A 57,671-nucleotide genomic window follows, 5' to 3' on the forward strand; every position below is an offset into this window, starting at 1 on the left:
GGCAGGTTGTTGATCGCGCTGTTAGTGACCGAAATCTGTGACAGACCTGCATCCTGAATTTTCTTACGCAGCACGCCTGCGCCCATCGCACTGGAACCCATACCGGCGTCACAGGCAACGATGATTTTACGTACGTGGCTCAGGTCGTTAGTCACATCGCCCGCAGACAGCGGAGATGTGCCTTTAGACTCAGCTTTCATGTCCTGCATACGACGAGTTGCTGCTTCAATATCATCTTCTTCTTTCACTTTGCTGGTTTTCAGCAAAATAGCAGAGACAACGAAGGAGACAGCCATCGCCGCACACACACCCGCGATGTTAGCGAAATAAGCACCTTTTGGTGTCATCGCCAGTACAGCAAGGATAGAACCCGGAGATGCCGGAGAAACCAGACCACCGCCCAGTATAGTCAGCGTGAACACGCCAGTCATACCGCCGAGGATGACTGCGAGGATCAGACGCGGATTCATCAGCACATACGGGAAGTAGATTTCGTGGATACCCCCCAGGAAGTGGATGATTGCCGCACCGCCCGCAGACTGTTTAGCGCTACCACGACCAAAGAACATGTACGCCAGCAGCACGCCCATACCTGGACCTGGGTTAGCTTCAATCAGGAAGAAGATTGATTTACCCAGTTCATGGGACTGCTGAATACCCAGCGGCGAGAAGATACCGTGGTTAATGGCGTTGTTGAGGAACAGGATTTTCGCCGGTTCAACAAAGATAGACGCCAGCGGCAGCATGTCATGGACAACCATGAAGTTAACGCCCGCAGCCAGCATTTTGGACAGGGCTTCAACAATCGGGCCAATGCCGAGGAATGCCAGAATAGCGAGGATCATCCCGATGATGCCTGCGGAGAAGTTATTCACCAGCATCTCAAAACCGGATTTGATCTTACCGTCTACCCAGCGGTCGAAGTGCTTAATGCACCAGCCGCCCAGCGGACCTGCAATCATAGAACCGAGGAACATCGGCATGTCTGCGCCGACGATAACGCCCATGGTGGTGATGGCACCGACTACGCCGCCACGTTCGCCGCCTACCAGCTTACCACCGGTATAACCGATCAGCAGCGGCAGGAGATAAGTGATCATCGGCCCGACCAGCTTCGCCAGCGTCTCGTTCGGTAACCACCCTGTTGGAATAAATAACGCGGTGATGATACCCCACGCGATAAACGCGCCGATATTTGGCATCACCATGTTGCTGAGGAAACGACCAAAGCTTTGCACTTTGATCTTAATATCGGATGACATAAAAACACCCCTTCTTATGTTTGCTGTCGCGCAGGCTGGAAGCCCGAGGTTTTTTGTTAATGTGGCGGCAGAGGTAGCCGGACCTTGTAGATACTGCGAAATCTGGCACTGAATCGGTTAACTGTCCAGTCGACGGCCTTTTGTGTGATATCAATCACATAAATATAGGGGGTAGAGAGGTAATTGACGTGACGTTCATCACAAAACGCTTGTGTAAAAAAGCAACAAGGCGGCGATTTTCGCTAAAAATGGCATTTAAATGTGAGTAGTGTCACATTTTTGTTTTGATGGTTTGTTGAATCTTTGTGATCTGAATCACAAGATATTTTCTTACGGCGTTCACCTGATGTGATCTACAGCATGTTATGCCTTCGTCATACAATCGTTATGTAACTAAGCAACTCATCACCTCTAAAAATTATTCTTTGGTGTTATGGCGAGAATCGCGAACCCGGATTATTGTCAAAATATCAGCCTGACTCCCTTCTGGCTGCCAGCCCAAAAACAACACTGATAAACGTGAATCCGAGGCAGATATGTTTCTAAACTATTTCGCGTTGGGAGTGCTGATCTTCGTCTTTCTGGTGATTTTTTATGGAATCATCGCGATACATGACATCCCTTATCTGATTGCCAAAAAGCGCAATCACCCCCATGCCGACGCTATTCATACGGCGGGCTGGGTGAGCCTGTTTACTCTGCATGTTATCTGGCCGTTTCTGTGGATCTGGGCGACGCTCTATCAACCGGAGCGTGGCTGGGGTATGCAGTCACATGTTGCGTCGCAGGAGAAAGCGACTGACCCGGAAATCGCCTCACTTTCTGACCGAATTTCCCGGCTGGAGCATCAACTCGCCGCCGAGAAAAAGACTGACTATTCCACGTTCCCGGAGATCTAATTATGGATCTATTGATTGTTTTAACTTACGTGGCGCTGGCGTGGGCGGTCTTTAAAATCTTCCGCATTCCGGTAAATCAGTGGACGCTGGCGACGGCGGCGCTGGGAGGCGTGTTTCTGGTGAGTGGTTTGATTTTGTTGATGAACTACAACCACCCTTACACTTTTACCGCGCAAAAGGCAGTGATAGCGATCCCTATCACGCCACAGGTGACGGGAATTGTTACTGAAGTCACTGACAAGAATAATCAGCTTATTCAAAAGGGCGAGGTGCTTTTTAAGCTCGACCCGGTTCGTTACCAGGCGCGAGTTGACAGACTTCAGGCTGACCTGATGACGGCGACGCATAATATAAAGACGCTGCGTGCGCAGCTCACTGAAGCGCAGGCCAACACCACCCAGGTTTCAGCGGAGCGCGACCGTCTGTTTAAAAATTATCAACGTTACTTGAAAGGCAGCCAGGCGGCGGTGAATCCGTTCTCGGAACGTGACATCGACGATGCGCGGCAAAATTTCCTCGCGCAGGATGCGCTGGTGAAAGGCTCGGTGGCGGAGCAGGCGCAGATCCAGAGCCAGCTCGACAGTATGGTTAACGGCGAGCAATCGCAGATTGTGAGCTTAAGAGCGCAACTTACTGAAGCAAAATATAACCTTGAGCAGACTGTCATTCGCGCGCCGAGCAATGGCTACGTTACTCAGGTACTGATCCGCCCAGGTACATACGCAGCTGCCTTGCCGCTGCGTCCGGTGATGGTCTTCATCCCCGAGCAAAAACGGCAAATTGTCGCCCAATTTCGGCAAAACTCGCTGTTACGTCTGAAACCCGGCGATGATGCGGAAGTGGTGTTTAACGCGCTACCTGGGCAGGTGTTTCACGGCAAACTGACTAGTATTTTACCTGTCGTGCCAGGCGGTTCTTATCAGGCGCAGGGGGTATTGCAATCATTAACGGTCGTGCCCGGCACGGACGGTGTGCTGGGAACCATTGAACTGGACCCTAACGATGATATCGATGCCTTACCCGACGGCATCTACGCCCAGGTGGCGGTTTACTCCGACCATTTCAGCCATGTTTCGGTGATGCGGAAAGTGCTGCTAAGAATGACCAGCTGGATGCATTATCTTTATTTGGATCATTGAGGGGGAGGGGGGAGATTATGGAACTTTGCTCCTTGTAAGGACTAATTATTTTTGCATATTACTTCATTAGCTGCGATGATTTTTCTTTAATATTCATTATGTTAATAAGTTCTGGATGAGTGTGCTCTCATTGGATTTTTTATCCGTCTTGTTCTGCCGCAGGATGAGACTATACATCGTCGAGATCGCAATGATGATATGAGTTGTTCCTCCTGCGACGGCTCTAATCAAAAAAGAGCAGGAGTGCTTTTCCATCTATTGCGATGATGGCTTTATTATCTGAAGGATGACAGTCACATTTAAAAAATATTTAATCTATAGATCACAATGTAGGGTCATGGAATATATGTATACAACTATTTTCTTCTTCACTTTTAATTATCGTATTCATTATAAAACTAAGTTAAAAAAACTCCTGGAGAGTGAGTTATTAATATATTTTTAAATAAAATTAAGTTATCATTCATCGATGCACTTTATAGAATTATCAATGGCCATAATAGTACTATTAACTCTCAATTTTATATTTTTATCATCACTACAAATATTAACTGAATTTATATCAATGATTTTTTTATTCTTATCTTTTATTTTATTTACTGTTTCAATGCAATCAGCGGCAAGTTGGAGTGGATTTAGATTTTTCAGATATGGTCTTATGATCTTTCCCTTACTTAATAAATAGCATGTATAGGATTCGGAAAGTCCAGCATCTATTTTGTACCTCATTATATTAGATAAGGATGTGAGAAATTCCTTGTTATCATTCGCAGCCATATATGCCAGTCCGAGTTCAGCCTCTGCGGCCTTACAGGCAAAATAGCTTAGTGAACACGCTTTTCGTCCCTCTTTAGTACTGGCTGATATTAGTGCCCATAATATTGCTTTGTCTGCCAAATCTAACTCTCTCTGAAATTGTCTTGCAGTAACTGCACTCGCAGAAATAGAGAAAAAAATACAATTGTTAATAACCTTGCCATATTTTTTAGTCCGTAACTGTTAATGTGCTATCTGGCTCTGAAAATATTAACTCATTTAATTTTTGCATGTCATTAGATAAACCAGTTATACAACCCTCGGAACAGAATCGAGGTCCTAAAGACGGACCAAAAGCGTTTAAACAACTATGTATTGAAAATCCATTGCGATTATAAGTTCCTGTATTAACTGACGGTACTAATCGTATGCCGTCAGGTTTTCTATTGCTTGCTCCCGGGTCATTAACATTCCAACTCCATAGGCCTTGAGGTATTGGCCATCTATTTATAAATGTGTACAACGGGGATTATTTTTACATTGCATATTATTACCAGAAGCGACTGGAATACTAAGCACATCATAAAAATTATCATCACATGGTATATCTGAAACACACGAAAGCATACCTAAAGTTATGCTGTATAAACAGGTGGCTAATCCCAAGGGGATCGATTCCAGAAATCGGGTTCAACGGATACTGATAAAAATTCCACCTACCTTCCAGCCCAATCGGAGCCTGAGTGTTATACCGCCCCTGCTGCGGTTAATGTTACCGATAATAGTTATAGTACAGCCCTGATTCATCATCATACTACTGCTGCGGCAGTCTGATGAACTATTGCTTTTACGGATTCTCCTTATTCTTCCTTCTATCCATTCGCTTTAGCTTTTTGAGCTCTTGAAGTTTGCTCTTTGCATCAATATTACCGTTATTTACAGCGAATTCCATCCAATAAATAGCTCTATTCAAATTATAATATTCTGATAATGTTGGATTTGTATCTGATAAAAAGACCCCATAATTAAACTGCGCTGTAACATTCCCCTGAGATGCTGATCTTTCCAAGAATCGCAATTGTTTGTAAATGTTATTTTTAGTAAAGCAGTAATATTGATATAGTCGAAATGATGCCTCTGAATCACCATGTTGTGATTTATACTTCAGTTTCATCAACTTTTTTTCACTTAAATCATAGGTCATTGCTGTAGACCCCATCATACTTTCGTTTTGTTTTATTTTCACATCAGCACCATGCAATTGACAAATAAAAGAGAAATAAAAAAATAGTAACAAGCATGCTTTCATACATCTACAACCTATCTTATATCACTGGGTTTTTCTGGCGTACCTTGCATATTAGAAATGGGGTGCCCAGATGGCCCATATGTTATCCAATTACCAAGGTCTTTTGTTGTTATAGCCATTAGATCCTTATTTGAATTAAGGTTCGTTGGTGCTGTTAGCACTGTATCCATTTTTAACTTACCATTAGTTCCTCGCCCCCACCACGTCCATAGCGTGTCAGGTCCTATTACATTTGTATGTAACTCTTTAGCTAATTGGCTAGCAAATGAATTTTGTCCTTTACCTGTATTACAAGAAAATAACCAAACTGTCATCCCATCTTTATAATTCCCATCAAATTTAATTAGATATGCTAGATCTTTAGCTGTCATGATACTGCGCGTTGCGGATTCAATAGATGTGGGGGTACCATGCCCCCCGATTGTGAAAACGCCTGGGATATTAATCTCATCAGCTACAGAATGGATAAGATCACTTTCGGGGTATAAATTTATATCAACCAAACCTTGCGGATCTACATTTATGACCGGATTCAACGGATACTGATAAAAATTCCATCCCCCCTTCAGTCCAATCGGATCCTGAGTGATATACCGCCCCAGCAGCGGGTCATAATAGCGGTGGCGGTTGTAATACAGGCCGGACTCCTCATCATACTGCTGACCCGGCAGGCGAATGAGCTGCTGCAGATGATGCGGGTTCTCATCACTCAGCAGGTTGCCCCATTCATCATATTCTGCGCACCACGCTGTTGCCCCTTCCGTGCTGATGAGCGCCAGCGGCAGGCCGCGATGGTCGCAGTGGTACAGGTGGATTTTTCGCGCCGGCGTGTACACCGGGTCCATCTGGTTTTTCATCTGCTCCACGGTCAGGCCGCACGATGCCAGCCAGCGGCGGCTTTCCTCACTCACCCGGTCAGCCAGGATTTCACTTTCCAGCCGGTCGAGCATCTGCACCGTGCCGGCGGGAATCCCCCACTGTGCATAGGCAACTCACGCTATGAACGCTTCAGCTTATCAATAGCGGAAGTTATAATTTCATTGTCATCAAACTTGTACAACATAGTATCTAAAACAGGAAGTAGCGTTTTATCACCTAATTCACCCGCAGCTTCAATGATATCATCATAAACAGTATTTTTTTTTAACTCATCGCATAAAACAGATAAAACCCTTTTATCTTTTCTGTAGGAAAGTCCGATTATTGCTTCAATACGGACTTCCTCATTTTTATCCTGAAGCATCTCCACAAAACAATCCCTAATATCACTATTATCATATTTATTGATATTTATTGCAAATGCGGCCCAGTTTCTGACATCTCCATTTGGATCTTTTAACAGATTAATCAATAGTGGAATTGTTGCTTTATCATTGATAACAGAAATAGCAAATGCTGTAGCACGTCTGACATTAGTCGATTTATCAAAAGCAGTAATTTGAGATTGTTCTACTATTTTAGGTGAATAAATTGGGTTTTTCTTGCATCGCTGAGCCGTTGACTCGATTGCCGTAGCTCGAACGCAAGCGCTCTTATCATTCAATGCCATATTGTTCAAAATATTAAAAACATTATCTTCGCATTTTTTGCAAATTTTTATTTGCCCGAGTATAAATGCTCCGATATCTCTACGGATATAATTTTTATCAGAGCAGAACTCAATTGCCAATCTAACAGCGTCTTGCCCACCTCTTAACTGTAATACTCTGGCAGATGAAATTCTTTTCAAGGAATTGTGATCATCAAGTAAGCGAAATAATTCATCATCATTTAGTTTCTTACATTGATTATATAAACCATACTCTTTACTTGCCTTTCTTTTCTGGTATGTATTTGACATTGCAGGAACCTCCACAAGGGCTATCTTTTTTTATCGTTTGACTGTCTGGAGTGACGACAATTCCAGGCTTTCTGTGTGCTTTTTGCATCTTTAGCACTAATATCACCACAATCAATTAGTTCCTGAAGTACGTCACATCTGTCGGGTTTTTTCCCATCACTCCAGAATCTGTCATTTATTATGTCATTGACACGATCAGTTATCCCTGTGTCTGCAACATTTCCACGAGAAGCTATCATTGTTATATCTAATGCTAGTCCCGGATTATTCAATATTAGAGAGTCAAATATTCTTTGTGATGCTGTATCGTTCCACCATTTTGTCAATGCTTTTGCAGCATTATCATCTGCTTGCTGCTGTGCAGGGCTTTTGGGCCATGGAATTGGCAAGGGGAATGGTCTAGGAAAAACTTCTAACCCCAGAGGATCTGTATTCGTAACTGGATTCAACGGATACTGATAAAAATTCCATCCCCCCTTCAGCCCAATCGGATCCTGAGTGATATACCGCCCCTGCAGCGGGTCATAATAGCGGTGGCGGTTGTAATACAGGCCGGACTCCTCATCATACTGCTGCCCCGGCAGGCGGATAAGCTGCTGCAGCTGATGCGGGTTCTCTTCATTCAGCAGGTTGCCCCATTCATCGTATTCTGCGCACCATTCTGTTGTCCCTTCCTTGCTGATAAGGGCCAGCGGCAGGCCGCGATGGTCGCAGTGGTACAGGTGGATTTTTCGCGCCGGCGTGTACACCGGGTCCATCTGGTTTTGCATCTGCGCCACGGTCAGGCCGCACGATGCCAGCCAGCGGCGGCTTTCCTCACTCACCCGGTCAGCCAGGATTTCACTTTCCAGCCGGTCGAGCATCTGCACCAGCACCGGCGGGAACACCACACTGCCACCGTCTTCGCCGCCGGACTGCTGAAGGGCATCCGCCAGGCTGCGGCGCTGCGTTTTCGCCAGCTCACCGGTGGCAGTTTCGACCCTGATGAGTGGCGTGAAGCTCCCCGGCTGATAAATCGTCTGGATGCGGCTCCTGTCGTTCTGTATCGTGGTCAGCCGGTCGCCGTCCCAGCCGTACCAGGTCACTTGCGGTTTCCGTGACAGCGACATCCAGCCCGTCAGGTCCCGTTCACGCCGCCACACCCGTTTTGCCACCCTGCGGCCCAGCGGGTCGTAAAGATAGCGACTTTCGACCAGCGGCTCTTCATATTGTGTCCGCGTGTAGTGCACCAGCCGGTGCTGACTGTCGTAATGGTACCGGTGAGTCCGCTCATCATCCGTGCGGATAACCCCTTCCGGGATGAGGTCGGTTTTCTCTGTCAGCCTGCCGTGACGGTCATACCGGTAAAGATAGTGCGCGTCACGGGCGATACGGTTATCCGGCCACATGCTGAGGGTGCTGTCCGGGTGCAGCTCCGGGTCGGGCAGGCGGTTACCTGCCGGGTCTGTGGCATACGGGATGCGGATATCCAGATTCGCTGCGGTGGTGTGAACGCCGGTCAGCCTGCCGGTGGTGCTGTAGCTGTAACTCCGGGTCTGGCGCGGGCTGCTGATGCGGATGAGTTCGCCGTTGTCGTTCCAGGTGTAATCGCGGTCAGACAGCAGGCTGTTCAGGTGCTGGCTCTGTAACTGCCCGGCAGGGGTATAAGCGGTGGTGAGTTCATAACGGCCGAAGCTGCGCAGCGTTTCCCGGTGCAGGCGGTCGCGGGTGTACTCCACCAGCGGTGTGTCGCCGAGTTTCATGCCTGCCAGGTAACCGCTGCCGTAGGTCAGCCATTCCACGGCGGGCAGGCTGTCCGGTATACAGCGGTTCGCCAGCCCCTGCGCGTTGTACGCATGTCTGGTCTCATGCTGCCAGAGCAGTGCTTCCGTCTGCGGGTGATGCACCGTCTGACGCTCACCGGTCAGCCGGCCTTTCTCATCATACCTGTAATGCACCGCCACCCGGTGCCCTTCGCTGATATGGCTGATGTCTGTCAGCCAGCCACGTTCGTCATACTGCCACCGCTCTGCGGTTTCACCCTTCACGGTGCGGTGCGTGAGGCGGTCTGCTTCGTCATAGTGCCAGTGGGTGACCAGACCCTCATCCTCGCTGCGGATAAGTTTGCCGGTCAGGTCGTGGTGATAACGCTGTGTGCGGCCGTCAAAGCCGGTTTCCTGTATCAGCCGGTCAAGTACATCGTAACGGAAGGTGGTGTGGCTGCCGTTTTCACTGGTCAGGCGGATGACCCGTCCGGCAGCATCGTATTCCATACTGCGCGTCAGCCCGCCCTGCGTGGTACGGACGGCCTTTCCCCACGCATCGTACTGTGTCCCGTTTCTGCTGCCGTCCGGGGCAATGACGGCGGTCAGGTCACCGGCGATGTTGTATTCATACCGCGTTTCATGGCCCTGCGTGTCTTTCACGGCAATTAACTGTCCACGGCTGTCGTATGCGCGGTACTGACTCAGCCCTTCCTCGCGGTGCACCGCCGTCATCTGCCCGAAGCGGTCATGGTCATAACGGGTTACATAACCGGAACAGTCGGTGAAGCTCAGCAACTGACCGTAACGGCTCCACGTCATGGTTTTCCGGCTGCCGGTGGCATCTTCCGTTGCGCAGGGTAAGTCACTGTGTGGATTATCATAACGGTAGCGGGTGATATCGCCGTCAGGGGCAGTTTCCTGAATCAGACGGCCCAATTCATCATATTCCCGGCGCAATTCCAGCCCGTCAGGCCCGGTGGCTGACGTTAACTGGTTGTGGTGGTTATAGTAAAACGCCGATGCCCTGCCATCCGGCGTGGTTATGCGCGTGATGAGGCCCGTCACCACATCCGGGCTGTACTCTGTTGTCCTGCCTGCGGCATCCGTCTGTGCCCTGAGCCTGCCCACGGCGTCAAACTGACTCTGCGTGACGCTGCCGTCCGCGTGTTCCTTTTTCACCACCCGCTTCAGCCCGGCTTCGCCCTGCGTGTGCAGCACTTCACGGCGGTCCAGGCTGTCGGTGATGGTGATGCGGTCTTTCTCATACTGATACGTGTAGCTTAAGCCTGCCGGGTTTAGCTGTTCTGTCACCCGCCCGTCGCTGTCGTAACGGTAACGGATTTCCGGCCGGCCCGTGTGACGGTGCGCCACCATCCGGCCCCGGTATTTATCATCGTAAGTAAAGCTGCGCACCTGTTTGCCACTACGGTCATACACCACCGCCAGTTCGCCGCGTGGCGTCCAGCCATAGCGCACCAGCGGCGCGGCAGGTAAATTCTCCGGGTATTCCGGGTCGTGCGTCAGCCACACGGCAGACAGACGGATGCCGTTGTCCCGGCCATATTCGGTGTAACCCGGCAGGGTATCAGGAAAAGCGGACGGTTCCGTCCCGCCGGAAATGGCCTGCTGCCGGGCTTCTTCTGCCCGCTGCGCCTGCGTGGTCAGTACCAGCCGGAAGTGACGCCAGGCACCATCCGTCACGCCGGTGATTTCGCCGCTGAATTCACCGGCGGCTTCGCGGTGGAACGTCTGTGTGCGCCCGAAGCGGTCCACCAGCCCGGTCAGTACCCGGTACGGCGGCAGCGGCGCAGGCAGCACCTCATCCGCTTCCGGCACCCGCTCACACCAGCCGAGCAGCCACCACGGCCCCTGCGGACTGTTTGTCGCCAGATAACGATGCGGACTTAAGCGGAGTTCTTCCGGCAGCGCCTGCCAGAGTGCGGCCAGCCGGTGACCTTCATCCAGTTTCGCCACGCCGCCGCGCACCATCCACAGTGACTCGCTGCGGCTGTAACCGTCCTCACCGGGAAACAGGTGCTCAAAATACAGGCTTCTGCCGCCGTTATCACTGAGTATCAGTGTGTTATCGCGCAGCTGTAAGCGGATATCCGCAGGCATTTTCCAGCCGGGGCCGAGGCTCCCCACCGGCGCGGGCGTTTTTGTCCGGTAACTGCTGTAGGTGCGGGAGAGGATGAACGGCAGCGGGCCGGGCAGGGCGATGTCGGTTTCACCGGGAAGGACCTTTGCACCGAGCAGGGGATTGACCGGATGGCCGGACGTCACTCCGCCGGGGCACACCGAACAGGCCACGCCGGTGGGGGCACCAATGCGCACCCCGGCTGAACCCTGAACAATGCTACCGCCATACTGCGTCATGTCGCCCTGACGCGCTGCCGGTTTTCCGCTCATTTCTCATCCTTGTTTTATCGGGTTATTTGTCTGCTGACAGGCGAAACCCTACAGATTTATAAGAAAGCCTGAAGTGAGATATCCATCAGAGTGAAATAATTAGGAAAATATTTATATCACCATGATAAATATGTGATTTATTTGGAAGTAACAAACCATCAACATTTTCTGCCCTTTTTCCCATCACCAGGCCATACTGATATTTTTCCTCGCACAAAGGACTCGGCATGAAACTCGTCGGTAGCTACACCAGCCCGTTTGTACGCAAACTTTCTATTCTGTTGTTAGAAAAGGGCATAACTTTCGAATTTATTAATGAACTGCCCTATAACGCGGACAACGGCGTGGCGCAATTTAACCCGTTAGGAAAAGTGCCGGTGCTGGTGACCGAAGAGGGCGAATGTTGGTTTGATTCGCCGATCATCGCTGAATATATTGAATTAATGAATGTCGCTCCGGCGATGTTGCCGCGCGATCCGCTGGAGTCGTTGCGGGTGCGCAAAATTGAGGCACTGGCGGATGGCATTATGGATGCCGGGCTGGTATCGGTGCGTGAACAGGCGCGTCCAGCGGCGCAGCAGTCTGAAGATGAATTGTTACGCCAGCGGGAGAAAATCAACCGCAGTCTGGATGTGCTGGAAGGATATCTGGTCGATGGCACACTCAAAACCGATACGGTCAATCTGGCGACTATCGCCATTGCCTGTGCCGTCGGATATCTCAATTTCCGCCGCGTTGCGCCAGGTTGGTGTGTCGACCGCCCACACTTAGTCAAACTGGTCGAAAACCTGTTTAGCCGCGAAAGTTTTGCTCGCACCGAACCGCCAAAGGCTTGATGCGCGATATGTCCTCCTGACCCATCTCACGTTACAATCCGTGGTTATGTTAAACGCCCTTCTCCGTGTGAGAGGGCCTTGATCAGCCAGGTTTCCTATGACAACCGAAACGCGTTCCCTCTATAGTCAACTTCCGGCTATTGATCGCTTATTGCGCGATAGCTCCTTTCTTTCTTTGCGTGATACTTATGGTCACACCCGCGTGGTGGAATTGTTGCGTCAGATGCTCGACGAAGCGCGAGAAGTGATTCGTGGCAGCCAGACGCTGCCTGCGTGGTGTGAAAACTGGGCGCAAGAAGTCGATGCCCGGTTGACGAAAGAAGCGCAGAGCGCGCTGCGTCCGGTGATCAACCTGACGGGAACCGTGCTGCATACCAACCTTGGGCGAGCTTTACAGGCGGAAGCCGCGGTGGAAGCCGTTGCGCAGGCTATGCGTTCGCCAGTGACCCTCGAGTACGATCTGGACGACGCCGGACGCGGACATCGCGATCGGGCGCTGGCGCAGCTGCTGTGCCGTATTACGGGGGCGGAAGATGCCTGTATCGTCAATAACAATGCGGCGGCGGTGTTATTGATGTTGGCGGCCACTGCCAGCGGAAAAGAGGTGGTGGTATCTCGCGGCGAACTGGTGGAGATTGGCGGCGCGTTTCGTATTCCCGATGTTATGCGTCAGGCAGGCTGCACCCTACACGAAGTAGGGACCACCAACCGCACGCACGCGAATGATTATCGTCAGGCGGTGAATGAAAATACCGCACTGTTGATGAAAGTACATACCAGTAACTACAGCATTCAGGGGTTCACCAAAGCGATAGATGAAGCGGAACTGGTGGCGCTCGGCAAAGAGCTGGATGTTCCCGTAGTGACTGATTTAGGCAGTGGCTCGCTGGTCGATCTTAGCCAGTACGGTTTGCCGAAAGAGCCAATGCCGCAGGAGTTGATTGCGGCGGGCGTCAGTCTGGTGAGTTTCTCCGGCGACAAGTTGTTAGGCGGGCCGCAGGCAGGAATTATTGTTGGTAAAAAAGAGATGATCGCCCGCCTGCAAAGCCACCCGCTGAAGCGTGCATTACGCGCGGATAAAATGACCCTCGCGGCGCTGGAAGCCACGTTGCGTCTTTATTTACACCCTGAAGCTCTGAGTGAAAAATTACCGACCCTGCGCCTGCTTACCCGCAGCGCAGAGGTCATTCAAATCCAGGCACAACGTTTACAGGCCCCCCTTGCCGCACATTACGGCGCGGAGTTTGCGGTACAGGTTATGCCATGTCTTTCGCAGATTGGCAGTGGTTCGCTGCCGGTTGATCGCCTGCCGAGCGCGGCATTAACGTTTACACCCCATGATGGACGCGGTAGCCACCTTGAGTCATTAGCCGCCCGCTGGCGTGAATTGCCAGTGCCGGTGATTGGTCGTATTTATGACGGACGATTGTGGCTGGATTTACGCTGCCTTGAAGATGAGCAACGGTTTTTGGAGATGTTGTTGAAATGATTATTGCGACTGCCGGACACGTTGACCACGGCAAAACAACCTTATTGCAGGCGATTACTGGCGTAAATGCTGACCGTCTGCCGGAAGAAAAAAAGCGCGGCATGACCATCGATCTCGGCTATGCCTACTGGCCGCAGCCGGATGGTCGCGTGCCTGGTTTTATCGACGTACCCGGTCATGAAAAGTTTCTTTCCAACATGCTGGCGGGCGTTGGTGGTATCGATCACGCGCTGTTGGTGGTGGCGTGCGATGACGGCGTGATGGCACAGACCCGTGAGCATCTGGCGATTTTGCAGCTGACCGGTAACCCGATGCTGACAGTGGCGCTGACCAAAGCTGATCGCGTGGACGAAGCGCGTGTTGATGAGGTTGAACGCCAGGTAAAGGAGGTTCTGCGGGAATACGGTTTTGCTGAGGCAAAACTGTTTATCACCGCAGCAACCGAAGGTCGGGGAATTGATGCCCTGCGCGAGCATCTGCTTCAGTTACCAGGACGTGAACACGCCAGCCAACATAGTTTCCGCCTCGCGATCGACCGCGCATTTACCGTAAAAGGTGCCGGGCTGGTCGTCACCGGTACGGCGTTAAGCGGGGAAGTGAAGGTAGGCGATTCACTCTGGCTGACTGGTGTAAATAAACCGATGCGTGTACGTGCGCTGCATGCACAAAACCAGCCAACAGAAACCGCCCATGCCGGGCAGCGTATCGCGCTTAACATCGCGGGTGATGCGGAAAAAGAGCAGATTAACCGTGGCGACTGGCTGCTTGCCGATGCGCCGCCAGAGCCGTTCACACGGGTGATTGTCGAGCTTCAAACCCATACGCCGCTGACCCAGTGGCAGCCGCTGCATATTCACCACGCCGCCAGCCACGTTACGGGACGCGTTTCGCTGCTGGAAGATAACCTTGCCGAGCTGGTGTTCGACACGCCGCTGTGGCTGGCGGATAACGATCGCTTAGTGCTGCGCGATATCTCGGCCCGCAACACGCTGGCGGGGGCGCGTGTGGTGATGCTTAACCCGCCGCGTCGCGGTAAACGTAAGCCGGAATATCTGCAATGGCTGGCGTCTCTTGCACGGGCGCAGAGCGATGCCGATGCGTTATCTGTTCATCTGGAACGCGGCGCGGTTAACCTTGCGGATTTCGCCTGGGCGCGCCAGCTCAACGGCGAAGGGATGCGCGAATTGCTGCAACAGCCTAGTTATATTCAGGCTGGTTATAGCTTGTTGAATGCGCCAGTTGCCGCCCGCTGGCAGCGGAAAATTCTCGACACATTAGCGACTTATCATGAGCAACATCGCGATGAACCTGGTCCTGGGCGCGAACGTCTGCGACGTATGGCGTTGCCAATGGAAGATGAAGCGCTGGTACTGTTGCTGATTGAAAAGATGCGCGAAAGCGGCGACATCCTCAGTCATCACGGTTGGCTGCATCTGCCAGATCACAAAGCGGGCTTCAGCGAAGAGCAGCAGGCCATCTGGCAAAAAGCAGAGCCGCTGTTTGGTGACGAGCCGTGGTGGGTGCGTGACCTGGCAAAAGAGACGGGAACCGACGAGCAGGCAATGCGCCTGACGCTGCGCCAGGCGGCGCAGCAAGGAATAATTACCGCGATCGTCAAAGATCGTTATTACCGTAACGATCGGATTGTCGAATTTGCCAATATGATCCGCGATCTCGATCAGGAGTGTGGTTCAACCTGCGCGGCGGATTTCCGCGATCGCTTAGGCGTAGGCCGAAAGCTGGCAATTCAGATTCTGGAATATTTTGACCGCATTGGCTTTACGCGTCGTCGTGGAAATGATCATTTATTGCGCGACGCATTATTATTTCCGGAAAAATAAGGAAATGATTAATTAATTTTTAAAATAAATTAATACAAATTTCTTATGATTTTAAAAAAAGCACATTGTTTAATGAATACAATGTGCTTTTTATTAGATTAATTTTGATAATCAATAATACTGATCATATTTTCGAATGAAAATCCTCAGTAAGCTGCCCGCCCTTTTTTACACTTTCAGGAGTGTGTTATGGCATCTTCAACTTTCTTTATTCCTTCTGTGAATGTCATCGGCGCTGATTCATTGACTGATGCAATGAATATGATGGCAGATTATGGATTTACCCGTACCTTAATTGTCACTGACAATATGTTAACGAAATTAGGTATGGCGGGTGATGTGCAAAAAGCACTGGAAGAACGCAATATTTTTAGCGTTATTTATGATGGCACCCAACCTAACCCAACCACGGAAAACGTCGCCGCAGGTTTGAAATTACTTAAAGAAAATAATTGCGATAGCGTGATTTCCTTAGGCGGTGGTTCTCCGCATGACTGTGCAAAAGGTATTGCGCTGGTGGCAGCCAATGGTGGTGATATCCGTGATTATGAAGGCGTTGACCGCTCTGCAAAACCGCAGCTGCCGATGATCGCCATCAATACCACTGCGGGTACAGCATCAGAAATGACTCGTTTCTGCATCATCACCGACGAAGCGCGTCACATCAAAATGGCGATTGTTGATAAGCACGTGACTCCGCTGCTTTCTGTCAATGACTCCTCGCTGATGATCGGTATGCCGAAGTCACTGACCGCCGCCACTGGTATGGACGCCTTAACGCACGCTATCGAAGCGTATGTTTCTATTGCCGCCACGCCGATCACTGACGCTTGTGCACTGAAAGCCGTGACCATGATTGCCGAAAACCTGCCGTTAGCCGTTGAAGATGGCAGTAATGCGAAAGCGCGTGAAGCAATGGCTTATGCCCAGTTCCTCGCCGGTATGGCGTTCAATAATGCTTCTCTGGGTTATGTTCATGCGATGGCGCACCAGCTGGGCGGTTTCTACAACCTGCCACACGGTGTATGTAACGCCGTTTTGCTGCCGCATGTTCAGGTATTCAACAGCAAAGTCGCCGCCGCACGTCTGCGTGACTGTGCCGCTGCAATGGGCGTGAACGTGACAGGTAAAAACGATGCGGAAGGTGCTGAAGCCTGCATTAACGCCATCCGTGAACTGGCGAAGAAAGTGGATATCCCGGCAGGCCTACGCGACCTGAACGTGAAAGAAGAAGATTTCGCGGTTCTGGCGACTAATGCCCTGAAAGATGCCTGTGGTTTTACTAACCCGATCCAGGCAACTCACGAAGAAATTGTGGCGATTTATCGCGCAGCGATGTAATCATCATTTCCACAACGGCTGGCAAATTGTCAGCCGCTTTTTCAACTATCTCTGTAACCCTTGCCCGTAAATTCGTGATAGCTGTCGTAAAGCTGTTACCGACTGGCGAAGATTTCGCCAGTCACGTCTACCCTTGTTATACCTCACACCGCAAGGAGACGATCATGACCAATAATCCCCCTTCAGCACAGATTAAGCCCGGCGAGTATGGTTTCCCCCTCAAGTTAAAAGCCCGCTATGACAACTTTATTGGCGGCGAATGGGTAGCCCCTGCCGACGGCGAGTATTACCAGAATCTGACGCCGGTGACCGGGCAGCTGCTGTGCGAAGTGGCGTCTTCGGGCAAACGAGACATCGATCTGGCGCTGGATGCTGCGCACAAAGTGAAAGATAAATGGGCGCACACCTCGGTGCAGGATCGTGCGGCGATTCTGTTTAAGATTGCCGATCGAATGGAACAAAACCTCGAGCTGTTAGCGACAGCTGAAACCTGGGATAACGGCAAACCCATTCGCGAAACCAGTGCTGCTGATGTACCGCTGGCGATTGACCATTTCCGCTATTTCGCCTCGTGTATCCGGGCACAGGAAGGCGGTATCAGTGAAGTTGATAGCGAAACCGTGGCCTATCATTTCCATGAACCGTTAGGCGTGGTGGGGCAGATTATTCCGTGGAACTTCCCGCTGCTGATGGCGAGCTGGAAAATGGCTCCCGCGCTGGCGGCGGGCAACTGTGTGGTGCTGAAACCCGCACGTCTTACCCCGCTTTCTGTACTGCTGCTAATGGAAATCGTCGGTGATTTACTGCCGCCGGGCGTGGTGAACGTGGTCAACGGCGCAGGTGGGGAAATTGGCGAATATCTGGCGACCTCGAAACGCATCGCCAAAGTGGCGTTTACCGGCTCAACGGAAGTGGGCCAACAAATTATGCAATACGCCACGCAAAACATTATTCCGGTGACGCTGGAGCTGGGCGGCAAATCGCCAAATATCTTCTTTGCTGATGTGATGGATGAAGAAGATGCCTTTTTCGATAAAGCGCTGGAAGGCTTTGCACTGTTTGCCTTTAACCAGGGCGAAGTTTGCACCTGTCCGAGTCGTGCTTTAGTGCAGGAATCTATCTACGAACGCTTTATGGAACGCGCCATCCGCCGTGTCGAAAGCATTCGTAGCGGTAACCCGCTCGACAGCGTGACGCAAATGGGCGCGCAGGTTTCTCACGGGCAACTGGAAACCATCCTCAACTACATTGATATCGGTAAAAAAGAGGGCGCTGACGTGCTCACAGGCGGGCGGCGCAAGCTGCTGGAAGGTGAACTGAAAGACGGCTACTACCTCGAACCGACGATTCTGTTTGGTCAGAACAATATGCGGGTGTTCCAGGAGGAGATTTTTGGCCCGGTGCTGGCGGTGACCACCTTCAAAACGATGGAAGAAGCGCTGGAGCTGGCGAACGATACGCAATATGGCCTGGGCGCGGGCGTCTGGAGCCGCAACGGTAATCTGGCCTATAAGATGGGGCGCGGCATACAGGCTGGGCGCGTGTGGACCAACTGTTATCACGCTTACCCGGCACATGCGGCGTTTGGTGGCTACAAACAATCAGGTATCGGTCGCGAAACCCACAAGATGATGCTGGAGCATTACCAGCAAACCAAGTGCCTGCTGGTGAGCTACTCGGATAAACCGTTGGGGCTGTTCTGATATAAGAAGCTGGTCGCATTGGGTATTCATTGCCTGATGCGACGCTTACGCGTCTTATCATGCCTACGGGAACCTGACCGTAGGCCGGATAAGGCGTACACGCCGCATCCGGCATAAACAAAGCGCACGTTGTTACAATTTACGTTTTAAACCTACGTGCGCAATAACCCAGACTACGCCAACAGAAGTACGTTTCTGGGGCGTGTTTTGTCAGGAGTTTAATCTCGCGTTTCGATGGTGAGCGGGCGAACCAGGCCGTAAATCACCATTGGTGATCCGAGGCCAATCAGCAATAAACGGTAGATAATTGAAGGTTTAATACGCTTAATCTGTACTGTGGATGTTTTACTGGAGTTATTCATTAGTTTGGCCAATAGTTCCACTATTTCAATATGATAAACCTCGTCCTGTTGAAAAACCAGACAGCACATTTAAGAAAGTATATAAAAAACAATATGTCGTTATATAAATAAGGAAATTGCACTGCATCATGGCATTTCATAATATGCGTTAATTGTTCTTTTTTATATTCTTTGAGGGAAATATGTTCCTGGACTATTTTGCACTGGGAGTGCTTATTTTTGTATTTCTGGTGATCTTCTATGGGATCATTATTTTACATGATATTCCCTACCTGATTGCCAAAAAACGTAATCATCCTCATGCCGACGCCATTCATGTTGCTGGTTGGGTGAGTCTTTTTACGTTACATGTTATCTGGCCGTTTTTGTGGATTTGGGCCACGCTTTACCGCCCGGAGCGGGGATGGGGAATGCAAAGCCATGATTCATCCGTTATGCAACTGCAACAGCGCATTGCCGGGCTGGAGAAACAGCTCGCCGACATCAAATCCTCTTCTGCCGAGTAATACTTATGGATTTACTGATTATTTTGACCTATGTGGCTTTTGCATGGGCAATGTTTAAGATCTTCAAAATTCCCGTAAATAAATGGACCATTCCCACAGCGGCCCTGGGTGGAATATTTATTGTCAGCGGTCTAATTCTGTTAATGAACTATAACCATCCGTATACCTTTAAAGCGCAAAAAGCGGTTATTTCTATTCCTGTTGTCCCACAGGTGACTGGTGTGGTGATTGAAGTGACGGATAAGAAAAATACGCTGATTAAAAAAGGTGAGGTGCTATTTCGACTGGACCCGACGCGTTATCAGGCGCGGGTGGATCGGCTGATGGCGGATATCGTTACCGCAGAACATAAACAGCGGGCGTTGGGCGCAGAGTTAGATGAGATGGCGGCGAATACTCAGCAGGCAAAGGCCACGCGGGATAAATTCGCTAAAGAGTATCAGCGTTACGCACGTGGCAGCCAGGCGAAAGTAAACCCGTTTTCAGAACGCGATATCGATGTGGCGCGGCAAAATTATCTGGCGCAGGAAGCCTCCGTGAAGTCATCGGCGGCGGAACAAAAACAGATCCAGAGCCAGCTGGATAGCCTGGTGTTGGGTGAACATTCTCAAATCGCCAGCCTGAAAGCACAGCTCGCGGAAGCAAAATATAACCTTGAGCAGACGATAGTGCGTGCGCCGAGCGATGGTTATGTGACCCAGGTACTGATTCGTCCGGGTACCTATGCCGCGTCGCTGCCGCTACGTCCGGTGATGGTGTTTATACCCGATCAGAAACGACAAATCGTGGCGCAGTTCCGTCAGAACTCCTTGCTGCGACTGGCTCCTGGCGACGATGCGGAAGTGGTGTTTAATGCTCTGCCAGGTAAGGTATTCAGCGGTAAGCTGGCAGCCATTAGTCCAGCCGTTCCCGGCGGAGCTTATCAGTCGACCGGCACCTTACAGACGTTAAACACAGCGCCGGGTTCAGATGGCGTTATCGCGACCATTGAACTGGATGAGCACACTGATTTGAGCGCTTTACCAGACGGTATTTACGCCCAGGTGGCGGTTTACTCTGATCATTTCAGCCATGTCTCGGTGATGCGCAAAGTGCTATTACGCATGACCAGCTGGGTGCATTACCTTTATCTCGATCATTAATCTTCGCTTTCCGCCGCTTGTTCAGGCCGCAGTTGCTGCGACTGAGCAAGCTGGTGGCGAATTTCACGCAGCATTTCATCCAGCACATACTGGACCCGCCAGGGCTGGTATTCCCGTTTACGGAAGATAGCCACCAGATCCAGCCACCATTCATAGGGTTGCTGAAAGCAGGGCACCAGCGTGCCGTCTTGCAGGTCGCTCTGCACACTTTTGTCTGGCGCAAACACAATCCCCAGGTGATTTCGTGCCAGCTCCAGCGCAGATTGCGTGTTGTCGCAAACGTAATTTCCCTTCACGCGATAATCCCGCACCTCTTTACTCCCGGCGACGTTGAAGCGCCAGATATTCGCGTCGTCGATCATCATCGAGTCGATCAAAATACAGGAGTGATGTTCGAGTTCGTCAGGACGGCTAATGGGATGTTTCTCAAGATAGCGCTGGCTGGCATAAGCGGTTACGGCATATTGGGTAATAAAACTGGCAACCAGCGATTCATCTTTTGGTGGAGCGTAGCTGATTAAAACATCACAATCATCAGGAAATTCGACGCCTTCATAAAAGGCATTACGCTCAAGATTGCAGGTTTTTAGCGATAAGGTGATATCACCGATATCTTTAATTTTATCGATTACATGTTTGGATAAATAGGTAATTATGCCGGTTGGGGCGTAGATGGTGACCCGACCACGTTTCTCATGCTTATAATCTGCAATAAAATTATTAAGCTGCTCGTTTCTGTCCAGCATGTCGTTGATGTACGGTAACAGCGCGGTACCAAAAGGTGTGAGCATCAGCTGCCGGGTGGTTCGGTCAAAGACTTTTAAACCCACTTTTGATTCAAAATCAGCAAGATATTTGCTGGCGTTGGCCTGTGCGATGCCAAGTACAGTCGCGGCATGGCTGATATTTTCACTGGCAGCGATTACCGAGATAATTTTTAACTCCCGGTACTTAAGTTGTAATTTTGTCATCGCAACAGCCCAATTATATATAATTTTATATATTACTATATAAATATGAATCTTGCACCGGAGAAATTGTAAGCATTACTATGCCGACTCTTTTTTATCTTATTTTAAAATGGAATACCGAACATGTTAATTAACCGCAATATTGTGGCGTTATTTGCGTTGCCTTTTATGGCAAGCGCAACTGCTTCTGAATTATTCATTGGTGCCGGTGCGGCTTATAATGAATCGCCTTATCGCGGTTATAATGAAAATACAAAGGCAATTCCCCTGATTAGTTATGAAGGTGATTCTTTTTATGTTCGTCAGACCACGTTAGGTTTTATTCTGTCGCAAAGTGAAAAAAATGAACTTAGCCTGACCGCATCCTGGATGCCGCTGGAATTTGACCCTGCCGATAATGACGATTATGCCATGCAACAGCTTGATAAGCGTGATAGTACGGCTATGGCGGGGGTTGCCTGGTATCACCACGAGCGTTGGGGAACTGTGAAAGCCTCTGCGGCTGCGGACGTTCTGGATAACAGCAACGGCTGGGTGGGGGAGCTATCGGTTTTCCACAAAATGCAGATAGGTCGCCTGTCGCTGACACCTGCGCTGGGCGTGCTCTATTATGACGAGAATTTCAGTGACTATTACTATGGCATTTCAGAGAGTGAGTCCCGTTGTAGCGGTCTGGCAAGTTATTCCGCGCAGGATGCCTGGGTGCCCTATGTCAGCCTGACGGCAAAATACCCGATAGGAGAGCACGTCGTATTGATGGCGAGCGCAGGATACAGCGAGCTGCCGGAAGAGATTACCGACAGCCCGATGATTGATCGTAATGAGAGTTTTACCTTTGTCACCGGGGTGAGCTGGCGTTTTTAATTCACCGGTGGATGTCGGTGCGGCTGGTGCTCCGTCGTAATGCCACAAAGGTTGTTGCTCTGGATTGCTCTGTTCATACCGGGAACCTGGCGTCTGAATCAGGATCTTATGGCTGAACAATCCCTTGCCTTCAAATGTCGTAAATGGCGCATCGGCGGGCAGCAACAGGTTATGCAGTGACTCGACGTTGTCGGCCTGCTCCATGCAATACGGTTTAATGACGTTGGCTATTTCCGGCAGATTTTTCAGAAACATACTGGTTTAACGCCAGCAGCGTGGAAGCGGCGTTACAGCAAGGAACATATCAATTCGTAGTGCCGGGGCGATGAAGCCCCGGCGTGAGGGATTACTGCCCGTAATAGGCATTGGCCCCATGCTTACGCAGGTAGTGCTTATCCAGCAGTTCGTTTTGCATCGCAGGGGGCTGCGGCGCAAGCTGGCGCGAGAATAGACCCATATAGGCGCATTCTTCGAGTACTACGGCGTTATGCACGGCATCGGCGGCGTTTTTACCCCATGCGAACGGGCCGTGAGAATGCACCAGCACCGCCGGGATTTGTGCCGGACTCCTGCCACGTTCTTCGAAGGTTTCAATGATCACTTCGCCGGTCTGATATTCATATTCGCCGTTAATCTCCTCTGCGGTCATCTGTCGCGTGCAGGGGATGGCACCGTAAAAATAATCGGCGTGGGTGGTGCCCCAGGCGGGGAGATCCAGCCCGGCCTGTGACCAGATGGTGGCGTGGCGCGAGTGGGTATGCACAATACCGCCAATTTCGGCATAGCGACGGTAGAGCGCCAGATGCGTTGGTGTATCGGAAGAGGGTTTTTTGCTGCCTTCCACCACCTTACCGCTGGCTATCTCAACCACCACCATATCGTCGGCGGTCATCACGTCGTACTCGACGCCGGAAGGTTTGATTACCATCCATTGCCGCGTTTCGTCTACCGCGCTGACATTGCCCCAGGTGAACGTCACCAGATGGTGAGCGGGAAGCGCCAGATTCGCCGCCAGCACGTCGGCTTTCAGTTGCTCTAACATATAAATCCAGCCTCCTGCATACGCGCTTCAATCCAACGCCGCGCCTGAATAATCTCCAGCACCGGCTCTTTGGCTTTTTCGGTCCACATCTCAATCAGGAAAGAACCGCGATAGTTCAGTTTATGCAGCGTTTTGAAGATGCCAACGAAATCGACGCAGCCTTCGCCAAACGGCACGTCGCGGAACTGTCCGGGACTTTGCCCGGTGACTGGCTGGGTGTCTTTCAGGTGGATCGCGGCGATACGGTCAATGCCCAGTTTCAGTTCGGCGGGAACATCATTGCCCCAGGCGCTGAGGTTGCCGACGTCCGGGTAGACGGTGAACCACGGTGAGGCGAGCATCTCGTCCCATTTTTTCCATTTGCTGATGGAGTTCATAAACGCGGTATCCATAATCTCCACCGCCAGCATTACTTGTGATGCCGCCGCCTGTTCGACTGCCCACGCCAGCCCTTCAGCAAAACGTTGCCGGGTGCCTTCGTCGTGGTCTTCGTAATAGACGTCATAACCTGCCAGCTGGATGGTGCGAATGCCGAGATCGCGCGCCAGGCGAATCGCTTTACTCATGATTTCCCGCGCCCGTTCGCGCACTGCCTCGTCACGGCTACCAAAGGGAAAGCGACGATGTGCGGACAGGCACATCGACGGGATCCCAACACCTGTTTCGATCATCGCGGCAACCAGCGAAGTCCTTTGTGCGGCGCTCCAGTCAAGACGTGAGAGCCGTTCGTCGGTTTCATCCACCGACATTTCGACAAAATCAAAACCGCAGCTTTTTGCCAGCACCAGCCGCTCCGGCCAGGAGAGATCTTTCGCCAGCGCTTTTTCATAAATCCCTAACGGATGATTACGCACGCGCACCTCCCCAGATAGCGTCGATTTGCGCATGGAAATCGCCAGCCACTTGCGCCGGATTTGCCGCGCCTGCCAGTGCCCGCCCGGCAATAAACGCTTTCACGCGGATATCTTTAAACAGCGGCAGGTCAGCAGGGGTAATCCCGCCAGTAATGGAAAGCTCAAGGCCGATATCTGAAAGCGCCTTCATGCGTGCCAGATCGGCTTCGCCCCACTGTTGCCCGCTGGCCTGTGCATCACGACCGCGATGATAAATGGCCTGCCGCACGCCAATACGATGCCAGTCGCGGGCGTCGTCCAGCGTCCAGTTACCGAACAGCTCTATCTGAATTTCACCCCCGCAGCGTTGTGCCATTGCGTGGCCTTTTTCTACCGTCGCGAGCGGCGCGGCGCAGATGATGGTCATCCAGTTAGCGCCTGCGCCAAACGCCTGTTGCGCGAGCGTTTCACCAGCGTCGGCGACCTTCCAGTCAGCAACGATGATTTTGTCCGGGCACTGTTCGCGCAAGGCTTTCACCGCGCCAAGCCCTTCGTTTAAACAGAGAATGGTGCCCGCTTCGACGATATCGACGCTGTCTTTTAACAGCGTCACGTCGCGCTGCGCGGCTTCAAGTGATGAGTGGTCGAGGGCCAGTTGCAGAAGTGGTCGGCTCATAATGTGTGCTCCTTAATGCGGGCGTGAAAGCCCTGAAGTGCGGCAATGAGATGCTGATAACGTTGATATTTTTTTTGGTAAAGCTGATGGGCGGTCATATCTGGCAGCAGGGTGCGCACCGGGTGTCGCAAGTCACGTTGGGCTTCGCTGAAGTTGTGATAAACCCCGGTGCCGACGCGGGCGGCAAGGGCCGCACCAAAGCAGCCGGTTTCTTCCACCTGCGGCAGCTCGATACGCAGACCGCTGACGTCCGCCAGCATTTGCATCCAGACATCGGAGTGCGCCGGGCCGCCAGTGACGCGTAGGGTGTGAACATCAGTAAAACGTTCGCGCATTCGGTTGAGGTGGGTCATATGGCTGAACACCACCCCTTCATAGATGGCCTGCAACAGGTGCGCGCGGGTGTGAATGGCCTGCATCCCGTAGAAACCACTGGTCATCTCGAGTCCGGCGTTGCTGCCGTACAGGAACGGCAGGAAAAAGAGATCGCCCCCAGCCTTCGGCAAGCTGGCAACGGCCTGATTGATCTCATCAAACGAGATTTCTCCCCACTGTGCGGTAAACCATTCGAGGTTGCCGGAAGAGGTAGGGCTGGCTTCGTGAACGATAAATTCACCATCGTTAACATAGCGACCATAGACATACGGATGCGCTTCACCGTCACGTAAACCGCGGGTTATGCCGCTGGTCACCGCCCAGGTCCCCATCACCGCATTGAGGGTAAATTCGTCTTCGATCCCGGCGCAGAGTGCGGTGGAAACCACATCAAACAGGCCGCCAACAACGGGCGTACCCGCTTTCAGACCGGTCAGGGCGGCTGTCTGAGCGGTGATCTCCCCGCAGATTTCGGCAGATCCGACAACAGGCGGCAGGGCGTGATTGATTTCAGCGATCCCCAGCCAGTCGGTGAGGCACGGGTCATATTCCCCAAGACTCATGTTGTAGAGGTTGGACTCGGAAATATTGCTCTCTTCACAGCCTTTGACGCCAGTTAAACACCAGCGCAGGTAGTCGTGCGTCATCATCACGCAGCCAATTTGCGCGTAGCGTTCTGGTTCGTGCTCTTTCAGCCAGCGTAACAGCGACACCGGATGCCCGGTCCACAAGGTTTGTCGGGTCAGCGGGTAGAGTTTTTCCGGGATGCCATCTTCCTGCCAGCGACGAACGATTTCCATCGCCCAGCGGTCCGAGGACAAAATAGCATTCCCGAGCGGTTTGTCGTTTTTATCCAGCAAAAACAAGCCCTTTCCCTGTGCGGAGATGCCGATACCGACAATTTGTTCCCCGCTAACACCAGAATGAGTAAGCAGGGCGCGAATGACAGCCATGCAGCATTGCCACAGTTCTGCCATATCGCGCTCTGCCCAGCCTGGCTGCGGGCTTAATGCGCACAGCGGCAGGCGCTGCACGCCTGCCTCCCGGCCTTCGCGGTCATACAGCCCGGCTTTCAGCCAGCTACCGCCACAATCTAACCCCAGCCAGTATTGCGTCATGGTTTATTGCACCTCATCCACGGCTTTCAGCAGATCAGCTCCCTGCGGCACATCTTTAACAAACATGTCGCGAACCTGATTCCCCAGTGCGTCGCTAAAGGCTTTGCGGTCGAGATCGGTGATGACTTCCACGCCCGCTTCTTTCATGCCGTCGATGATTTTTTGCTGATCTTCAGCAACCAGTTTGCGCTGATAGTTACCCGCTTCTTGTGCAGATGAAACTAGCGCCTGCTGGAACTCCGGACTTAAGCCATCAAACTTCGCTTTGTTGATCACCACCAGAAGCGGGGAATAGGCGTGGTGCGTCAGAGAAAGGAACTTCTGCACTTCGAAAAATTTTGCTGACCAGACGACGTTGATCGGGTGTTCCTGAGCGTCGATAGTGCGGGTTTCCAGCCCGGTATAGACTTCGGCAAACGGCATCGGGATCGGGTTAGCGCCAAAGACTTTGAATGCGGCGATATTCATCGGGCTATTGTTGGTGCGGATTTTCAGCCCTTTCAGGTCGGCGGGGGTTTTAACCGGTGCGCGCGAGTTGGTGACATCGCGCCAGCCGTTTTCCCAGTAGGCCAGTACTTTCAGTCCTTTACCTTCAAGTGAGGCTTTCAGATCATCACCGACTTTGCCGTCGAGCGTTTTATGCGCGTGAGCGGTATCGCGGAACAGGAAAGGGACATCAAGCAAGTTCATCACTGGTGATAACCCGGCAAAGTTATTCGAGCCGGACATTTCCATATCGATGGTGCCGCCACGTACGCCGCTGATCATCGCCTGCGCGTTACCGAGAGTGCTGTCCGGGAACAGTTTTAATTTCAGCTCGCCTTTGGTTCTCTCCTGCAATAAATCATTGAATTTTTTCGCCGCAATATGTTGCGAGTCGGTTTGTGATGTTTCATAACCGAAACGTAAAGATTGTGCCGCCAGAGAAGATGTGCTGAATGCAGCCAGGCCAGCAATGAATAATGCGTAGGTTACAGAGCGTAATTTCATAATATTTTCCTTTTAATTAATCCATTTCAAAGGGAGGATGATGAGATCGGGAATAAAAACAAATACGACTAATAATGAATATAAAACCAGGACGTAAGGGAAAACGCCTCTGACTGCATCATCGAATTTGAGTTTTGCCACCCCTGAAATAACGTTAAGTACATTACCGATAGGCGGTGTAATTAAGCCGATTGAGCAGTTAATGATAAACATGACACCGAAATAAATCGGATCGATTCCTGCCTCTTTAACTAAAGGCATTAATACCGGGGTAAGAATTAATACCGTCGGCGTTAAATCCATGACCATGCCGACAATCAGGATAGCCACCATAATGACGATAAACAGCAGACGCGGTGAATCGACCAACGGTTGCAGTAAATCAGAAACCATCATCGGCAGTTCAGCAATGGTAATCAGCCAGGCGGAAACTTGTGCCGAGGCCACCAGAAACATAACCACTGAGGTGGTTTTCGCCGCGCCAATGAGTACATGCCAAAGTGTGGCGAAGGTCATTTCACGGTAAATAACTGTGGCGACAAACAGCGCATAGAAAGCAGCAACGGCCCCGGCTTCGGTAGGGGTAAACAGACCGGAGCGAAACCCGCCAATAATGATGACTGGAAGAAACAGCGCCCAGATACCGGAGACAAAAGAGTGCCAGATTTCCTGCATCGTTGCTTTTTGCTGGCGGGGTAAATTAAGGCGACTGGCCTGCCACCACCAGGTAAGCATCAGCGTTGCGCCCATCATCATGCCAGGGGCAATGCCCGCCATAAACAGCTTACTGATGGATAATCCGCTGGAAACGCCGAAGATAATAAACGGAATGGAAGGGGGAATAATTGGCGCGATAATGCCGCCAGAGGCAATCAGCCCCGCCGCCCGGTTGACCGGATAGTTGGCGCTGCGCATCATCGGCACCAGTAGAGCGGCAACGGCGGCGGTATCCGCAACGGCAGAACCAGAAAGGCTCGCCATAATCATAGCTGCCAGCACGCCGACGTAGCCCAGCCCGCCTGGTTTATGCCCCACCAGTTTCATCGGCAGGTCAACAATGCGTTTTGACAAGCCGCCCGCATTCATGATTTCACCCGCCAGCACAAAGAACGGAATCGCCAGCAGGGAGAAGCTATCGGCTCCGTTCACCAGCGTTTGTGCCATGATCTGGACATCAAACATGTCCAGCCAGAACATTAACGCCGCCCCGCACAACAACAGTGCCCAGGCAATAGGCAAACCGATAGCAATACCACCCAACAGACAGCCCAGAAAAATCAGCACAGCCATGATTAAGCTCCTTGCGGTGGCGACGTTAGAGAATTGCTATGCGTGATGAGTTGATATAAATGACGCAGTTCAAAGAATGCGATAACGAGGCTGGTGGGCAGACAAGCGGCATACATCAGGCCGATGGGTAAACCGAGGATCGGTGAATAATCGCTCCAGTCCTGAATTGTTTTTAGCGTTGTGCCCCAGGCCAGTGCGCCACAAATAAATAAGATTAAGGAATGGGTAACCAGAGCGACTCGTCGCTGCCATGCGGGGGAGAGTTTCTCCACCAGAAAGGTGACCTGAACGTGGGCGTTATCCATAAAAGCTACAATCGCGCCAATAAACGTTAACCAGACAAATAAATAACGTGACAATTCATCAACAGATAAAATGCTTGTCTGAAAACCATATCTTAAAATAATGTTTATAAATACAATACAGGAAAGTACGGCGAGATTAATCGCCAGTATTGCTTCGAGTATTTTTTTCATAGCTATTCCTTGAGGCTATGTCTGTCATAATTCAAGTCGCATGTGCAGCAACCTGAATTATTAATATAGTTAGAGCAATAACATTACCCAGGCGTTCTGGCGTAGACGATTATTCGATTAATTCAGCGCCGTTAATGCGACTTTAACCACAATTTTTCGTATCTCAGAGGCTGTTTGCATAATACAACCTGGTCGGTGAACATCCTGCGGAAAGAAAATTGCGTAGCTGCCCGGTATCATTTCTATAAATGATTCATGTTCACTGTCGTGATAAAAAATAATATCGCGCTGCTCTAATAGTGATTCGCTGACTTTATTATTTCCCGTATCAATAGCAATGCCGATTTTCTCTTCGCCCCACGCCAGAAACTGAATATCGATATACCGACGATGCACTTCCGGACGGTTTACCACCGCTTCGCGTGTGGTTAAATCGATAATTTGCGTATAAATATTTTTGCCGTCGATTTCGACAACGCCCGGCTCCAGGGCGTTGAAATCGGTAGCGCGCAGAAAATCGAGCGCCTTTTCAATGGCGGCGGGCAAACGGCACGGATTGGGCTGCGCGATATGTCCAAAAATCATGACTTATCTCCTCATAACGCCTGGATTTTGGCCCACACGCTGTCATCAACAGTGATGCCGTTACGGCGGTTTTCGGCCAGCAGGGTAGTAAATTCATGGCCGGGTAAGCGAATGGCCTGATTTTCGTCAGCACGCTCGGCACTAGTAACGTAATCCATGATGCGTTGCAGCTTGGCATCGCGGGTGGGACCGTCGATAAGCTTGTCCACTTCAATGGCAATAAAAATTTGTGAAATGCCGTATTCGTCGCTGTTGTCCTGGGTGACTTCGGCAACGGATGCGCCGTCGGAAAGGAGAGTAGCGATCATATCCAGCACAATCGACATGCCAGAACCTTTCCAGTAGCCCATCGGCAAAATGCGGCGATTCTTCTCGATAACGCCAGGTTCTTTGGTCAAATTGCCCTCATCATCAAAGCCACCATCGACCGGGAGCTGACGACCTGCCAGACGGTTAACTTCTAACATGCCGTAAGAGAACATCGACATCGACATATCGACCATGGTGATCGGCGTGGAAGGAATGGCGACGATCAGCGGGTTAGTGCCGATGCGACACTCTTTTGCGCCCCACGGCGGCATTACGGCGATGGAGTTGGTCCAGCAAATGCCAATATAGCCTTTTTCCGCCGCCTGCCAGCCGTAGCTGCCGCCGCGCATCCAGTGGTTGGCATTACGTAGTGCCACCAGACCAATACCGTGATCGGCAGCCAGTTCAATGGCGCGATCCATCATCTTTTTCGCTGTCAGGTTACCGATCGAACGCTGGGCGTCCCACTGTTCAATTGCGCCGAGGCTGGTTATACGTTTGGGTTGGGCATCAGGAATGATATCGCCGTTTTCCAGTTGTTGAATGAAACGAGGGAAACGATTAACGCCGTGAGAATAAACGCCGGATTCGGTGGTGCGGGCGAACATCTCTGCACAGGCGTCAGCCGTTTCGCTGTCAACGCCGCGTGAAATTAAGACCCGATTAAAGGCTGCTTTTAACTGCTCAAATGTCACTTTCATCCCAGGCTTCCTTGTTTTTTTGATCGCTTTTTTGGCTTAAAATTTCAATATGCGAAACTTGATTTCAAATATATCGATCACTTTTTAACAAAGCAATCTGATTGATGAATTTCAAAAGACATAAAAATCAATTGGTTATAAATTATCTGTCGAGATCGTGAACTACGGCACACTTTGCGCTACCATCAGGACGCGACAAAATGGGGAAAGAAGTGATGGGAAAAAAAGAGAACGAGATGGCGCAGGAAAAAGAGCGTCCAGCCGGAAGCCAGAGTCTGTTTCGCGGGTTGATGCTGATTGAGATTTTGAGCAACTATCCAAACGGTTGTCCGTTGGCGCATCTTTCGGAGCTGGCTGGTTTAAATAAGAGTACCGTCCATCGCTTATTGCAGGGATTACAGTCCTGCGGCTATGTGACCACCGCGCCTGCCGCAGGGAGTTATCGCCTGACCACCAAATTTATTGCCGTCGGGCAGAAGGCGCTGTCTTCGCTGAATATCATTCATATCGCCGCTCCGCATCTTGAGGCACTGAACATCGCCACTGGTGAAACCATTAACTTCTCCAGCCGCGAAGACGATCACGCTATTTTGATTTATAAGCTGGAACCCACAACCGGGATGCTGCGAACCCGTGCCTATATTGGCCAGCATATGCCGCTCTACTGTTCCGCAATGGGCAAGATCTACATGGCGTTTGGTCACCCGGACTACGTGAAGTCATACTGGGAAAGCCATCAGCATGAGATCCAGCCGTTAACCCGCAATACCATTACCGAGCTGCCCGCGATGTTCGACGAACTGGCGCACATTCGTGAAAGCGGAGCGGCGATGGACAGAGAAGAAAACGAACTCGGCGTCTCCTGTATTGCTGTTCCGGTGTTTGATATTCATGGGCGGGTGCCGTACGCCGTGTCGATTTCGCTTTCGACATCACGTCTGAAACAGGTGGGAGAGAAAAATCTCCTGAAACCACTGCGTGAAACCGCGCAGGCTATTTCTAATGAACTGGGATTTACTGTCAGGGATGACCTGGGCGCGATCACATAACGCTTTGGACAAGTGCCAAAACTTTAACATTTCCTTCGTTGGATCAAAGCAGTAGGGACGCGCTCTCTGGCACTCTGCTGTTTTAGTGCAAAGGAGTGATCATGAACCGGTTTATTATTGCGGATGCGACGAAATGTATCGGTTGCCGTACCTGTGAAGTGGCTTGCGCAGTGTCGCATCAGGAGAATCAGGATTGCGCTGCGTTGTCACCAGACGAGTTTATTTCCCGTATTCGTGTCATTAAAGACCACAGCTGGACCACGGCAGTAGCCTGTCATCAGTGTGAAGATGCACCGTGCGCGAATGTCTGCCCTGTTGACGCGATAAGCCGCGAACAAGGGCATATTTTCGTTGAACAAACACGTTGCATTGGCTGTAAAAGCTGTATGCTGGCTTGCCCGTTTGGTGCGATGGAGGTCGTTTCTTCGCGCAAAAAGGCGAGGGCGATTAAGTGCGATCTGTGCTGGCATCGGGAGACGGGACCGGCCTGTGTTGAAGCCTGCCCGACAAAGGCGTTACAGTGCATGGATGTCGAGAAAGTGCAGCGGCATCGGCTACGGCAGCAGCCTGTTTGAAACGTTTTCCGGCGTTTCTCAACGCCGGAATAGCGTGCTTTGTTTATGCCAGATGCGGCGTAAACGCCCTATCCGGCCTACAAATTCTTCCAAATTCAATATATTGCAGAAATCATGTAGGCCTGATAAGCGTAGCGCATCAGGCAATTTTTAGTGACTTTCAGCCCAGGCTCTTTCTATCTCTTCCGCCAGAATCTTCACCCCCGCCTCAATTTTCTCCGGCTCTGGTACGTAGTTCATGCGCATACATTGATGCGTATGCGGCCACGGTTTATCCAGCCCTGGGAAGAAGTTGTGCCCCGGCACCATCAGCACGCCGCGTGCTTTCAGGCGCTGATAGAGCTGCTCGGTCGTAATGGGCAAATCCTTAAACCATAGCCAGAGGAAAATGGCTCCTTCCGGTTTATGAATCAGGCAGCGATTTTCCGGTAAATAGCGGCGAATGATGGCGATAGTTTCCTGAACACGCTGGTAGTAAAACGGTTTGATGACTGTTTCAGACAGGCGCAGCAGATCGTTACGCTTAATCATTTCACACATCATCGCCGGACCAATACCGCCAGGTGCCAGGCTGATAATGCCGTTCATATTGGTGATGGCGGTGATGATTTTTTCATTGGCGATGATAATGCCGCAGCGGGAGCCAGGTAGACCCAGCTTGGAAAGACTCATGCACAGCACGATATTCGGATTCCATAGCGGGCGCGCTTCACTGAAGATGATACCCGGGAACGGGACGCCATAAGCGTTATCAATCACCAGCGGAATGCCGTGTTGATTCGCCAGCGCGTCAAGCTTCAGCAACTCTTCGTCAGTAATCACATTGCCTGTTGGATTCGTCGGCCGGGAGACGCAAATCATCCCGGTTTCTTCGCCAATATGCAGATGCTCAAAATCGACGTGGTATTTAAACTGGCCTTCCGGCAGCAGTTCAATATTCGGACGCGCAGAGACAAACAGATCTTCTTCCAGTCCGGCGTCAGCATAGCCAATGTATTCCGGTGCAAGCGGGAACAGCACTTTTTTGACCCGACCATCGGCACGGCGTCCGGCAAACAGGTTAAATAAGTAGAAAAACGCGCTCTGGCTGCCGTTTGTTAGTGCAATATTCTGTGGTTCGATATCCCAACCCAACTTCTCGCGCAGCATTCCGGCAAGCAGTGTGAGTAGCTCCGTTTTCCCCTGTGGACCGTCGTAGTTACACAGTGCATCAGTCGCTTTGCCACTTTCCAGCATGTCGGTCAGTAGCGTCTGGAAGTAGTCCTGCATTTCCGGGATCTGCGCCGGATTACCGCCGCCGAGCATAATCGCGCCAGGCGTGCGTAAACCGTCGTTCAGATCTTCCATCAACAGCGTAATGCCGGAGTGGCGGGTAAATTTGTCACCAAAAAGGGAGAATGTCATAGCGGGATATCTGTCGAACTCTGTAGCAAGGAAGGTAACAATAACGCTACATTTGCTGGGGTGCAAATCGGTCTGTTGAAGAGTGAGCGGTGCTTTATCCTGCAACGCTGATTAGGGCTGACATTTTATCCTGGTTGGCGGCTTCCCGAGGTACTGACGAACGGGAAGCCGGAAAAGTTACTGTTGCCCTGCCCAGACGACCAGCACTTTATCGTCGCCATGCTCACGAACAAAGCCGTAGCCCTGCTTCAGCAAAAGTGTCGTTTGTTTGCCCGCGCCAATTGCGGGATGGCGGGCGCGGAACTGGCTGATTTTCTGCCAGTGCGCGACGCTGGCGGCAGATTTACCGCTAACATCCTGCCAGTTCATATCCGAACGTGTACCTTGCAGCGGATCAGAACCTGTAGGACCGAACGGACGCGAGGATTCATCACCATAAAAGATTTGTACCGCGCCTGGCGCTAATAGTAATAACTCTGCTGCTTTGTCGCCCCCTTCACGGAACAGGCGAGTATCATGCGACGAGAGGTAGCTCAACACGTTGAAACCCTGCAATTTCTCCGCCATTTGCTGCCAGGTCGTATCCATCTGCGCCAGACAGTCGACTGCTTTCGCCGCCTGCTCCTGATAATCGAAATTGATCATCGCATCGAAGCCGTGGCGATAGTAGTCACTTTGCATCACGCCGTGGCCCCAGGCTTCACCGGTCATCCAGAAAGGTTTGTCATCTAATGCTTTGTCGGGGTTAGCTTTTTTCCATTCGCGAAGCGCGGCGCTGGCTTCGGTTTTCAGTTGCTGCCAGGCGGGCAACTCAACATGTTTGGCGGTATCGACCCGAAAACCATCAATCCCATAGTCGCGGACCCACTGACTTAACCAGTGGGTTAAGTAATCGCGCGGCGTATAGCCGTCAATGGCTTTGGCGTGGGTATCCATTTTGTTTTTATAGAACACCGGCAGACCAGAAGCGGTAGTTGATTCGGTTTTGATATCCGGCAAAAAGGCTAGCGACATAGTGAGATCGTCGAATCCAGGATTGTCGTAATCGCCGATATCCGTTCTGATCCAGTTTTTTCCCCACCATTTATCCCAGCCTGTTTTGTCGCTGAAATTAATGTAATCGTTAAAGCTATGCCAGGTTTGCCCGGCGGCAGGTTTCCAGTCGCTCCAGCGTTCACCCAGCGATTTTTTCACTTCGTCACCAGAAAGATATAACGCGCCAAACTGATACTCCTGCATATCCGCCAGCGTGGCATAGCCGGTGTGGTTCATCACGACATCAAAGAGAATACGAATACCGCGCTGATGTGCGCTATCAACCAGCGTCCGTAGATCGGCTTCGTTGCCCATATTGGCATCAAGATTCGTCCAGTCCTGTGTGTAATAACCGTGGTAGGCATAATGCGGGAAATCGCCTTTTGTACCGCCGCCGACCCAGCCGTGAATTTGCTCAAATGGGGCGCTTATCCATAAAGCATTAACGCCCAACTGCTGGAGGTAATCCAGTTTGTTGGTCAGGCCGCGTAAATCGCCGCCGTGAAAAGTGCCAATTTCCGCCATACCGTCTTTATGACGTCCGTAACTCTGGTCATTACTGGGATCGCCGTTTTCGAAACGATCTGTCAGCACAAAGTAAACCGTGGCGTTATGCCAGTCGAAAGGGGCGGATGTGTCAGTTTCTGCCCGTTCCAGCAGGAGTAAACCGTTGCTGGTGGCAGCGGGTTGTAACATTATTTGACCGTTCTTCACTATCGCAATTTGCTGGCTGTAATAATCCCGTACGGCGGCTCCTTCCGGGAAAGTGGCGCTGACATCCACTGTGAGCGGTAATCCATCCCATTTCGGGCATTCACGGACCAGGCTTGCTACCGGTTCGGCGGCGTTCTGGATGGAAATCATCAATGTTGGCGTACCGGAGCGGGTGTCTATTTGCAGCGTATATTCGCCGTCCCTGAACAATCGCCATTGAGGCGGCGTGTTGCTACAAGGTTGCAGGGAAAGCATCTGATTGAGTTTTATCGCATCCGCAGGCTGCCAGCACTGTTGGTCAAAATTTAGCGTTAGTGGACGCGTACCTTTGGGCAACTGCGCGTGGCTGACAAATGTTCCTGTCCCCTGTTCGCTAAAGGCGGGAAACCCCGGAGAAGTCCAGCTGGCGGCAACGGCGAAGCCAGGAAGGAGTGTCAGAAAACAGGCGGCGAGTTTCATGGCGGATGAGTCCTTATTGCTGCGATTTCAGACAGTTTGCCAGCGATAAGCCAAACAAAACTCATCCCTGAGCGGTAAGTCCACAGGATGAGAAGCAAGGGTGAGCGATCTCGCGCAAAAAACGGCTGAATTTTGCGATAACCCCCACATTTTCTGCGATTTAGCGCCAATCTGAATCGTTAACACGTGACATAGTTTCAGATTTGGACTATTCCTTGGGGTGCTCTTGACAGCTATTTTTGATATGATTTGAGATTCAACTCTCAAATTTGTGAAAAATATAAGGTGTTGGAATGATTAAATCCGACCAGGAGACCTGATGATTTTGACTCCCATACGACGATATGGGGCGATGATTCTTATGTTACTCACTCTGGTGTTTTCGAGTGAGGTGTTAGCGAAGACGCACACAACAACAGCGAGTCAAAAGTCCCACTTAACTAAAGCTAGTAATAAACAGGTAAGCAGTAAACAAGAGTATTCTCGCAATAGTGCAAAGAGTAGTTCACTTCCTGATTTGCGAAAATACCCTTCCGGAACACCAAGGAAAAAGGCGTTTCTCCGGACCGTAATGCCTTACATTACCAGCCAAAATGCGGCCATTACTGCGGAACGTAACTGGCTCATTTCAAAACAGTATCAGGGCCAATGGTCACCTGCTGAGCGTGCGCGTCTGAAAGACATCGCCAAACGCTACAAGGTGAAGTGGTCCGGTAATACGCGAAAAATCCCGTGGAATACCTTGCTTGAACGCGTAGACATTATCCCCACCAGTATGGTGGCGACGATGGCTGCAGCAGAAAGCGGTTGGGGAACGTCGAAGCTGGCGCGCAACAACAACAACCTGTTCGGCATGAAATGCATGAAAGGACGTTGTACCAATGCGCCAGGTAAAGTGAAAGGGTACTCACAGTTTAGTTCTGTCAAAGAATCGGTGAGCGCCTATGTCACTAACCTGAATACGCACCCGGCTTACTCTTCGTTCCGTAAATCGCGTGCGCAGCTGCGTAAAGCGGATCAGGAAGTGACTGCCACAGCGATGATTCACAAGCTGAAGGGCTACTCGACCAAAGGGAAGAGTTATAACAACTACCTGTTCGCAATGTACCAGGATAACCAACGGTTAATCGCGGCGCATATGTAATTGCATTTCCTTGAGCCTTATCCGACTTGTCAGTCGGATAAGGCTTTTTACTTTGTCTCAGGCAGTTGAGCTACGAGCCTGAAGCGTTGTTGGTGCGTTTTATCATGCCTGGCGGGTAGGTCGGATAAGGCGTTCACGCCGCATCCGACAACCACGCAGCGTTACCTGATGTGACGCCGACAATTCTCATCATCGCTACAACATGACCTCGCTATTTACATCGCGATACTCTTTTGGCGTCGTGTCATATGCTTTTTTAAAAACAGAGTAGAAATATTGCAGCGATGGATAACCGCACATTTGCGATATCTCATTGATCGACAAGGTGGTTGAAATCAGCAGACTGCGCGCTTTCTCCAGCTTCTCGGCATGAATCATGGCATGGATGGTTTCACCCACCTCTTCTTTAAAACGCTTCTCAAGATTGGAGCGCGAGATCCCGACCGCATCCAGTACCTGATCCACTTTAATCCCTTTACAGGCGTGATTACGAATGTAATGCATGGCCTGAATAACGGCGGGATCGGTCAGCGAGCGATAATCTGTTGAGCGCCGTTCAATGACGCGAACTGGTGGGACCAAAATTCGCTGTAGCGGCATTTCTTCTTTATCTAATAATCGATGCAACAGTTTTGCCGCCTGATAGCCCATTTGCCGCGCGCCCTGAGCGACCGAAGAAAGGGCGACACGCGACAGATAGCGGGTCAGTTCTTCGTTATCGATGCCAATCACGCATAATTTTTCCGGTACGGGAATATGTAGATGTTCACATACTTGCAGAATATGCCGCGCTCGGGCGTCAGTAACGGCAATAATCCCGGTTTGCGGTGGTAGCGTTTGTAGCCAGTCTGCCAGCCGATTTTGCGCGTGTTGCCAGTTCTCTGGCGCGGTTTCTAACCCCTGATAAACCACTCCGCGATACTTTTCTTCGGCGACAAGCTGACGAAATGCATATTCGCGCTCAGTGGCCCAACGTTTGCCGCTTGATTCCGGAAGACCATAAAAAGCAAAGCGGTTAACGCCTTTCTCTTTTAAATGCAAAAATGCGCTTTCAACCAGCGCATAGTTATCGGTGGCAATGTAATGAACGGGTGGGTAACTTTCTGCAAGGTGATACGAGCCGCCAACCCCAACAATGGGGACGTCGACATCAGCCAGCGCTTGCTCGATCTGTTTGTCGTCGAAGTCGGCAATGACGCCATCTCCTAACCAGTCCTTGATTTTATCAATGCGGGCGCGGAAATCTTCTTCAATGAAAATATCCCATTCCGATTGTGACGCCTGTAAATATTCCCCTACGCCTTCTACTACCTGCCGGTCATAGGCTTTATTGGCATTGAACAGTAATGTGATGCGGTGACGTTTAGTAAACATGGTTCTTTTCCTGCTGAATCATGCAAAAACTCAAAACCGGTAATACGTAACCGGCTTTGAGAAAATTTTTATCAAAATCAAGAACGGCGTTTGGTTGCGGAGTCCATCCATACTGCCAGCAACAGAATCGCACCTTTAACGATATACTGCCAGAAGGTCGGTACATCCATCATACTCATGCCGTTATCCAGTGAAGCCATGATAAATGCCCCCATTACTGCTCCGGCAACGCTTCCCACACCGCCAGCCAGGCTGGTGCCGCCAATCACGCATGCTGCAATTGCGTCCAGTTCGGCGATATTTCCCGCAGAAGGTGAACCAGCGCCAAGTCGAGAACTAAGGATTAATCCGGCGATGGCTACCATTAATCCGTTAATCGCGAACACGGCAAGTTTGGTGCGTTCAACGTTAATCCCGGAGAGACGTGCTGCTTCCAGATTGCCGCCGATGGCATAAATGCGTCGTCCAAATGCCGTCCGCGTTGCCATAAACATTCCGCCGAGTAACAGCAACGTCAGCAGCAGAACAGGAGTGGGAACGCCACGGTAATCATTCAACAGCCAGATTGCGCCTAATACGATGATAGCGGTTAAAGCCTGGCGACCGACTACTGCGGTAGAGGCCGGAGACTGCAAACCCAAAGCCTGACGGCGCATTCTTCCGCGCCATTGCCAACCAACAAAAGCCATTAAGCCAAGCGCGCCAATGATGAAGCCAGTGCTGGCAGGTAGATAGCTTTGCCCAATTTGTGACATCGCGGCGCTGGTGGGGGAAACAGTCGTGCCGTTGGTGATGCCAATGAGTATGCCGCGAAATGCCAACATGCCCGCGAGGGTGACAATAAATGAAGGGACTTTGCGGTACGCGACCCACCATCCGTTCCAGGCACCGAGAAGCAGTCCCAGAACCAACGTCACAATGATGGTAAGTGGCAAAGGCCAGCCTAACCAGACGTCACAAATCGCCGCGACGCCACCTAATAGCCCCATCATTGAGCCGACGGAAAGGTCGATTTCAGCAGAAATTATGACGAACACCATTCCTACCGCGAGGATGCCGGTAATCGCGGTCTGGCGTAACAGGTTGGAGACGTTACGGGCGCTTAAGTAGGCACCATCGGTGGTCCAGGTAAAGAACAGCATGATTGCGATGATAGCTGCAATCATCACGAAGACCTGCAAATTCAGTGATTTCAGCCCGGAGAAGCCACCGGATGTCGGTACGGCCAATTTCACTTCAGACGGATTGCTTTTCGACATGATGTTCGCTCCTCAATGCGGCTTCCATCACCTGCTCCTGAGTCAGGTTATGATTTATCAGGTTGGCTTTTAGTTTCCCTTCATGCATCACCAGTACACGATCGCTAAGGCCGAGCACTTCAGGTAATTCGGAAGAGATGACAATAACGGCAATACCCTGCTGGACGAGTTGGTTAATTAATTTGTAGATCTCGTATTTCGCGCCAATATCGATACCCCTGGTGGGTTCATCAAGAATGAGAATGCGCGGGTTAAGTAACAGACAGCGAGCGAGGATCGCTTTTTGCTGATTGCCGCCGCTCAAACGTCCAATAGCAAGGTCGGGGGACGACGTTTTAACTTTGAGTTGCTGGATTGATTCCAGAATACATTTTTGCTCTGCCGCGTCATCAAGCTGGCTAATGCCACCGGTAAATTTATTGAGTGCGGCGAGGGTAATATTTTTACCAACCGCCATTACCGGAACGATGCCGTCGCGCTTTCTGTCTTCGGGTACCATCGCAATCCCCTGGGCGATGGCTTGCTGACAGTTACGAATATCTACCTGTTTGCCATCAATATAAATTTTTCCTTCCCATTGTCCGGGCCACACGCCAAACAGGCACTGAATGGTCTCGGTACGTCCGGCACCAACGAGTCCGGCAATACCCAGTATTTCGCCACGTTTCAGGGAAAACGAGACATCATTAACTCGTTTAATATGACGATTGACCGGATGCCATGCCGTCAGATGTTCAATACGTAATATTTCATCTCCGGTGGTATGTGGTTCATTAGGGTAAAGCGCGGTTAACTCTCGCCCGACCATCATGGTGATAATATCGTCTTCACTCATTCCGGCAGCATCACGCGTACCAATGTGCTGTCCGTCGCGAATAACGCAAATCGTATCGGAAATCGCTTTGACTTCGTTGAGTTTGTGCGAAATATAAATACAGGCGATACCGTGCTGTTGTAGATCGCGAATAATATCCAGTAAAACCGACGTTTCCTGCTCAGTTAATGAGGCTGTCGGTTCATCGAGAATTAACAAGCGCACCTGTTTATTAAGTGCCTTGGCAATTTCAACCAGTTGTTGTTGCCCAAGCCCTAAATCGCCAACGCGGGTATCAGGTGAAATGGATAAACTGACCTGTGCGAGCAGCTTCTGACAGCGTAGCGTCATCAGGTCATAATCCATAATGCCATTGTGGGTTATTTCGTTACCCAGGAAGATATTTTCCAGCACGGTCAATTCTTTCACCAGGGCCAATTCCTGATGAATGATGGCGATACCTTTGCGTTCGGTATCGCGGATGTGACTCGCCTGAATCTCTTCTCCCGCAAAAATAATTTCGCCTTCGTAGGAGCCATGGGGATAAATACCACACAGCACTTTCATCAGCGTTGATTTACCAGACCCATTTTCCCCACAAAGTGAGACGATTTCGCCAGCATTCAACCGCAAGCAGACGTTATCAATCGCCTTCACACTGCCGAAGGTTTTGGTAATGTTCTTCATTTCAAGTAGATAAGGCATAACGACTCCACCTAAGCCAATTCATTCACGCGGCATGGAGAGAAATCACGCCCCCGCTCCGCGCCGGGGCGTAACGCTTACAGCTCGCTCTCTTTGTGGAATCCGTCTTTAATTACCGTATCTTTGATGTTGTTTTTATTCACATCGATCGGTGTCAGGAGGCGGGAGGGGACATCTTTCAGGCCATTATTCAGTGAGGTATCTGCTTTTGGCTCCTGACCATTGCCCAATTCAACGGCAATTTCTGCGGCAGTATTTGCCAACAACGTAATAGGTTTATACACCGTCATAGTTTGCGTACCGGCAGCAATACGTTTAATACCTGCGAGATCCGCATCCTGGCCGGAGATTGCTACTTTCCCTGATAAACCTTGCGCGCTTAATGCCTGAATTGCCCCACCTGCGGTGGCATCGTTTGAGGCAACTACAGCATCAATTTTGTTATTATTGGCGGTTAGCGCGTTTTCCATAATTTTCAATGCGTTTTCCGGTAACCAGCCATCAACCCATTGGTCACCAACGACTTTAATTTTTCCGGAATCAACGTAAGGTTTTAACACTTTCATTTGTCCGGCGCGGAACAGCTTGGCGTTGTTATCTACCGGCGAGCCGCCCATCAGGAAGTAATTACCTTGCGGAACAATATCGACCAGGGCTTTTGCCTGCAGTTCACCGACTTTTTCGTTATCGAAAGAAATATAAAAATCGATATCCGCATCGTTAATCATACGGTCGTAAGCTAATACTTTAATGCCTTCTTGTTTGGCTTCTTTTACAACGTTACTTAATACCTGACCGTTATACGGAATAATGACAAGAACATCGACACCCCGGTTTATCATGTTTTCAATCTGCGACATTTGTGTTTCTTCATTGCCATTTGCAGACTGTACAAATACTTTCGCGCCGAGAGATTCTGCCTTTTTCACAAAGATATCTCGATCTTTTTGCCAGCGTTCAAGACGGAGATCATCAATCGCCATACCTATTTTGACTTCTTTGGCGTGTGCAGCAACGTTGGTAAGCAGGAGTGAGGTGCAAAGGGTGAGTAGAATGTTCTTTATTTTCATGGTGTAGGGCCTTCTGTAGTTAGAGGACAGTTTTAATAAGTAACAATCACCGCGATAAACGTAACCAATTTTTAGCAACTAAACAGGGGAAAACAATTACAGATTTTTATCTTTCGATTACGATTTTTGGTTTATTTCTTGATTTATGACCGAGATCTTACTTTTGTTGCGCAATTGTACTTATTGCATTTTTCTCTTCGAGGAATTACCCAGTTTCATCATTCCATTTTATTTTGCGAGCGAGCGCACACTTGTGAATTATCTCAATAGCAGTGTGAAATAACATAATTGAGCAACTGAAAGGGAGTGCCCAATATTACGACATCATCCATCACCCGCGGCATTACCTGATTATGGAGTTCAATATGCAAGCCTATTTTGACCAGCTCGATCGCGTTCGTTATGAAGGCTCAAAATCCTCAAACCCGTTAGCATTCCGTCACTACAATCCCGACGAACTGGTGTTGGGTAAGCGTATGGAAGAGCACTTGCGTTTTGCCGCCTGCTACTGGCACACCTTCTGCTGGAACGGGGCGGATATGTTTGGTGTGGGGGCGTTTAATCGTCCGTGGCAGCAGCCTGGTGAGGCACTGGCGTTGGCGAAGCGTAAAGCAGATGTCGCATTTGAGTTTTTCCACAAGTTACATGTGCCATTTTATTGCTTCCACGATGTGGATGTTTCCCCTGAGGGCGCGTCGTTAAAAGAGTACATCAATAATTTTGCGCAAATGGTTGATGTCCTGGCAGGCAAGCAAGAAGAGAGCGGCGTGAAGCTGCTGTGGGGAACCGCCAACTGCTTTACAAACCCTCGCTACGGCGCGGGTGCGGCGACGAACCCAGATCCTGAAGTCTTCAGCTGGGCGGCAACGCAAGTTGTTACAGCGATGGAAGCAACCCATAAATTGGGCGGTGAAAACTATGTCCTGTGGGGCGGTCGTGAAGGTTACGAAACGCTGTTAAATACCGACTTGCGTCAGGAGCGTGAACAACTGGGCCGCTTTATGCAGATGGTGGTTGAGCATAAACATAAAATCGGTTTCCAGGGCACGTTGCTTATCGAACCGAAACCGCAAGAACCGACCAAACATCAATATGATTACGATGCCGCGACGGTCTATGGCTTCCTGAAACAGTTTGGTCTGGAAAAAGAGATTAAACTGAACATTGAAGCTAACCACGCGACGCTGGCAGGTCACTCTTTCCATCATGAAATAGCCACCGCCATTGCGCTTGGCCTGTTCGGTTCTGTCGACGCCAACCGTGGCGATGCGCAGCTGGGCTGGGACACCGACCAGTTCCCGAACAGTGTGGAAGAGAATGCGCTGGTGATGTATGAAATTCTCAAAGCAGGCGGTTTCACCACCGGTGGTCTGAACTTCGATGCCAAAGTACGTCGTCAAAGTACTGATAAATATGATCTGTTTTACGGTCATATCGGCGCGATGGATACGATGGCACTGGCGCTGAAAATTGCAGCGCGCATGATTGAAGATGGCGAGCTGGATAAACGCATCGCGCAGCGTTATTCCGGCTGGAATAGCGAATTGGGCCAGCAAATCCTGAAAGGCCAAATGTCACTGGCAGATTTAGCCAAATATGCTCAGGAACATAATTTGTCTCCGGTGCATCAGAGTGGTCGCCAGGAGCAACTGGAAAATCTGGTAAATCATTATCTGTTCGACAAATAACGGCTAACTGTGCAGTCCGTTGGCCCGGTTATCGGTAGCGATACCGGGCATTTTTTTAAGGAACGATCGATATGTATATCGGGATAGATCTTGGCACCTCGGGCGTAAAAGTTATTTTGCTCAACGAGCAGGGTGAGGTGGTTGCTTCGCAAACGGAAAAGCTGACCGTTTCGCGCCCGCATCCACTCTGGTCGGAACAAGACCCGGAACAGTGGTGGCAGGCAACTGATCGCGCAATGAAAGCTCTGGGCGATCAGCATTCTCTGCAGGACGTTAAAGCATTGGGTATTGCCGGCCAGATGCATGGAGCAACCTTACTGGATGCTCAACAACGGGTATTGCGCCCTGCCATTTTGTGGAACGACGGGCGCTGTGCGCAAGAGTGCACTTTGCTGGAAGCGAGAGTTCCGCAATCACGAGTGATTACCGGCAACCTGATGATGCCCGGATTTACTGCGCCTAAATTGCTATGGGTTCAGCGGCATGAGCCGGAGATATTCCGTCAAATCGACAAAGTATTATTACCGAAAGATTACTTGCGTCTGCGTATGACGGGGGAGTTTGCCAGCGATATGTCTGACGCAGCTGGCACCATGTGGCTGGATGTCGCAAAGCGTGACTGGAGTGACGTCATGCTGCAGGCTTGCGACTTATCTCGTGACCAGATGCCCGCATTATACGAAGGCAGCGAAATTACTGGTGCTTTGTTACCTGAAGTTGCGAAAGCGTGGGGTATGGCGACGGTGCCAGTTGTCGCAGGCGGTGGCGACAATGCAGCTGGTGCAGTTGGTGTGGGAATGGTTGATGCTAATCAGGCAATGTTATCGCTGGGGACGTCGGGGGTCTATTTTGCTGTCAGCGAAGGGTTCTTAAGCAAGCCAGAAAGCGCCGTACATAGCTTTTGCCATGCGCTACCGCAACGTTGGCATTTAATGTCTGTGATGCTGAGTGCAGCGTCGTGTCTGGATTGGGCCGCGAAATTAACCGGCCTGAGCAATGTCCCAGCTTTAATCGCTGCAGCTCAACAGGCTGATGAAAGTGCCGAGCCAGTTTGGTTTCTGCCTTATCTTTCCGGCGAGCGTACGCCACACAATAATCCCCAGGCGAAGGGGGTTTTCTTTGGTTTGACTCATCAACATGGCCCCAATGAACTGGCGCGAGCAGTGCTGGAAGGCGTGGGTTATGCGCTGGCAGATGGCATGGATGTCGTGCATGCCTGCGGTATTAAACCGCAAAGTGTTACGTTGATTGGGGGCGGGGCGCGTAGTGAGTACTGGCGTCAGATGCTGGCGGATATCAGCGGTCAGCAGCTCGATTACCGTACGGGGGGGGATGTGGGGCCAGCACTGGGCGCAGCAAGGCTGGCGCAGATCGCGGCGAATCCAGAGAAATCGCTCATTGAATTGTTGCCGCAACTACCGTTAGAACAGTCGCATCTACCAGATGCGCAGCGTTATGCCGCTTATCAGCCACGACGAGAAACGTTCCGTCGCCTCTATCAGCAACTTCTGCCATTAATGGCGTAAACGTTATCCCCTGCCTGACCGGGTGGGGGATAATTCACATCTATATATCTCAGTAATTAATTAATATTTAGTATGAATTTATTCTGAAAATCATTTGTTAATGGCATTTTTCAGTTTTGTCTTTCGTTGGTTACTCGTAATGTATCGCTGGTAGATATGGAGATCGTTATGAAAACCTCAAAGACTGTGGCAAAACTATTATTTGTTGTCGGGGCGCTGGTTTATCTGGTTGGGCTATGGATCTCATGCCCATTGTTAAGTGGAAAAGGCTATTTTCTTGGCGTGTTAATGACAGCAACTTTTGGCAACTATGCATATCTTCGCGCAGAAAAACTCGGGCAACTGGATGATTTTTTTACCCATATCTGCCAGTTAGTTGCGTTAATCACTATCGGTCTCTTGTTTATCGGTGTTTTAAACGCACCTATCAATACTTATGAAATGGTGATCTATCCCATCGCCTTTTTTGTCTGCTTGTTTGGTCAAATGCGTTTGTTTCGCTCGGCATGAGCAACATAAAGCTCTTACATATTCAGGAATGAAAGGAATACTGTGATGGACAACAAAATATCAACCTATTCACCGGCCTTTAGTATTGTGTCATGGATAGCTCTCGTTGGTGGTATCGTTACCTATCTGTTAGGGCTATGGAATGCAGAGATGCAGTTAAATGAAAAAGGATATTATTTTGCCGTACTGGTATTAGGACTGTTTTCTGCGGCGTCTTATCAAAAGACCGTTCGGGACAAGTATGAAGGCATACCGACCACTTCCATTTATTATATGACCTGCCTGACTGTCTTTATTATCTCTGTTGCATTACTGATGGTAGGTCTGTGGAATGCGGCATTATTACTCAGCGAAAAAGGTTTTTATGGACTGGCTTTCTTCTTAAGCTTGTTTGGTGCAGTAGCGGTGCAGAAAAATATTCGTGATGCCGGAATAAACCCACCAAAAGAAACACAGGTTACCCAGGAAGAATACAGCGAATAACTCACGTAAGCCCGGTCAGTCCAATGTGACCGGGCTTTTACTTAACTCACTAATCTGTTTCTGTCGATTCGTTGTACCAGCATAGAAAGTAACAAACTCGCTGCCAACGTCGCGCAAAAGATCCAAATAATATCCAGTATTGGCCAATTTTTAAGCTCAATTCCCCGGGTGCGCAGCGCATGGATAATCAAGGCGTGGAATCCGTATATACCCAACGAATGGCGTGAGATTAAGCCAAGTCCGCGAATGGTACGCGTATCCAGCGTGTTTTTAATCAGAGTCAATAGCGCGATTGCGCAGATAAAAACCATCGGCCCACAGTAAAGATACCAGGTATCGGCAAAATTTCCGCGCCACTGCAATTCATATAATGTCCCGCGAGAGATAATAAAAACCCCCGTCACAAACAGTACTGCGCTCACCCACGACAGTGCTTTATGCTGCGTGTCCATCATCCCTATAGCGCGGCCCAACATGCCATACAGAATGTAGTAAAAAGTATCGCCATTGATATATAAGTTAATTGGCAGCCATTCAAAACCGTCGATTTTCTGCGGCACGGTGTTTGGGTTAGCGATGATACCAATCACTACCATTAGTACCAGCAACATTTTTCCGCCGACGTTCTTCACCTGAATCAGCGGTGAAACCAGATAAATCACCGCAATCGCGAAGAAAAACCATAAGTGGTAAAACACTGGCTTTTGCAGCAGGTTTTTCAGCGCTAACTCCACATTGATGGAGGTAAATAGTGCAATGTAGAGCAGCGCGATTGCGCTATAAAAAAACAGACATAAGCCGATACGCAAGAAATGGCGCGGCTGGGCGCTGCGTTCGCCAAAAAAGAGATAGCCGGATATCATGAAAAATAGCGGCACGCTGACACGAGAGGCAGAATTCAGAACATTGGCGATATCCCAGGTGACGGGGCTAACACTATGAGCATTGGTCACATACCAGGTAGTGGTGTGAATCATCACCACCATTAAACACGCTATCCCTCGCAGGTTATCAATCCAGTAAATTTTGGGCTGCATCTGTGTCTCTGTATCTGGTTAAAAAAAGTCTGACCGATAAATCATTCAGTTGGCACACTGGAATAATCTGAGTTTTATCACTACAGCTTATAGAGGCTTAAGGAAATTCGTAAGATATCAGCCACTATACCGATATAAATAATAAGACTCACCTGCAAACCAGACGGTAATTTAATGATGATGAACGCTTTCTTTCCGGCAATGGCGCTTATGGTGCTAGTGGGTTGTTCTACACCACCACCAGAACAGAAAGCTCAAAGGGTGAAAGTTGATCCCATTCGGTCATTGAATATGGAAGCGTTATGCAAGGATCAGGCGGCAAAACGTTATAACACCGGCGAGCAAAAAATCGACGTCACCGCCTTCGAACAGTTCCAGGGAAGCTATGAAATGCGCGGTTATACCTTCCGTAAAGAGCAGTTTGTCTGTTCTTTTGACGCGGATGGCCATTTTTTGCATCTTTCCATGCGTTAAGCCCTGCTTTTTCCCGTTTCGTACTGTATATCTTCCATCCAGCGGGTATACTGATCCCTTCCTTTAAATCCACACGTATCCAGCACGAAATAATATGCAAAAGTTTGATACCAGGACCTTCCAGGGCTTGATCCTGACCTTACAGGATTACTGGGCTCGCCAGGGCTGCACCATTGTTCAACCATTGGACATGGAAGTCGGCGCGGGAACCTCTCACCCAATGACCTGTCTGCGCGCGCTGGGGCCAGAACCGATGGCGGCTGCTTATGTTCAGCCTTCTCGTCGCCCGACCGATGGTCGCTACGGCGAAAACCCCAACCGTTTACAGCACTACTATCAGTTCCAGGTGGTCATTAAGCCATCGCCGGACAATATTCAGGAGCTGTACCTCGGTTCTCTGAAAGAGCTGGGCATGGACCCGACTATTCACGACATCCGTTTCGTGGAAGATAACTGGGAAAACCCGACGCTGGGTGCCTGGGGACTGGGCTGGGAAGTGTGGCTGAACGGCATGGAAGTGACGCAGTTCACTTACTTCCAGCAGGTTGGTGGTCTGGAGTGTAAACCGGTTACCGGCGAGATCACCTACGGTCTGGAACGTCTGGCCATGTACATTCAGGGCGTAGACAGCGTTTACGACCTGGTCTGGAGCGACGGCCCGCTGGGTAAAACCACCTACGGCGACGTGTTCCATCAGAACGAAGTGGAGCAGTCCACTTACAACTTCGAATACGCGGATGTGGACTTCCTGTTCACCTGCTTCGAGCAGTACGAGAAAGAAGCGCAGCAGCTGCTGGCGCTGGAAAATCCGCTGCCGCTGCCAGCCTACGAGCGTATTCTGAAAGCCGCCCACAGCTTCAACCTGCTGGATGCGCGTAAAGCCATCTCCGTCACCGAGCGTCAGCGCTACATTCTGCGCATTCGCACCCTGACCAAAGCAGTGGCAGAAGCATACTACGCTTCCCGTGAAGCCCTCGGCTTCCCGATGTGCAACAAAGATAAGTAAGAGGCGGCTATGTCTGAGAAAACTTTTCTGGTGGAAATCGGCACTGAAGAGCTGCCACCAAAAGCACTGCGCAGCCTGGCTGAGTCCTTTGCTGCGAACTTTACTGCGGAGCTGGATAACGCTGGCCTCGCACACGGCACCGTTCAATGGTTTGCTGCTCCGCGTCGTCTGGCGCTGAAAGTAGCTAACCTGGCGGAAGCGCAACCGGATCGTGAAATCGAAAAACGCGGCCCGGCGATTGCCCAGGCGTTCGACGCTGAAGGCAAACCGAGCAAAGCGGCAGAAGGTTGGGCGCGTGGTTGCGGTATTACCGTTGACCAGGCTGAGCGTCTGACTACCGATAAAGGCGAATGGCTGCTGTATCGCGCCCATGTGAAGGGCGAAAGCACCGAAGCACTGCTGCCGAATATGGTTGCGACTTCTCTGGCGAAACTGCCGATCCCGAAACTGATGCGTTGGGGCGCAAGCGACGTGCACTTCGTGCGTCCGGTGCACACCGTGACCCTGCTGCTGGGCGACAAAGTCATTCCGGCAACCATTCTGGGCATTCAGTCCGATCGCGTGATTCGCGGCCACCGCTTTATGGGCGAGCCGGAATTCACCATCGATAACGCCGATCAGTATCCGGAAATTCTGCGTGAGCGTGGGAAAGTCATCGCCGATTACGAAGAACGTAAGGCGAAGATTAAAGCCGATGCCGAAGAAGCAGCGCGTAAGATTGGCGGTAACGCTGACTTAAGCGAAAGCCTGCTGGAAGAAGTGGCTTCGCTGGTGGAGTGGCCGGTCGTTCTGACCGCAAAATTCGAAGAGAAATTCCTCGCGGTGCCGGCTGAAGCGCTGGTTTACACCATGAAAGGTGACCAGAAATACTTCCCGGTGTATGCGAACGACGGCAAACTGCTGCCGAACTTTATCTTCGTTGCCAACATCGAATCGAAAGATCCGCAGCAGATTATCTCCGGTAACGAGAAAGTCGTTCGTCCGCGTCTGGCGGATGCCGAGTTCTTCTTCAACACCGACCGTAAAAAACGTCTTGAAGATAACCTGCCGCGCCTGCAAACCGTGTTGTTCCAGCAACAGTTGGGGACGCTGCGCGACAAAACTGACCGCATCCAGGCGCTGGCTGGCTGGATTGCTGAACAGATTGGCGCTGACGTTAACCACGCTACCCGTGCGGGTCTGCTGTCTAAGTGCGACCTGATGACCAACATGGTCTTCGAGTTTACCGACACCCAGGGCGTTATGGGGATGCACTATGCGCGTCACGATGGCGAAGCGGAAGATGTCGCGGTGGCGCTGAATGAGCAGTATCAGCCGCGTTTTGCTGGTGATGACCTGCCGTCCAACCCAGTAGCTTGTGCGCTGGCGATTGCTGACAAGATGGATACCCTGGCGGGTATCTTCGGTATCGGTCAGCATCCGAAAGGCGACAAAGACCCGTTTGCGCTGCGTCGTGCCGCGCTTGGCGTGCTGCGAATTATCGTTGAGAAGAACCTCAACCTTGATCTGCAAACGCTGACCGAAGAAGCGGTGCGTCTGTATGGCGATAAGCTGACTAATGCCAACGTAGTTGATGATGTTATCGACTTTATGCTCGGTCGCTTCCGCGCCTGGTATCAGGACGAAGGTTATACCGTTGACACCATCCAGGCGGTACTGGCGCGTCGTCCGACTCGTCCGGCTGATTTCGATGCCCGTATGAAAGCGGTATCGCATTTCCGTACCCTGGATGCAGCTGCTGCACTGGCGGCGGCGAACAAACGTGTATCTAACATTCTGGCGAAATCTGACGAAGTGCTGAGCGACCGCGTGAATGCCTCTACCCTGAAAGAGCCGGAAGAAATCAAACTGGCGATGCAGGTTGTGGTGCTACGTGACAAGCTGGAGCCGTACTTTACGGAAGGTCGTTACCAGGATGCGCTGGTCGAACTGGCTGAGCTGCGTGAACCGGTTGATGCTTTCTTCGATAAAGTGATGGTCATGGTTGATGACAAAGAATTGCGTATCAACCGTCTGACCATGCTGGAGAAACTGCGCGAACTGTTCCTGCGCGTTGCGGATATTTCGCTGTTGCAATAATAACGCCGTTATTAAATAGCCTGCCATCTGGCAGGCTTTTTTTATCGCTAAATAATACAGCAACCTTTAATAATCTTCTGCTGAATAAAGATTATCTCATATATTAATTTTATGAGATTTTTTTAGGATTATATCAAGGAGAAGAAACAAACTTATTAAGCTAGAATAGCCACGGGTGCTTGAGACTGTTTGTCTCAGGTATTCACCGAAAGGCAGACAGAGAAAAGCCCCACCTGACTATAAATCAAAGTTTGTACTGACCCCAAAAAGTTGGACAGTTAAACACGAGGCATATAGGTCTGATTCCGATATTCAATTGGAGTCAGACCTTTTAATTTCAGGCTAATTCTTCTGCTGTTGTAGTATTCAATATATTCCGTAACAGCATCCTTCAGTTCGCTTATATTACTGAACTCATCAAGATAAAAACACTCCGACTTTAAGGTTCCAAAGAAACACTCCACCACAGCATTATCCAGACAATTGCCTTTTCTGGACATGCTTTGTTTAATACCATGTTCTTTAAGGATATTTTGATATCTTCTCATACGATACTGCCATCCCTGGTCAGAGTGCAGAACAGGATGCTCGTGAGGATTAAGCTTTTTGAATGCCTGATCGAGCATATTCTCAACCATGTTCATCACTGGTCTTTCCGAAAGGCTGTAAGAAATAACTTCGTTGTTGAAGAGATCTATTACTGGAGACAAATACAGCTTGCGCCCATTGACTGCAAATTCAGTAACATCGGTAACCCACTTCTCGTTTGGCCGCGTAGCCTTGAAATCTCTTTGGAGAACATTAGGGGCGGTTTGCCCTACCTCTCCTCTGTAAGAGCGGTATCGCTTGACCTTAATCGCTGCTTTAAGTGAGAGGGTTCCCATCAGGCGCTGAACAGCTTTATGGTTAATCTGTTTCCCTTCTCGATGAAGAGACAGCGTTACCCTACGGTATCCGTATCGGCCTCTATTCTCGTGATAAATCTCACTAATACGCTTTTTAACGTCCGCATACTTGTCAGGCTTGCTGAGAGCCTTTAGATGATAATAAAACGTACTGCGCGGTATCTCCGCAGCCCTGAGAAGCTCATCAAGAGGATAAAACTGCCTTAGCTCGTTGAGTACTTTCACTTTTTCGTGGGATGAGCTAAGGCTTTCAGCTTTTTTAGATACATAAGCCGCGTTTCAAGAAATCGAACTTGCCTTTCAAGATCCTCAATGCGTCGGTCTTTTGACAGCTCCAATGCTGATGCCGCTTTTTCTGGATCAACTGATATTGCAATGTTTCTTTTGGTGCCAATCTTGAGCGCGCGTAAACCAGCTTCTCCGCGCTCTTCATAGACCTTCAGCCACCTGGCTACAGAACCACTACCAGCAAGCATAAAGTGAGCAGCAGCCTGATTAAGGGACATGTGCTGCTCGATCACAGCTTTCACGACCTTAATACGCAACTCTGGATCAGCACTAACGCCTTTAGGTTTGTGAATTAAACCTTTTTCTCCATGTTTTTCATAGAGGGCAACCCATGTCCTGACCTGGGTTCGGGGGACACCAAAACGTGCCGAGATGATCCTGTAACCATCATCAGTTGTGAAGTAGTGATTCACGACTTCAAGGCGCTTTTCAAAAGGGTATTTTGGCTTTGACATATTAGGGGCTATTCCATTTCATCGTCCAACAAAATGGGTGCAGTACATACTCGTTGGAAATCAACACAGGAGGCTGGGAATGCCGCAGAAATATAGATTACTTTCTTTAATAGTGATTTGTTTCACGCTTTTATTTTTCACCTGGATGATAAGAGATTCACTGTGTGAATTGCATATTAAACAGGAGAGTTATGAGCTGGCGGCGTTTTTAGCCTGCAAATTGAAAGAGTAAGAGTCTTCGGCGGGAAATTATTCCCGCCTTACTTACGGCGTTGCGCATTCTCATTGCACCCAAATTTATTCTTCACAAAAATAATAATAGATTTTATTACGCGATCGATTATTTATTTCCTGAAAACAAATAAAAAAATCCCCGCCAAATGGCAGGGATCTTAGATTCTGTGCTTTTAAGCAGAGATTACAGGCTGGTTACGTTACCAGCTGCCGGGCCTTTAGCGCCGCTTTCGATGGTGAAGGACACTTTCTGACCTTCGTCCAGAGATTTGTAACCATCGTTCTGGATAGCAGAGAAGTGTACGAACACATCTTTAGAGCCATCGTCAGGAGTGATGAAGCCGAAGCCTTTGTCAGCGTTGAACCATTTTACGATACCAGTCATTTTACCGGACATAGTGTATTACCTTTAATAATTAAGTGTGCCTTTCGGCGATATGGCGTGCTTTACAGATTTTGAAGCGTTAAAGGAATGTGCACTACGAGGGGTATCAACGATAACTCTTGAAGGGACTTGCCTTACTACACTGCTTTAATGGTCTGTACGTCAAACCGTTGATGTGCATTAAGCCACGCATTGGCGGGTGATGCAACAATTATTTTTCATATTTATGATTAATCGGTTGGAAAACGGTCCTGTCATCAGGACCGTAAACAGCAATAAAGTGGATAAAAGTCTATTCCATCAACTGCTTACTTAATGCCGGGTTGGCTTGAATCAAACGCATCAATTTTAGTTCGGCACTTGAAGGCTTCACGCGTCTGGATTCCCATTCCTTTACCATGGCGACTGATACGCCCAAAACCCGGGCGAAATCATCGATTTTTAATCCTGTCCCTTTTCGTAACTGCTCAATTTCGGTACAGGACGTTGTTCTGTGCGTCAGGGTAATTTTCTGCGTTTCATCTTTAAAAACAATCTGTTCCAGGCTGCTCAACAGCTCATGCATTGGATCTTTATATTCCATTGAAAACTCCTCAAATCACACTGCGGGATCGTGAATTGCATCGAAGCTCATTAAGAATAGTCGGGAAAAGCAGACACAGCGGGGTGAAGTCAGGGCATGCTCTGGCTATGATTCGATTCAGCCCGTCATTTAGCGTGACTTATAGCCACCTAACGATCTGATAAATGCCGATATATCTCTTACCACTCCTGTTTTGTAAAGATTTCGAAAATCTAACCTTCTGCGAAGGCGTAAATCTCTGGCTACAAAAAAGGCAACGGCACTATCATTTTTTAACAATGAAACAACAAATTAACCTTGTTTCATTTTCTCCATGATTTTACCAGGAAGATTACGTAGAAAGGGTATCCTGCAAGCCTGTCCTGGACTATCCTTGTCACGTCAGACACGCGTGTGTCGTTGTGCGCTTTTTTTGGGTGAAAGGAGTAAGAAAATGGCGACAGGAAAGTCCTGCTCTCGCTGGTTTGCGCCTCTTGCGGCGTTATTAATGGTAGTTAGCCTGAGTGGGTGTTTTGATAAAGAAGGCGATCAGCGTAAAGCGTTTATCGACTTCCTGCAGAATACAGTGATGCGTAGCGGTGAACGTCTACCAACCCTGACTGCCGATCAGAAAAAACAGTTTGGTCCTTTTGTCTCTGATTACGCGATTCTGTATGGTTATTCTCAGCAGGTGAATCAGGCGATGGATTCCGGTCTGCGCCCGGTTGTAGACAGCGTTAACGCAATTCGCGTACCGCAGGATTACGTTACGCAAAGCGGTCCGCTGCGTGAAATGAACGGTTCGCTGGGTGTGCTGGCGCAACAACTGCAAAATGCGAAGTTGCAGGCCGATGCTGCGCACTCTGCGCTAAAACAGAGCGATGATTTGAAACCGGTCTTTGATCAGGCATTCACCAAAGTGGTAACGACGCCAGCTGATGCATTGCAACCGTTGATTCCGGCGGCACAAACTTTCACGCAACAACTGGTGATGGTTGGAGACTACATTGCTCAGCAAGGTACTCAGGTGAGCTTTGTCGCAAATGGCATCCAGTTCCCGACTTCACAGCAGGCAAGTGAATATAACAAACTGATTGCGCCATTACCGGCACAGCATCAGGCGTTTAATCAGGCCTGGACTACAGCAGTTACTGCAACCCAATAAAGAGTAAAAGCCCGAGCGATTATCGGGCTTTACTCTACGCAGTCGCGGCTTAGTCCGCGACGTGCGGATTCACACAGTTCTTCTCAACCTTTCCTTGTAACGCATCAATCAAATTATCCACGGCACAGGCGGCCATGCCATAACGCGTCTCATGGGTGGCAGATCCAATATGCGGTACTGCGACGACGTTGGCCATTGAGAGCAACGGCGAATCTACGGACAGTGGCTCTTGTTCGAAGACATCCAGCCCGGCAGCGTGAATTTCGCCTTTCTGCAATGCTGCGATCAGTGCATTTTCGTCAACCACCGGGCCACGTCCGGCATTAATGAAAATGGCGGAGGATTTCATTTTGGCGAATTGTTCTGCGCCAAACAGATGATGCGTCTCATCAGTTAACGGCAGGATCAGGCAAACGAAATCTGACTCTTGTAACAGAGTATCCAAATCGCAGTAGCGGGCGTTGAAGCGTTCTTCTGCTTCTTTATGGTGGCGGCGCGCGTTATAGAGGATGGGCATGTTGAAGCCAAAGTGCGCACGTTGTGCCAGCGCCATGCCGATCCGTCCCATCCCGACAATGCCCAGTGTTTTATGGTGAACGTCAGTGCCGTACCAGTCCGGGCCTATGCTCGCGGTCCATTCGCCTGCTTTTACCCGTTCTGCTACCTCCACAACCCGACGAGCGGTAGACAACACCAGCGCCATCAGCGTATCGGCGACGGTTTCTGTTAATACGGTTGGCGTGTGCATCAGCAGAATTTTTCGGGCGGTAAGCGCATCGACATCAAAATTGTCATAGCCGACGGAGATCGTTGATGTGGCACGCAGTTTCGGCATTTTTTCCAGCAATGCGGCATCAACATTCTCGTTTGAACCCAGTAAACCTTCAGCTTCGGCAAAAATTGCTGCATTTTGTTCGACGGTTTGTGGGCTGAGGTTTGCCACCTGGTGAACGGTGAAATGCTCTTGCAGGCGTTGCAGTAAATCATCAGGTAAGGCTTTGTAGAGGATAACGGACGGCTTCATGCTTCTCTCCATTCACTGATAAGGCGATCACCTTAGCCTGAAATATGATGAAGGAAAACTGAAGAATGCCAGGTGATTTCTGCATCACCTGGCATGAAAGGGATTACAGCGGGCTTAAGGTAATTTCTACACGGCGGTTTTGCGCCTTACCTTCTGCGGTGCTGTTGCTGGCGATTGGGTTAGCCGGGCCAAGGCCCTGAGTACGGATGCGGCTGGCGTCCACGCCCTGGGTGATCAACGCGCTGGCAACGGAATCCGCACGCTGCTGGGAGAGACGCATGTTCAGGTCGTGACCCCCCGTGCTGTCGGTATAACCAATCACGTTAACCGCCGTTTTCGGATACTCTTTCAGCACCATTGCCACGCCGGTCAGGGTGTTAGCGCCTGCCGGTTTCAGAGTCGCGCTGCTGCTGTCGAAGGTCACATTGTTCGGCATATTGAGGATAATGTTATCCCCGCTGCGGGTTACGCTAACACCAGTGCCGCGCATTTTGTCGCGCAGCTTCGCTTCCTGCACATCCATGTAATAACCAACGCCGCCGCCCAGAGCTGCGCCTGCTGCTGCGCCAATCAGCGCGCCTTTACCGCGATCTTTCTTCGAAGAAGAGAGCGCACCAATACCCGCGCCCACGAGAGAGCCCAGACCTGCGCCGATAGCAGATTTACCTGCTTCGCGTTCGCCGGTGTAAGGGTTAGTTGTGCAGCCAGATACCGCCAGAGCGCCACTCACTACGGCGGCAATAAGATAAACACGTTTCTTCATTGTTAATCCTTAATAACCTTTTTATTCTTTGCCACGGGTTCCGTGGCGGGAGATTATGCCGCGTGAACATGAAGATTATTCCTGGGAATACTCGGAAATTTGTAAGTAATATTTAACTGCTCAATACATCTAACCTTTCAGGAGTCTTCGGTTTGACCAACTCATCCTCACGATATTCCGTTCTGACTGCCGCCCACTGGGGGCCCATGCTGGTTGAAACCGACGGCGAAACCGTGTTTAGCTCGCGTGGCGCGTTAGCCACAGGAATGGAAAACTCCTTGCAGAGCGCGGTTCGCGACCAGGTTCACAGCAATACGCGGGTACGATTTCCAATGGTGCGCAAAGGCTTTCTCGCGTCACCGGAAAACCCGCAAGGCATTCGTGGGCAGGATGAATTTGTTCGCGTGAGTTGGGATGAGGCGCTGGATCTTATTCACCAACAACATAAACGCATTCGTGAGGCTTATGGTCCGGCATCGATTTTTGCTGGTTCCTACGGCTGGCGTTCAAACGGCGTGCTGCATAAGGCCTCGACATTATTACAACGCTATATGGCGCTGGCAGGCGGTTATACCGGGCATCTGGGGGATTATTCGACCGGCGCGGCACAGGCGATCATGCCGTATGTCGTGGGTGGTAGCGAAGTTTATCAACAGCAGACCAGTTGGCCGCTGGT

Annotated in this window: 51 protein-coding genes and 5 pseudogenes (2 of these 56 running past the window's edge); 24 read left to right on the forward strand and 32 right to left on the reverse strand. The window is 50.3% G+C overall.

Features of this window, described 5'->3' with window-relative positions; genetic code table 11:
• On the reverse strand, window positions 1-1,262 hold the 5' portion of the coding sequence (mtlA, locus tag ACU8XX_RS00555; protein WP_000093258.1) for a PTS mannitol transporter subunit IICBA. Its footprint begins 652 nt before the window's first position; the window shows 1,262 of its 1,914 coding nt (coding positions 1-1,262); the start codon lies at window positions 1,260-1,262; its stop codon lies beyond the left edge, outside the window.
• Between the two features lie 536 nt (window positions 1,263-1,798).
• Here mtlA and ACU8XX_RS00560 point away from each other — a divergent pair.
• Window positions 1,799-2,161 carry a DUF3302 domain-containing protein gene (locus tag ACU8XX_RS00560; protein WP_000479626.1) on the forward strand — a complete coding sequence of 121 codons (363 nt, stop codon included), beginning with the start codon at window positions 1,799-1,801 and terminating at the stop codon, window positions 2,159-2,161.
• 2 nt (window positions 2,162-2,163) lie between these two features.
• Window positions 2,164-3,300: an HlyD family secretion protein gene (locus ACU8XX_RS00565; RefSeq protein WP_000364939.1), complete on the forward strand. Its 1,137-nt coding sequence runs from the start codon at window positions 2,164-2,166 to the stop codon at window positions 3,298-3,300.
• 459 nt (window positions 3,301-3,759) lie between these two features.
• Here the strand turns inward: ACU8XX_RS00565 and ACU8XX_RS00570 are convergent.
• The 6 genes and pseudogenes from ACU8XX_RS00570 to ACU8XX_RS00595 form a co-directional block, all read right to left on the reverse strand.
• Window positions 3,760-4,280: pseudogene (locus ACU8XX_RS00570) on the reverse strand (Imm57 family immunity protein).
• 371 nt (window positions 4,281-4,651) lie between these two features.
• Window positions 4,652-4,870 (reverse strand): annotated as a pseudogene (locus tag ACU8XX_RS00575) (RHS repeat-associated core domain-containing protein); the annotation flags it as partial.
• 33 nt (window positions 4,871-4,903) lie between these two features.
• Window positions 4,904-5,365 (reverse strand): sel1 repeat family protein, encoded by a 462-nt coding sequence (locus ACU8XX_RS00580; protein WP_000642482.1) that lies wholly within the window; start codon window positions 5,363-5,365, stop codon window positions 4,904-4,906.
• 11 nt (window positions 5,366-5,376) lie between these two features.
• Window positions 5,377-6,333: pseudogene (locus tag ACU8XX_RS00585) on the reverse strand (RHS repeat-associated core domain-containing protein); the annotation flags it as partial.
• A 29-nt stretch (window positions 6,334-6,362) separates the two neighbouring features.
• On the reverse strand, window positions 6,363-7,205 hold the full coding sequence (locus ACU8XX_RS00590; protein WP_000072850.1) for a HEAT repeat domain-containing protein: 843 nt from the start codon (window positions 7,203-7,205) through the stop codon (window positions 6,363-6,365).
• 20 nt (window positions 7,206-7,225) lie between these two features.
• Window positions 7,226-11,359 carry an RHS element core protein gene (locus ACU8XX_RS00595; RefSeq protein WP_446908410.1) on the reverse strand — a complete coding sequence of 1,378 codons (4,134 nt, stop codon included), beginning with the start codon at window positions 11,357-11,359 and terminating at the stop codon, window positions 7,226-7,228.
• A gap of 227 nt (window positions 11,360-11,586) precedes the next feature.
• Between ACU8XX_RS00595 and ACU8XX_RS00600 the strand changes: the two genes are divergently transcribed.
• From ACU8XX_RS00600 to aldB, 5 genes are all read left to right on the forward strand, one after another.
• Window positions 11,587-12,195: a glutathione S-transferase gene (locus ACU8XX_RS00600; RefSeq protein ID WP_000779792.1), complete on the forward strand. Its 609-nt coding sequence runs from the start codon at window positions 11,587-11,589 to the stop codon at window positions 12,193-12,195.
• A gap of 97 nt (window positions 12,196-12,292) precedes the next feature.
• Window positions 12,293-13,684: an L-seryl-tRNA(Sec) selenium transferase gene (gene selA / locus ACU8XX_RS00605; RefSeq protein ID WP_000206275.1), complete on the forward strand. Its 1,392-nt coding sequence runs from the start codon at window positions 12,293-12,295 to the stop codon at window positions 13,682-13,684.
• Entirely contained in the window at window positions 13,681-15,525 is a 1,845-nt protein-coding gene (gene selB / locus ACU8XX_RS00610; RefSeq protein WP_097505403.1) for a selenocysteine-specific translation elongation factor, read from the forward strand. The genes selA and selB overlap by 4 nt, the downstream gene beginning before the upstream one ends.
• Before the next feature lie 189 nt (window positions 15,526-15,714).
• Complete coding sequence (gene yiaY / locus ACU8XX_RS00615; protein WP_000168700.1) at window positions 15,715-16,866, forward strand: L-threonine dehydrogenase; 1,152 nt, start codon at window positions 15,715-15,717, stop codon at window positions 16,864-16,866.
• A gap of 164 nt (window positions 16,867-17,030) precedes the next feature.
• A complete protein-coding gene (gene aldB, locus ACU8XX_RS00620) occupies window positions 17,031-18,569 on the forward strand; it encodes an aldehyde dehydrogenase AldB (protein ID WP_000183978.1) in 1,539 nt (512 codons plus the stop codon).
• A gap of 218 nt (window positions 18,570-18,787) precedes the next feature.
• Here the strand turns inward: aldB and ACU8XX_RS00625 are convergent, their stop codons facing one another.
• On the reverse strand, window positions 18,788-18,931 hold the full coding sequence (locus tag ACU8XX_RS00625) for a hypothetical protein (RefSeq protein ID WP_001066080.1): 144 nt from the start codon (window positions 18,929-18,931) through the stop codon (window positions 18,788-18,790).
• 182 nt (window positions 18,932-19,113) lie between these two features.
• On the opposite strand from ACU8XX_RS00625, the gene ACU8XX_RS00630 reads away from it, so the two are divergent.
• Window positions 19,114-19,437, forward strand: coding sequence for a DUF3302 domain-containing protein (locus ACU8XX_RS00630; protein ID WP_000478195.1), 324 nt, complete (start codon window positions 19,114-19,116; stop codon window positions 19,435-19,437).
• Window positions 19,438-19,442: 5 nt separating this feature from the next.
• On the forward strand, window positions 19,443-20,579 hold the full coding sequence (locus tag ACU8XX_RS00635; protein WP_000364884.1) for an HlyD family secretion protein: 1,137 nt from the start codon (window positions 19,443-19,445) through the stop codon (window positions 20,577-20,579).
• Here ACU8XX_RS00635 and ACU8XX_RS00640 read toward each other — a convergent pair.
• Window positions 20,576-21,550, reverse strand: a complete 975-nt coding sequence (locus tag ACU8XX_RS00640) for a LysR family transcriptional regulator (protein WP_000164021.1) — start codon at window positions 21,548-21,550, stop codon at window positions 20,576-20,578. The genes ACU8XX_RS00635 and ACU8XX_RS00640 overlap by 4 nt on opposite strands.
• Before the next feature lie 123 nt (window positions 21,551-21,673).
• Here ACU8XX_RS00640 and ACU8XX_RS00645 point away from each other — a divergent pair, with 123 nt between their 5' ends.
• Complete coding sequence (locus ACU8XX_RS00645; RefSeq protein WP_089640342.1) at window positions 21,674-22,414, forward strand: MipA/OmpV family protein; 741 nt, start codon at window positions 21,674-21,676, stop codon at window positions 22,412-22,414.
• Between the two features lie 21 nt (window positions 22,415-22,435).
• Here ACU8XX_RS00645 and ACU8XX_RS00650 read toward each other — a convergent pair.
• A pseudogene (locus tag ACU8XX_RS00650) lies at window positions 22,436-22,624 on the reverse strand (hypothetical protein); the annotation flags it as partial.
• A 3-nt stretch (window positions 22,625-22,627) separates the two neighbouring features.
• On the opposite strand from ACU8XX_RS00650, the pseudogene ACU8XX_RS00655 reads away from it, so the two are divergent.
• Window positions 22,628-22,729: pseudogene (locus ACU8XX_RS00655) on the forward strand (AraC family transcriptional regulator); the annotation flags it as partial.
• Between the two features lie 31 nt (window positions 22,730-22,760).
• Here the strand turns inward: ACU8XX_RS00655 and araD are convergent.
• From araD to yiaK, 9 genes are all read right to left on the reverse strand, one after another.
• Window positions 22,761-23,456, reverse strand: a complete 696-nt coding sequence (araD, locus tag ACU8XX_RS00660) for an L-ribulose-5-phosphate 4-epimerase (protein ID WP_112034058.1) — start codon at window positions 23,454-23,456, stop codon at window positions 22,761-22,763.
• The gene (locus tag ACU8XX_RS00665) at window positions 23,450-24,310 is read right to left on the reverse strand and encodes an L-ribulose-5-phosphate 3-epimerase (RefSeq protein WP_001295230.1); all 861 of its coding nucleotides are present in this window, start codon (window positions 24,308-24,310) and stop codon (window positions 23,450-23,452) included. The genes araD and ACU8XX_RS00665 overlap by 7 nt, the downstream gene beginning before the upstream one ends.
• A complete protein-coding gene (gene ulaD, locus ACU8XX_RS00670; protein WP_000089481.1) occupies window positions 24,303-24,965 on the reverse strand; it encodes a 3-keto-L-gulonate-6-phosphate decarboxylase UlaD in 663 nt (220 codons plus the stop codon). Before ulaD ends, ACU8XX_RS00665 begins: the two co-directional genes overlap by 8 nt.
• Complete coding sequence (gene lyxK / locus ACU8XX_RS00675) at window positions 24,962-26,458, reverse strand: L-xylulokinase (protein WP_112034057.1); 1,497 nt, start codon at window positions 26,456-26,458, stop codon at window positions 24,962-24,964. The genes ulaD and lyxK overlap by 4 nt, the downstream gene beginning before the upstream one ends.
• Before the next feature lie 3 nt (window positions 26,459-26,461).
• The gene (gene yiaO, locus ACU8XX_RS00680) at window positions 26,462-27,448 is read right to left on the reverse strand and encodes a 2,3-diketo-L-gulonate TRAP transporter substrate-binding protein YiaO (RefSeq protein ID WP_000776887.1); all 987 of its coding nucleotides are present in this window, start codon (window positions 27,446-27,448) and stop codon (window positions 26,462-26,464) included.
• 12 nt (window positions 27,449-27,460) lie between these two features.
• Window positions 27,461-28,738, reverse strand: coding sequence for a 2,3-diketo-L-gulonate TRAP transporter large permease YiaN (gene yiaN, locus ACU8XX_RS00685; protein WP_000279599.1), 1,278 nt, complete (start codon window positions 28,736-28,738; stop codon window positions 27,461-27,463).
• 2 nt (window positions 28,739-28,740) lie between these two features.
• Window positions 28,741-29,214, reverse strand: a complete 474-nt coding sequence (yiaM, locus tag ACU8XX_RS00690) for a 2,3-diketo-L-gulonate TRAP transporter small permease YiaM (protein ID WP_032174355.1) — start codon at window positions 29,212-29,214, stop codon at window positions 28,741-28,743.
• Window positions 29,215-29,331: 117 nt separating this feature from the next.
• On the reverse strand, window positions 29,332-29,799 hold the full coding sequence (locus tag ACU8XX_RS00695) for a YhcH/YjgK/YiaL family protein (protein WP_000576077.1): 468 nt from the start codon (window positions 29,797-29,799) through the stop codon (window positions 29,332-29,334).
• An 11-nt stretch (window positions 29,800-29,810) separates the two neighbouring features.
• A complete protein-coding gene (gene yiaK, locus ACU8XX_RS00700; protein WP_000869037.1) occupies window positions 29,811-30,809 on the reverse strand; it encodes a 3-dehydro-L-gulonate 2-dehydrogenase in 999 nt (332 codons plus the stop codon).
• Window positions 30,810-31,009: 200 nt separating this feature from the next.
• On the opposite strand from yiaK, the gene yiaJ reads away from it, so the two are divergent.
• Together yiaJ and ACU8XX_RS00710 are read left to right on the forward strand one after the other, a co-directional pair.
• Complete coding sequence (gene yiaJ / locus ACU8XX_RS00705) at window positions 31,010-31,858, forward strand: IclR family transcriptional regulator YiaJ (protein ID WP_000514240.1); 849 nt, start codon at window positions 31,010-31,012, stop codon at window positions 31,856-31,858.
• Between the two features lie 101 nt (window positions 31,859-31,959).
• Complete coding sequence (locus ACU8XX_RS00710; RefSeq protein ID WP_001295229.1) at window positions 31,960-32,433, forward strand: 4Fe-4S binding protein; 474 nt, start codon at window positions 31,960-31,962, stop codon at window positions 32,431-32,433.
• A 150-nt stretch (window positions 32,434-32,583) separates the two neighbouring features.
• On the opposite strand, the gene avtA is transcribed toward ACU8XX_RS00710, so the two are convergent.
• Together avtA and malS are read right to left on the reverse strand one after the other, a co-directional pair.
• Window positions 32,584-33,837, reverse strand: coding sequence for a valine--pyruvate transaminase (gene avtA, locus ACU8XX_RS00715; RefSeq protein ID WP_000144361.1), 1,254 nt, complete (start codon window positions 33,835-33,837; stop codon window positions 32,584-32,586).
• A 177-nt stretch (window positions 33,838-34,014) separates the two neighbouring features.
• On the reverse strand, window positions 34,015-36,045 hold the full coding sequence (gene malS, locus ACU8XX_RS00720) for an alpha-amylase (protein WP_000761225.1): 2,031 nt from the start codon (window positions 36,043-36,045) through the stop codon (window positions 34,015-34,017).
• A gap of 319 nt (window positions 36,046-36,364) precedes the next feature.
• Here malS and ACU8XX_RS00725 point away from each other — a divergent pair, with 319 nt between their 5' ends.
• Window positions 36,365-37,189 carry a protein bax gene (locus ACU8XX_RS00725; protein ID WP_001297957.1) on the forward strand — a complete coding sequence of 275 codons (825 nt, stop codon included), beginning with the start codon at window positions 36,365-36,367 and terminating at the stop codon, window positions 37,187-37,189.
• Between the two features lie 195 nt (window positions 37,190-37,384).
• Here ACU8XX_RS00725 and xylR read toward each other — a convergent pair whose 3' ends face one another.
• The 4 genes from xylR to xylF form a co-directional block, all read right to left on the reverse strand.
• A complete protein-coding gene (gene xylR / locus ACU8XX_RS00730) occupies window positions 37,385-38,563 on the reverse strand; it encodes a D-xylose utilization transcriptional activator XylR (RefSeq protein ID WP_000494484.1) in 1,179 nt (392 codons plus the stop codon).
• Window positions 38,564-38,640: 77 nt separating this feature from the next.
• On the reverse strand, window positions 38,641-39,822 hold the full coding sequence (gene xylH, locus ACU8XX_RS00735; protein ID WP_000045978.1) for a xylose ABC transporter permease XylH: 1,182 nt from the start codon (window positions 39,820-39,822) through the stop codon (window positions 38,641-38,643).
• Window positions 39,800-41,341 carry a D-xylose ABC transporter ATP-binding protein gene (gene xylG / locus ACU8XX_RS00740; RefSeq protein ID WP_001146479.1) on the reverse strand — a complete coding sequence of 514 codons (1,542 nt, stop codon included), beginning with the start codon at window positions 41,339-41,341 and terminating at the stop codon, window positions 39,800-39,802. The genes xylH and xylG overlap by 23 nt, the downstream gene beginning before the upstream one ends.
• A 77-nt stretch (window positions 41,342-41,418) precedes the next feature.
• Window positions 41,419-42,411 carry a D-xylose ABC transporter substrate-binding protein gene (xylF, locus tag ACU8XX_RS00745; RefSeq protein ID WP_001300957.1) on the reverse strand — a complete coding sequence of 331 codons (993 nt, stop codon included), beginning with the start codon at window positions 42,409-42,411 and terminating at the stop codon, window positions 41,419-41,421.
• Window positions 42,412-42,776: 365 nt separating this feature from the next.
• On the opposite strand from xylF, the gene xylA reads away from it, so the two are divergent.
• The 4 genes from xylA (at window position 42,777) to yiaA (ending at window position 46,618) form a co-directional block, all read left to right on the forward strand.
• Entirely contained in the window at window positions 42,777-44,099 is a 1,323-nt protein-coding gene (xylA, locus tag ACU8XX_RS00750; protein WP_001149592.1) for a xylose isomerase, read from the forward strand.
• Between the two features lie 71 nt (window positions 44,100-44,170).
• The gene (gene xylB, locus ACU8XX_RS00755; protein WP_000275381.1) at window positions 44,171-45,625 is read left to right on the forward strand and encodes a xylulokinase; all 1,455 of its coding nucleotides are present in this window, start codon (window positions 44,171-44,173) and stop codon (window positions 45,623-45,625) included.
• Window positions 45,626-45,793: 168 nt separating this feature from the next.
• Window positions 45,794-46,135 (forward strand): inner membrane protein YiaB, encoded by a 342-nt coding sequence (gene yiaB, locus ACU8XX_RS00760; protein WP_001295228.1) that lies wholly within the window; start codon window positions 45,794-45,796, stop codon window positions 46,133-46,135.
• 45 nt (window positions 46,136-46,180) lie between these two features.
• Complete coding sequence (yiaA, locus tag ACU8XX_RS00765) at window positions 46,181-46,618, forward strand: inner membrane protein YiaA (protein ID WP_097466713.1); 438 nt, start codon at window positions 46,181-46,183, stop codon at window positions 46,616-46,618.
• Between the two features lie 41 nt (window positions 46,619-46,659).
• On the opposite strand, the gene wecH is transcribed toward yiaA, so the two are convergent.
• Window positions 46,660-47,655, reverse strand: coding sequence for an O-acetyltransferase WecH (wecH, locus tag ACU8XX_RS00770; RefSeq protein WP_001182642.1), 996 nt, complete (start codon window positions 47,653-47,655; stop codon window positions 46,660-46,662).
• A 174-nt stretch (window positions 47,656-47,829) separates the two neighbouring features.
• Between wecH and ACU8XX_RS00775 the strand changes: the two genes are divergently transcribed.
• The 3 genes from ACU8XX_RS00775 (at window position 47,830) to glyS (ending at window position 51,214) form a co-directional block, all read left to right on the forward strand.
• A complete protein-coding gene (locus ACU8XX_RS00775) occupies window positions 47,830-48,129 on the forward strand; it encodes a YsaB family lipoprotein (protein ID WP_000980109.1) in 300 nt (99 codons plus the stop codon).
• A gap of 94 nt (window positions 48,130-48,223) precedes the next feature.
• On the forward strand, window positions 48,224-49,135 hold the full coding sequence (gene glyQ, locus ACU8XX_RS00780) for a glycine--tRNA ligase subunit alpha (RefSeq protein WP_001168544.1): 912 nt from the start codon (window positions 48,224-48,226) through the stop codon (window positions 49,133-49,135).
• A 9-nt stretch (window positions 49,136-49,144) separates the two neighbouring features.
• Entirely contained in the window at window positions 49,145-51,214 is a 2,070-nt protein-coding gene (gene glyS / locus ACU8XX_RS00785; protein ID WP_001291772.1) for a glycine--tRNA ligase subunit beta, read from the forward strand.
• Between the two features lie 278 nt (window positions 51,215-51,492).
• On the opposite strand, the gene ACU8XX_RS00790 is transcribed toward glyS, so the two are convergent.
• Window positions 51,493-52,862, reverse strand: a protein-coding gene (locus tag ACU8XX_RS00790; RefSeq protein ID WP_089584753.1) for an IS3-like element IS150 family transposase whose coding sequence is annotated in 2 segments (ribosomal slippage) — window positions 51,493-52,382 and window positions 52,382-52,862 — 1,371 coding nt in all. Because the reading frame shifts where the segments join, the coding sequence is not laid out codon by codon here.
• Between the two features lie 79 nt (window positions 52,863-52,941).
• Between ACU8XX_RS00790 and hokA the strand changes: the two genes are divergently transcribed.
• Entirely contained in the window at window positions 52,942-53,094 is a 153-nt protein-coding gene (hokA, locus tag ACU8XX_RS00795) for a type I toxin-antitoxin system toxin HokA (RefSeq protein ID WP_001135732.1), read from the forward strand.
• Here hokA and ysaE read toward each other — a convergent pair.
• The 3 genes from ysaE to ACU8XX_RS00810 form a co-directional block, all read right to left on the reverse strand.
• Window positions 53,071-53,142 (reverse strand): protein YsaE, encoded by a 72-nt coding sequence (ysaE, locus tag ACU8XX_RS00800; RefSeq protein WP_211180513.1) that lies wholly within the window; start codon window positions 53,140-53,142, stop codon window positions 53,071-53,073. The two genes, hokA and ysaE, sit on opposite strands and share 24 nt — an antisense overlap.
• Before the next feature lie 138 nt (window positions 53,143-53,280).
• Window positions 53,281-53,493 carry a transcription antiterminator/RNA stability regulator CspE gene (gene cspE, locus ACU8XX_RS00805; RefSeq protein ID WP_000014594.1) on the reverse strand — a complete coding sequence of 71 codons (213 nt, stop codon included), beginning with the start codon at window positions 53,491-53,493 and terminating at the stop codon, window positions 53,281-53,283.
• Window positions 53,494-53,773: 280 nt separating this feature from the next.
• Entirely contained in the window at window positions 53,774-54,064 is a 291-nt protein-coding gene (locus tag ACU8XX_RS00810) for an HTH-type transcriptional regulator (RefSeq protein WP_000455798.1), read from the reverse strand.
• A 433-nt stretch (window positions 54,065-54,497) separates the two neighbouring features.
• Here ACU8XX_RS00810 and ACU8XX_RS00815 point away from each other — a divergent pair, with 433 nt between their 5' ends.
• Window positions 54,498-55,208, forward strand: coding sequence for a DUF3053 domain-containing protein (locus ACU8XX_RS00815; protein WP_000190516.1), 711 nt, complete (start codon window positions 54,498-54,500; stop codon window positions 55,206-55,208).
• A 49-nt stretch (window positions 55,209-55,257) separates the two neighbouring features.
• Here ACU8XX_RS00815 and ghrB read toward each other — a convergent pair whose 3' ends face one another.
• The gene (gene ghrB / locus ACU8XX_RS00820; RefSeq protein ID WP_000805027.1) at window positions 55,258-56,232 is read right to left on the reverse strand and encodes a glyoxylate/hydroxypyruvate reductase GhrB; all 975 of its coding nucleotides are present in this window, start codon (window positions 56,230-56,232) and stop codon (window positions 55,258-55,260) included.
• A gap of 103 nt (window positions 56,233-56,335) precedes the next feature.
• A complete protein-coding gene (locus tag ACU8XX_RS00825) occupies window positions 56,336-56,995 on the reverse strand; it encodes an OmpA family lipoprotein (RefSeq protein WP_000747625.1) in 660 nt (219 codons plus the stop codon).
• 152 nt (window positions 56,996-57,147) lie between these two features.
• Here ACU8XX_RS00825 and bisC point away from each other — a divergent pair, with 152 nt between their 5' ends.
• Window positions 57,148-57,671 carry the beginning of a biotin sulfoxide reductase gene (gene bisC, locus ACU8XX_RS00830; protein ID WP_240765329.1) on the forward strand. It continues 1,810 nt past the right edge of the window, so the window shows 524 of its 2,334 coding nt (coding positions 1-524); the start codon lies at window positions 57,148-57,150; its stop codon lies beyond the right edge, outside the window.

Source organism: Escherichia sp. MAL-1, assembly GCF_052948035.1.

Coding starts and splice junctions, on each gene's coding strand:
- xylG (WP_001146479.1), bottom strand. CDS start 41,341: ATGCCTTATCTACTTGAAATGAAGAACATTACCAAAACCTTCGGCAGT.
- malS (WP_000761225.1), bottom strand. CDS start 36,045: ATGAAACTCGCCGCCTGTTTTCTGACACTCCTTCCTGGCTTCGCCGTT.
- ACU8XX_RS00695 (WP_000576077.1), bottom strand. CDS start 29,799: ATGATTTTTGGACATATCGCGCAGCCCAATCCGTGCCGTTTGCCCGCC.
- ulaD (WP_000089481.1), bottom strand. CDS start 24,965: ATGAGCCGACCACTTCTGCAACTGGCCCTCGACCACTCATCACTTGAA.
- glyS (WP_001291772.1), top strand. CDS start 49,145: ATGTCTGAGAAAACTTTTCTGGTGGAAATCGGCACTGAAGAGCTGCCA.
- yiaK (WP_000869037.1), bottom strand. CDS start 30,809: ATGAAAGTGACATTTGAGCAGTTAAAAGCAGCCTTTAATCGGGTCTTA.
- ACU8XX_RS00565 (WP_000364939.1), top strand. CDS start 2,164: ATGGATCTATTGATTGTTTTAACTTACGTGGCGCTGGCGTGGGCGGTC.
- ACU8XX_RS00580 (WP_000642482.1), bottom strand. CDS start 5,365: ATGAAAGCATGCTTGTTACTATTTTTTTATTTCTCTTTTATTTGTCAA.
- ACU8XX_RS00635 (WP_000364884.1), top strand. CDS start 19,443: ATGGATTTACTGATTATTTTGACCTATGTGGCTTTTGCATGGGCAATG.
- ACU8XX_RS00645 (WP_089640342.1), top strand. CDS start 21,674: ATGTTAATTAACCGCAATATTGTGGCGTTATTTGCGTTGCCTTTTATG.
- xylR (WP_000494484.1), bottom strand. CDS start 38,563: ATGTTTACTAAACGTCACCGCATCACATTACTGTTCAATGCCAATAAA.
- avtA (WP_000144361.1), bottom strand. CDS start 33,837: ATGACATTCTCCCTTTTTGGTGACAAATTTACCCGCCACTCCGGCATT.
- selA (WP_000206275.1), top strand. CDS start 12,293: ATGACAACCGAAACGCGTTCCCTCTATAGTCAACTTCCGGCTATTGAT.
- wecH (WP_001182642.1), bottom strand. CDS start 47,655: ATGCAGCCCAAAATTTACTGGATTGATAACCTGCGAGGGATAGCGTGT.
- xylH (WP_000045978.1), bottom strand. CDS start 39,822: ATGTCGAAAAGCAATCCGTCTGAAGTGAAATTGGCCGTACCGACATCC.
- ACU8XX_RS00640 (WP_000164021.1), bottom strand. CDS start 21,550: ATGACAAAATTACAACTTAAGTACCGGGAGTTAAAAATTATCTCGGTA.
- ACU8XX_RS00595 (WP_446908410.1), bottom strand. CDS start 11,359: ATGAGCGGAAAACCGGCAGCGCGTCAGGGCGACATGACGCAGTATGGC.
- ACU8XX_RS00600 (WP_000779792.1), top strand. CDS start 11,587: ATGAAACTCGTCGGTAGCTACACCAGCCCGTTTGTACGCAAACTTTCT.
- ACU8XX_RS00775 (WP_000980109.1), top strand. CDS start 47,830: ATGATGATGAACGCTTTCTTTCCGGCAATGGCGCTTATGGTGCTAGTG.
- glyQ (WP_001168544.1), top strand. CDS start 48,224: ATGCAAAAGTTTGATACCAGGACCTTCCAGGGCTTGATCCTGACCTTA.
- ACU8XX_RS00810 (WP_000455798.1), bottom strand. CDS start 54,064: ATGGAATATAAAGATCCAATGCATGAGCTGTTGAGCAGCCTGGAACAG.
- yiaY (WP_000168700.1), top strand. CDS start 15,715: ATGGCATCTTCAACTTTCTTTATTCCTTCTGTGAATGTCATCGGCGCT.
- ACU8XX_RS00825 (WP_000747625.1), bottom strand. CDS start 56,995: ATGAAGAAACGTGTTTATCTTATTGCCGCCGTAGTGAGTGGCGCTCTG.
- ACU8XX_RS00725 (WP_001297957.1), top strand. CDS start 36,365: ATGATTTTGACTCCCATACGACGATATGGGGCGATGATTCTTATGTTA.
- yiaA (WP_097466713.1), top strand. CDS start 46,181: ATGGACAACAAAATATCAACCTATTCACCGGCCTTTAGTATTGTGTCA.
- ACU8XX_RS00815 (WP_000190516.1), top strand. CDS start 54,498: ATGGCGACAGGAAAGTCCTGCTCTCGCTGGTTTGCGCCTCTTGCGGCG.
- xylB (WP_000275381.1), top strand. CDS start 44,171: ATGTATATCGGGATAGATCTTGGCACCTCGGGCGTAAAAGTTATTTTG.
- ghrB (WP_000805027.1), bottom strand. CDS start 56,232: ATGAAGCCGTCCGTTATCCTCTACAAAGCCTTACCTGATGATTTACTG.
- ACU8XX_RS00590 (WP_000072850.1), bottom strand. CDS start 7,205: ATGTCAAATACATACCAGAAAAGAAAGGCAAGTAAAGAGTATGGTTTA.
- yiaJ (WP_000514240.1), top strand. CDS start 31,010: ATGGGGAAAGAAGTGATGGGAAAAAAAGAGAACGAGATGGCGCAGGAA.
- ACU8XX_RS00625 (WP_001066080.1), bottom strand. CDS start 18,931: ATGAATAACTCCAGTAAAACATCCACAGTACAGATTAAGCGTATTAAA.
- yiaB (WP_001295228.1), top strand. CDS start 45,794: ATGAAAACCTCAAAGACTGTGGCAAAACTATTATTTGTTGTCGGGGCG.
- ACU8XX_RS00710 (WP_001295229.1), top strand. CDS start 31,960: ATGAACCGGTTTATTATTGCGGATGCGACGAAATGTATCGGTTGCCGT.
- ACU8XX_RS00560 (WP_000479626.1), top strand. CDS start 1,799: ATGTTTCTAAACTATTTCGCGTTGGGAGTGCTGATCTTCGTCTTTCTG.
- yiaN (WP_000279599.1), bottom strand. CDS start 28,738: ATGGCTGTGCTGATTTTTCTGGGCTGTCTGTTGGGTGGTATTGCTATC.
- selB (WP_097505403.1), top strand. CDS start 13,681: ATGATTATTGCGACTGCCGGACACGTTGACCACGGCAAAACAACCTTA.
- yiaM (WP_032174355.1), bottom strand. CDS start 29,214: ATGAAAAAAATACTCGAAGCAATACTGGCGATTAATCTCGCCGTACTT.
- yiaO (WP_000776887.1), bottom strand. CDS start 27,448: ATGAAATTACGCTCTGTAACCTACGCATTATTCATTGCTGGCCTGGCT.
- aldB (WP_000183978.1), top strand. CDS start 17,031: ATGACCAATAATCCCCCTTCAGCACAGATTAAGCCCGGCGAGTATGGT.
- ACU8XX_RS00630 (WP_000478195.1), top strand. CDS start 19,114: ATGTTCCTGGACTATTTTGCACTGGGAGTGCTTATTTTTGTATTTCTG.
- araD (WP_112034058.1), bottom strand. CDS start 23,456: ATGTTAGAGCAACTGAAAGCCGACGTGCTGGCGGCGAATCTGGCGCTT.
- cspE (WP_000014594.1), bottom strand. CDS start 53,493: ATGTCCGGTAAAATGACTGGTATCGTAAAATGGTTCAACGCTGACAAA.
- xylA (WP_001149592.1), top strand. CDS start 42,777: ATGCAAGCCTATTTTGACCAGCTCGATCGCGTTCGTTATGAAGGCTCA.
- xylF (WP_001300957.1), bottom strand. CDS start 42,411: ATGAAAATAAAGAACATTCTACTCACCCTTTGCACCTCACTCCTGCTT.
- lyxK (WP_112034057.1), bottom strand. CDS start 26,458: ATGACGCAATACTGGCTGGGGTTAGATTGTGGCGGTAGCTGGCTGAAA.
- hokA (WP_001135732.1), top strand. CDS start 52,942: ATGCCGCAGAAATATAGATTACTTTCTTTAATAGTGATTTGTTTCACG.